Annotated in this window: 47 protein-coding genes and 1 tRNA gene (2 of these 48 running past the window's edge); 23 read left to right on the top strand and 25 right to left on the bottom strand. The window is 74.1% G+C overall.

Annotated features, from left to right (window positions below):
* Positions 1 to 570: the end of an endo-1,4-beta-xylanase gene (locus tag CK505_RS03565; protein WP_095650248.1), read on the top strand. The gene continues 600 nt to the left of window position 1, outside the view; the window shows 570 of its 1,170 coding nt (coding positions 601-1,170); the start codon falls outside the window, past its left edge; the stop codon is at positions 568 to 570.
* Positions 571 to 652: 82 nt separating this feature from the next.
* On the opposite strand, the gene CK505_RS03560 is transcribed toward CK505_RS03565, so the two are convergent.
* Complete coding sequence (locus tag CK505_RS03560; protein WP_095650247.1) at positions 653 to 1,819, bottom strand: ROK family transcriptional regulator; 1,167 nt, start codon at positions 1,817 to 1,819, stop codon at positions 653 to 655.
* Positions 1,820 to 1,967: 148 nt separating this feature from the next.
* Here CK505_RS03560 and xylA point away from each other — a divergent pair, with 148 nt between their 5' ends.
* On the top strand, positions 1,968 to 3,191 hold the full coding sequence (xylA, locus tag CK505_RS03555; protein WP_017833164.1) for a xylose isomerase: 1,224 nt from the start codon (positions 1,968 to 1,970) through the stop codon (positions 3,189 to 3,191).
* A gap of 152 nt (positions 3,192 to 3,343) precedes the next feature.
* Complete coding sequence (xylB, locus tag CK505_RS03550; protein WP_017833163.1) at positions 3,344 to 4,768, top strand: xylulokinase; 1,425 nt, start codon at positions 3,344 to 3,346, stop codon at positions 4,766 to 4,768.
* A 139-nt stretch (positions 4,769 to 4,907) separates the two neighbouring features.
* Here xylB and CK505_RS03545 read toward each other — a convergent pair whose 3' ends face one another.
* On the bottom strand, positions 4,908 to 5,414 hold the full coding sequence (locus CK505_RS03545) for a PTS sugar transporter subunit IIA (RefSeq protein ID WP_017833162.1): 507 nt from the start codon (positions 5,412 to 5,414) through the stop codon (positions 4,908 to 4,910).
* 206 nt (positions 5,415 to 5,620) lie between these two features.
* Here CK505_RS03545 and CK505_RS03540 point away from each other — a divergent pair, with 206 nt between their 5' ends.
* Genes CK505_RS03540 through CK505_RS03530 form a run of 3 tightly spaced genes read left to right on the top strand, consistent with a single transcriptional unit; the run spans position 5,621 to position 9,790 of the window.
* On the top strand, positions 5,621 to 6,385 hold the full coding sequence (locus CK505_RS03540) for a LamB/YcsF family protein (RefSeq protein ID WP_035923428.1): 765 nt from the start codon (positions 5,621 to 5,623) through the stop codon (positions 6,383 to 6,385).
* A complete protein-coding gene (locus CK505_RS03535) occupies positions 6,382 to 8,049 on the top strand; it encodes a 5-oxoprolinase/urea amidolyase family protein (protein ID WP_095650246.1) in 1,668 nt (555 codons plus the stop codon). The genes CK505_RS03540 and CK505_RS03535 overlap by 4 nt, the downstream gene beginning before the upstream one ends.
* A gap of 4 nt (positions 8,050 to 8,053) precedes the next feature.
* The gene (locus CK505_RS03530) at positions 8,054 to 9,790 is read left to right on the top strand and encodes a biotin carboxylase N-terminal domain-containing protein (protein WP_095650245.1); all 1,737 of its coding nucleotides are present in this window, start codon (positions 8,054 to 8,056) and stop codon (positions 9,788 to 9,790) included.
* A gap of 40 nt (positions 9,791 to 9,830) precedes the next feature.
* Here the strand turns inward: CK505_RS03530 and CK505_RS03525 are convergent, their stop codons facing one another.
* A complete protein-coding gene (locus CK505_RS03525) occupies positions 9,831 to 10,793 on the bottom strand; it encodes an ABC transporter substrate-binding protein (protein WP_017833158.1) in 963 nt (320 codons plus the stop codon).
* Between the two features lie 112 nt (positions 10,794 to 10,905).
* Here CK505_RS03525 and CK505_RS03520 point away from each other — a divergent pair, with 112 nt between their 5' ends.
* Entirely contained in the window at positions 10,906 to 11,640 is a 735-nt protein-coding gene (locus CK505_RS03520; protein ID WP_241975658.1) for a GntR family transcriptional regulator, read from the top strand.
* On the opposite strand, the gene CK505_RS03515 is transcribed toward CK505_RS03520, so the two are convergent.
* Positions 11,603 to 12,346 carry a putative hydro-lyase gene (locus tag CK505_RS03515; RefSeq protein WP_229588624.1) on the bottom strand — a complete coding sequence of 248 codons (744 nt, stop codon included), beginning with the start codon at positions 12,344 to 12,346 and terminating at the stop codon, positions 11,603 to 11,605. The two genes, CK505_RS03520 and CK505_RS03515, sit on opposite strands and share 38 nt — an antisense overlap.
* Before the next feature lie 71 nt (positions 12,347 to 12,417).
* Positions 12,418 to 13,605 carry an NRAMP family divalent metal transporter gene (locus CK505_RS03510; RefSeq protein ID WP_031282882.1) on the bottom strand — a complete coding sequence of 396 codons (1,188 nt, stop codon included), beginning with the start codon at positions 13,603 to 13,605 and terminating at the stop codon, positions 12,418 to 12,420.
* Positions 13,606 to 13,871: 266 nt separating this feature from the next.
* Between CK505_RS03510 and CK505_RS03505 the strand changes: the two genes are divergently transcribed.
* Positions 13,872 to 14,861 carry a DNA-3-methyladenine glycosylase gene (locus CK505_RS03505; RefSeq protein ID WP_095650243.1) on the top strand — a complete coding sequence of 330 codons (990 nt, stop codon included), beginning with the start codon at positions 13,872 to 13,874 and terminating at the stop codon, positions 14,859 to 14,861.
* 39 nt (positions 14,862 to 14,900) lie between these two features.
* On the opposite strand, the gene CK505_RS03500 is transcribed toward CK505_RS03505, so the two are convergent.
* The 6 genes from CK505_RS03500 to CK505_RS03475 form a co-directional block, all read right to left on the bottom strand.
* Positions 14,901 to 15,935: an ABC transporter ATP-binding protein gene (locus CK505_RS03500; RefSeq protein WP_095650242.1), complete on the bottom strand. Its 1,035-nt coding sequence runs from the start codon at positions 15,933 to 15,935 to the stop codon at positions 14,901 to 14,903.
* Positions 15,928 to 16,995 carry an ABC transporter ATP-binding protein gene (locus CK505_RS03495; protein WP_031282879.1) on the bottom strand — a complete coding sequence of 356 codons (1,068 nt, stop codon included), beginning with the start codon at positions 16,993 to 16,995 and terminating at the stop codon, positions 15,928 to 15,930. The genes CK505_RS03500 and CK505_RS03495 overlap by 8 nt, the downstream gene beginning before the upstream one ends.
* The gene (locus tag CK505_RS03490) at positions 16,992 to 17,960 is read right to left on the bottom strand and encodes an ABC transporter permease (RefSeq protein ID WP_017833151.1); all 969 of its coding nucleotides are present in this window, start codon (positions 17,958 to 17,960) and stop codon (positions 16,992 to 16,994) included. Before CK505_RS03490 ends, CK505_RS03495 begins: the two co-directional genes overlap by 4 nt.
* Positions 17,953 to 18,876, bottom strand: coding sequence for an ABC transporter permease (locus tag CK505_RS03485; RefSeq protein WP_095650241.1), 924 nt, complete (start codon positions 18,874 to 18,876; stop codon positions 17,953 to 17,955). The genes CK505_RS03490 and CK505_RS03485 overlap by 8 nt, the downstream gene beginning before the upstream one ends.
* Positions 18,877 to 18,959: 83 nt before the next feature.
* Positions 18,960 to 20,591, bottom strand: coding sequence for an ABC transporter substrate-binding protein (locus tag CK505_RS03480; protein ID WP_176475282.1), 1,632 nt, complete (start codon positions 20,589 to 20,591; stop codon positions 18,960 to 18,962).
* Positions 20,592 to 20,870: 279 nt separating this feature from the next.
* Entirely contained in the window at positions 20,871 to 21,326 is a 456-nt protein-coding gene (locus CK505_RS03475) for a hypothetical protein (RefSeq protein WP_141246773.1), read from the bottom strand.
* Positions 21,327 to 21,757: 431 nt separating this feature from the next.
* On the opposite strand from CK505_RS03475, the gene CK505_RS03470 reads away from it, so the two are divergent.
* The 4 genes from CK505_RS03470 (at position 21,758) to nrfD (ending at position 28,559) form a co-directional block, all read left to right on the top strand.
* Positions 21,758 to 22,999, top strand: coding sequence for a heparan-alpha-glucosaminide N-acetyltransferase domain-containing protein (locus tag CK505_RS03470; protein WP_095650238.1), 1,242 nt, complete (start codon positions 21,758 to 21,760; stop codon positions 22,997 to 22,999).
* Between the two features lie 102 nt (positions 23,000 to 23,101).
* Positions 23,102 to 26,467, top strand: a complete 3,366-nt coding sequence (gene fdh, locus CK505_RS03460) for a formate dehydrogenase (RefSeq protein WP_217987522.1) — start codon at positions 23,102 to 23,104, stop codon at positions 26,465 to 26,467.
* Positions 26,467 to 27,471, top strand: a complete 1,005-nt coding sequence (locus tag CK505_RS03455) for a 4Fe-4S dicluster domain-containing protein (protein WP_176475280.1) — start codon at positions 26,467 to 26,469, stop codon at positions 27,469 to 27,471. The genes fdh and CK505_RS03455 overlap by 1 nt, the downstream gene beginning before the upstream one ends.
* Complete coding sequence (gene nrfD, locus CK505_RS03450; protein WP_095650236.1) at positions 27,468 to 28,559, top strand: NrfD/PsrC family molybdoenzyme membrane anchor subunit; 1,092 nt, start codon at positions 27,468 to 27,470, stop codon at positions 28,557 to 28,559. Before CK505_RS03455 ends, nrfD begins: the two co-directional genes overlap by 4 nt.
* 27 nt (positions 28,560 to 28,586) lie before the next feature.
* Here nrfD and selD read toward each other — a convergent pair whose 3' ends face one another.
* Entirely contained in the window at positions 28,587 to 29,606 is a 1,020-nt protein-coding gene (selD, locus tag CK505_RS03445; RefSeq protein ID WP_017833142.1) for a selenide, water dikinase SelD, read from the bottom strand.
* Between the two features lie 41 nt (positions 29,607 to 29,647).
* Here selD and CK505_RS03440 point away from each other — a divergent pair.
* From CK505_RS03440 to selB, 3 genes are all read left to right on the top strand, one after another.
* A tRNA-Sec gene (locus CK505_RS03440) sits at positions 29,648 to 29,742 on the top strand.
* 65 nt (positions 29,743 to 29,807) lie between these two features.
* Positions 29,808 to 31,145: an L-seryl-tRNA(Sec) selenium transferase gene (gene selA / locus CK505_RS03435; RefSeq protein ID WP_095650235.1), complete on the top strand. Its 1,338-nt coding sequence runs from the start codon at positions 29,808 to 29,810 to the stop codon at positions 31,143 to 31,145.
* Positions 31,146 to 31,147: 2 nt separating this feature from the next.
* Positions 31,148 to 32,938 (top strand): selenocysteine-specific translation elongation factor, encoded by a 1,791-nt coding sequence (gene selB, locus CK505_RS03430; RefSeq protein ID WP_217987526.1) that lies wholly within the window; start codon positions 31,148 to 31,150, stop codon positions 32,936 to 32,938.
* Between the two features lie 46 nt (positions 32,939 to 32,984).
* On the opposite strand, the gene CK505_RS03425 is transcribed toward selB, so the two are convergent.
* The 7 genes from CK505_RS03425 to CK505_RS03395 all read right to left on the bottom strand — a co-directional run bounded on the left by CK505_RS03425 (position 32,985) and on the right by CK505_RS03395 (position 41,241).
* Positions 32,985 to 33,971 carry an electron transfer flavoprotein subunit alpha/FixB family protein gene (locus CK505_RS03425; protein WP_176475279.1) on the bottom strand — a complete coding sequence of 329 codons (987 nt, stop codon included), beginning with the start codon at positions 33,969 to 33,971 and terminating at the stop codon, positions 32,985 to 32,987.
* Between the two features lie 67 nt (positions 33,972 to 34,038).
* Complete coding sequence (locus CK505_RS03420; RefSeq protein WP_176475278.1) at positions 34,039 to 34,863, bottom strand: electron transfer flavoprotein subunit beta/FixA family protein; 825 nt, start codon at positions 34,861 to 34,863, stop codon at positions 34,039 to 34,041.
* Between the two features lie 83 nt (positions 34,864 to 34,946).
* Positions 34,947 to 35,768 carry a CoA ester lyase gene (locus tag CK505_RS03415; RefSeq protein ID WP_095650233.1) on the bottom strand — a complete coding sequence of 274 codons (822 nt, stop codon included), beginning with the start codon at positions 35,766 to 35,768 and terminating at the stop codon, positions 34,947 to 34,949.
* Positions 35,769 to 35,827: 59 nt separating this feature from the next.
* Positions 35,828 to 36,316, bottom strand: a complete 489-nt coding sequence (locus CK505_RS03410) for a MaoC family dehydratase (protein ID WP_176475277.1) — start codon at positions 36,314 to 36,316, stop codon at positions 35,828 to 35,830.
* A 10-nt stretch (positions 36,317 to 36,326) separates the two neighbouring features.
* Complete coding sequence (locus CK505_RS03405) at positions 36,327 to 37,487, bottom strand: acyl-CoA dehydrogenase family protein (protein WP_035923460.1); 1,161 nt, start codon at positions 37,485 to 37,487, stop codon at positions 36,327 to 36,329.
* Positions 37,484 to 39,637: a biotin carboxylase N-terminal domain-containing protein gene (locus CK505_RS03400; protein ID WP_095650231.1), complete on the bottom strand. Its 2,154-nt coding sequence runs from the start codon at positions 39,635 to 39,637 to the stop codon at positions 37,484 to 37,486. Before CK505_RS03400 ends, CK505_RS03405 begins: the two co-directional genes overlap by 4 nt.
* Positions 39,634 to 41,241, bottom strand: coding sequence for a carboxyl transferase domain-containing protein (locus tag CK505_RS03395; protein ID WP_095650230.1), 1,608 nt, complete (start codon positions 41,239 to 41,241; stop codon positions 39,634 to 39,636). The genes CK505_RS03400 and CK505_RS03395 overlap by 4 nt, the downstream gene beginning before the upstream one ends.
* A 124-nt stretch (positions 41,242 to 41,365) precedes the next feature.
* Between CK505_RS03395 and CK505_RS03390 the strand changes: the two genes are divergently transcribed.
* Together CK505_RS03390 and CK505_RS03385 are read left to right on the top strand one after the other, a co-directional pair.
* Positions 41,366 to 42,040 carry a TetR/AcrR family transcriptional regulator gene (locus CK505_RS03390; RefSeq protein WP_017833132.1) on the top strand — a complete coding sequence of 225 codons (675 nt, stop codon included), beginning with the start codon at positions 41,366 to 41,368 and terminating at the stop codon, positions 42,038 to 42,040.
* Entirely contained in the window at positions 42,037 to 43,209 is a 1,173-nt protein-coding gene (locus CK505_RS03385) for an acyl-CoA dehydrogenase family protein (RefSeq protein WP_035923467.1), read from the top strand. The genes CK505_RS03390 and CK505_RS03385 overlap by 4 nt, the downstream gene beginning before the upstream one ends.
* A 12-nt stretch (positions 43,210 to 43,221) precedes the next feature.
* Here CK505_RS03385 and CK505_RS03380 read toward each other — a convergent pair whose 3' ends face one another.
* From CK505_RS03380 to CK505_RS03355, 6 genes are all read right to left on the bottom strand, one after another.
* Positions 43,222 to 44,052, bottom strand: a complete 831-nt coding sequence (locus tag CK505_RS03380) for an IclR family transcriptional regulator (RefSeq protein ID WP_081994055.1) — start codon at positions 44,050 to 44,052, stop codon at positions 43,222 to 43,224.
* Between the two features lie 168 nt (positions 44,053 to 44,220).
* A complete protein-coding gene (locus tag CK505_RS03375; protein WP_095650229.1) occupies positions 44,221 to 45,966 on the bottom strand; it encodes a BCCT family transporter in 1,746 nt (581 codons plus the stop codon).
* A 7-nt stretch (positions 45,967 to 45,973) separates the two neighbouring features.
* Positions 45,974 to 46,750 (bottom strand): creatininase, encoded by a 777-nt coding sequence (locus CK505_RS03370; protein ID WP_095650228.1) that lies wholly within the window; start codon positions 46,748 to 46,750, stop codon positions 45,974 to 45,976.
* A 119-nt stretch (positions 46,751 to 46,869) separates the two neighbouring features.
* Positions 46,870 to 48,129, bottom strand: coding sequence for a M24 family metallopeptidase (locus tag CK505_RS03365; RefSeq protein ID WP_095650227.1), 1,260 nt, complete (start codon positions 48,127 to 48,129; stop codon positions 46,870 to 46,872).
* Between the two features lie 83 nt (positions 48,130 to 48,212).
* A complete protein-coding gene (locus tag CK505_RS03360; RefSeq protein WP_095650226.1) occupies positions 48,213 to 49,550 on the bottom strand; it encodes an MFS transporter in 1,338 nt (445 codons plus the stop codon).
* A 199-nt stretch (positions 49,551 to 49,749) separates the two neighbouring features.
* Positions 49,750 to 50,409, bottom strand: coding sequence for a GntR family transcriptional regulator (locus tag CK505_RS03355; protein WP_095650225.1), 660 nt, complete (start codon positions 50,407 to 50,409; stop codon positions 49,750 to 49,752).
* Between the two features lie 151 nt (positions 50,410 to 50,560).
* On the opposite strand from CK505_RS03355, the gene glyA reads away from it, so the two are divergent.
* The 6 genes in view from glyA to CK505_RS03325 are tightly spaced (at most 14 nt apart) and all read left to right on the top strand, a layout consistent with a single transcriptional unit that may run on beyond the window.
* Positions 50,561 to 51,871 carry a serine hydroxymethyltransferase gene (gene glyA / locus CK505_RS03350; protein WP_095650224.1) on the top strand — a complete coding sequence of 437 codons (1,311 nt, stop codon included), beginning with the start codon at positions 50,561 to 50,563 and terminating at the stop codon, positions 51,869 to 51,871.
* Positions 51,871 to 53,088, top strand: coding sequence for a sarcosine oxidase subunit beta family protein (locus tag CK505_RS03345; RefSeq protein ID WP_095650223.1), 1,218 nt, complete (start codon positions 51,871 to 51,873; stop codon positions 53,086 to 53,088). The genes glyA and CK505_RS03345 overlap by 1 nt, the downstream gene beginning before the upstream one ends.
* Positions 53,089 to 53,102: 14 nt before the next feature.
* Entirely contained in the window at positions 53,103 to 53,390 is a 288-nt protein-coding gene (locus tag CK505_RS03340; RefSeq protein WP_017833539.1) for a sarcosine oxidase subunit delta, read from the top strand.
* The gene (locus CK505_RS03335) at positions 53,387 to 56,302 is read left to right on the top strand and encodes a sarcosine oxidase subunit alpha family protein (RefSeq protein WP_017833540.1); all 2,916 of its coding nucleotides are present in this window, start codon (positions 53,387 to 53,389) and stop codon (positions 56,300 to 56,302) included. Before CK505_RS03340 ends, CK505_RS03335 begins: the two co-directional genes overlap by 4 nt.
* A complete protein-coding gene (locus CK505_RS03330; protein WP_095650222.1) occupies positions 56,295 to 56,972 on the top strand; it encodes a sarcosine oxidase subunit gamma in 678 nt (225 codons plus the stop codon). Before CK505_RS03335 ends, CK505_RS03330 begins: the two co-directional genes overlap by 8 nt.
* Positions 56,972 to 57,671, top strand: the 5' end (the start) of a protein-coding gene (locus CK505_RS03325) for an L-serine ammonia-lyase (RefSeq protein ID WP_017833542.1). The gene runs 704 nt beyond the window's last position; the window shows 700 of its 1,404 coding nt (coding positions 1-700); the start codon lies at positions 56,972 to 56,974; its stop codon lies beyond the right edge, outside the window. Before CK505_RS03330 ends, CK505_RS03325 begins: the two co-directional genes overlap by 1 nt.

Raw genomic sequence — 57,671 nt, 5'->3', positions numbered from 1 at the left:
CCGGAGATCATCGCCGACATCTTCCGCTGGGCCCACGAGGCCGACCCGAACGCCCAGCTGTTCTTCAACGACTACAACGTGGAGGGCATCAACGCGAAGTCCGACGCCTACTACGCGCTGATCCAGGACCTGCTCGCGCAGGGCGTGCCGGTCCACGGCTTCGGGATGCAGACCCACCTCGGCCTCCAGTACGGCTTCGACGGGCGCATGCAGCAGAACCTCCAGCGCTTCGACGACCTGGGGCTGGAGACGGCCGTCACCGAGATCGACGTCCGCGGACCGGTCGACGGCGACGACCGGATGACCGACGAGCTGCGCCGGAAGCAGGCCGACTGGTACCGCACGGCCCTCGAGGCGTGCCTGGCCGTGGAGGACTGCAACTCCTTCACCGTGTGGGGCGTGCTCGACGAGCACTCCTGGGTGCCGAACACCTTCCCCGGCTACGGGGACGCCCTGACCATGGAGGGCGACTACGAGCGCAAGCCGGCCTACGACGCCCTCCAGGAGGCCCTGGTCCGCTCGCAGCCCGGCGGCGACGCGAAGTGGGAGCACCACCCCGCGTTCCGCTGAGCCGATCGCCCGGACCCGGCCGGAGCGCGACGGGGCCCGCTCGTGCGAGCGGGCCCCGTCGTCGTCCCCGGACGGGGGCGGGTCAGCGCCGGTCGATCCAGCGGGCCGGCGAGTCGTAAATGGCCTCGAGGGCCGTGGCGGCCGCGCCGGTCAGGGCGGGATGGGCCTCCGCGGCGGAGCGCTGGATCTCGACGGGCCCCACCTCCGCCGTGAGCGCGTGCGCCTCCAGGACCTCGCGCAGCACGGGCTCCAGCTCCGGGGCGATCGGGGCGAAGTACCCGGAGAGCACGACCGTCGACAGGTCCAGGACGTTCATCGAGTTCGCGAGCACCACGCCGAGGGGCCGCCCGATCATCTCCATGACCGCCTCCCGGCTCTGCAGCCGCTCCGCCGTGGCCGCCACGAGGTCCTCGATCCGGACGTCCTCCGGCAGGCCGGTCCGGCCCCGCAGCGCGTGGTAGCTGGCGTAGGCCTCGAGGCAGCCGCGCCGCCCGCACCGGCACAGCTCCCCGCCGGGGGTGATCGTGACGTGGCCCAGTTCCCCCGCCCAGCCGTGCTCACCGCGGAGGATGCGCCCCTCCAGGACCACGGCGCCGCCGATGCCGGTCTGGCCGTGCAGGAAGAGGAAGGACGCGCCCGGCCGGCGCAGGACCTCGGTGCGCGCGGCGAGCATGCTGTCGTTGCCGGCGGTGAGCCCCGGGCCCCGGAACGCCGGGTGCTCCCGGAGCCGCTCGACCAGCGGGACGTCCTGCCAGGCGAGGTTGGGGGCGGAGAGCACGGTGGCGCGGTCCGTGGAGAGCCGGCCGGGGACCGAGACGCAGATCCCGGCCACGGGCACGTCCCGGCGGGGCGCCAGGGCGGTGCCCAGCAGACCGGCCAGCACGGAGGCGACCTCGTCCACGGACGCCCCGGCGAAGGCCCCGAAACGGGACTCCTCGTGCAGGACGCGGCCGCCGAGATCCGTGACGAGGCACGCGAGGTGGTCGGCGGCGATCTCCAGGCCCACGCCCAGCACGGTCCCCCGGGCCACGGTCAGGGGGATCGTCGGCCGCCCGGACACCCGCGCGGCCGTCTGCCGGCCCTCGACGAGCAGACCCGCCTCGAGCAGCTCCTGCACCAGTTTGGACACGGTGGGCTTCGTGAGCCCGGTGAGCTTGGCGAGCGCGGCGCGCGAGACCGGCGCGTCCGCCCCGGCGACGGCGCGCAGCACGGTGGAGAGGTTGTGCTCCCGCAGGTGGCTCGACTGCACGGACGACTCTCCTCTGGTGCCGAGAGGACCGGGTCCGGCGCGGATCCCGGCCGACCGGACGGCAGAAAATCCGCCGGCGGTCTTCCCCCACGGTATCCCAGCTCTTATAGTAAGTAACGGAAACTAACCAACTGGGAAAGGACCTCCGATGCCCACCTCCTCCCCCGCGACCTCCCTCGCCCCGTCACTCACCCCGTCCCCCGCGGACAAGTTCTCCTTCGGCCTGTGGACCGTGGGCTGGGCCGCCCGCGACCAGTTCGGCACCGCCTCCCGGCCCGAGCTCGACCCCCTCGAGTCCGTGCGCAAGCTCAAGGAGCTCGGCGCCTGGGGCTTCACCTTCCACGACAACGACCTGATCCCCTTCGACGCCACCGAGGCCCAGCGCGAGAAGCTGATCGGGCAGCTGAAGCAGACCATGGACGAGACCGGCATGGTCTGCGAGATGGTCACCACGGACACCTTCGCGGAGCCGATCTTCAAGGACGGCGCGTTCACGTCCAACGACCGGCGGGTCCGGCGCTACGGCCTGCGCAAGGTGCTCCGCAACGTGGACCTCGCCGCCGAGCTCGGCGCCACGACCTTCGTGATGTGGGGCGGGCGCGAGGGCACCGAGTACGACTCCTCCAAGGACCTCTACGCCGCCCTGGACCGCTACGCCGAGGGCATCGACACCGTGGCCGGGTACATCAAGTCCCAGGGCTACGACATGCGCATCGGCCTCGAGCCGAAGCCCAACGAGCCCCGCGGCAACATCTTCCTGCCGACCATCGGGCACGCCCTCGCGTTCATCGACCGACTCGAGAACGGGGACGTCGTGGGCGTGAACCCGGAGACCGGGCACGAGCAGATGGCCACGCTGAACTACACGCACGGCCTCGCCGAGGCGCTGTGGTGCGAGAAGCTGTTCCACATCGACCTCAACGGGCAGAACGGCCCGATGTACGACCAGGACCTGGTGTTCGGCCACGGCAACCTGATCAGCGCCTTCTTCACGGTGGACCTGCTGGAGAACGGGTTCCCGTCCCTGCCGGGCGCCTACCAGGGGGCCCGGCACTTCGACTACAAGCCCTCCCGCACCGAGCACCTCGACGGCGTCTGGGACTCGGCCGCGGCGAACATGCGGATGTACCTGCTGCTGAAGGAGCGGGCGGTGGCCTTCCGCCAGGACCCCGACGTCCAGGAGGCCATGGAGCAGTCCGGCATCCTCGAGCTCGGCGAGCCGACCCTCGCCGAGGGCGAGGACCTCGAGGCGTTCCTCGCCGACCGCAGCGCCTACGAGGACCTCGACCTGACGGGCCCGTCGGAGCGCAACTACGGCTTCGTGCGCCTGCACCAGCTCGCCGTCGAGCACCTCATGGGCGCCCGGGGCTGAGACACCCGGGGCCGGCACCCACCCCCCTCCGGGGTGCCGGCCCCGTCCCGGCCCGGTCCGGCGCACATCCCCCCCTGCGCCGGGCCGGGCACTGCGCGTCCCGTCCCGCGGCGCCCTCGCCGCTCCGTCCCGACCCCGCACCGAGGTTCTTCATGGCACGCACCACCGTCCTGGGCATCGACTCCTCCACCCAGTCCACCAAGGCGCTCCTCGTCGACGCCGGCACCGGCGAGGTCCTCGCGCAGCGCCGCGCCCCCCACCCGGACGGGACCGAGGTGGACCCCCGGGCCTGGCTCGCCGCGCTCGACGACGCCGCCGGGCCCTTCCTCGCGGAGGCCGCCGCGGTCTCCGTCGGGGGCCAGCAGCACGGGATGGTCGCCCTCGACGAGCACGACGCCGTGGTGCGCGACGCCCTGCTGTGGAACGACACCCGCTCGGCGCCGCAGGCCCGCCGGCTCGTCGAGGAGATGGGCGGTGCGGCCGCCTGCGCCGAGGAGCTCGGCAGCGTGCTGGTCGCGTCCATGACGTCCACCAAGCTGCGCTGGATGGCGGAGCACGAGCCGGAGCACGCCGCCCGCACCCACCGGGTGCTGCTGCCCCACGACTACCTGTCCCACCACCTCGACGCCGACCGGTCGTCCTTCTTCACCGACCGCGGCGACGCCTCCGGGACCGGCTACTTCTCCACGCGCACCGGCGCCTGGGACCACGCCCTCGTGGAGCAGGCGCTCGGCCACGACCTCGAGCTCCCGCAGGTGGCCGCCGCCCCGAACGCGGTCATGGGCCGCACGGCCGCGGGGGCGGTGCTCGCGGCCGGCACGGGCGACAACATGGCCGCCGCGCTGGGCGTCACGCTCGGCCCCGGCGACGTGTCCCTGTCGATCGGCACCTCCGGGGTCGCGGCCATGGTCTCGGAGACCCGCACCGCGGACCCCAGCGGGCTGGTGACCGGCTTCGCCGACGCCACCGGCCGCTACCTGCCCATGGCCACGACCCTCAACGCCGCCCGGATCCTGGAGTTCGGGGCCCGGGTGCTGGGCGTCGACCACGCGGGCCTCGCCGAGCTCGCCCTCGCGGGCCGTCCCGGGGCGGGCGGCGTCACCCTGCTCCCCTACCTCGACGGGGAGCGCACGCCCGACCGGCCCGAGGCCCGCGCCACCCTGCACGGGATGTCCTCGCGCACCGGCCGGGAGGACATCGCCCGGGCCTGCGTGGAGGGCCTGCTCTGCTCCCTCGCCGACGGCGTGGCCGCGCTCGAGCGGGCCACCGGCACCGCTGCGGAGCGGATCCTCCTGATCGGCGGCGGCGCGCAGTCCGAGGCGGTGCGCCGGCTCGCCCCGGCCGTGCTCGGCCGTCCCGTGCTCGTCCCCGCCCCGGCGGAGTACGTGGCCCTCGGCGCCGCCCGGCAGGCCGCCTGGGCCCTCTCGGGCGAGGACGAGCCCCCGGCCTGGGCGCTCGCCGGCGCCCGGCAGTATGAGGCCGAGCCGACGCCCGGGGTCCTGGAGGCCTACCGCACGCTGCGCGACCGGACCGCCGGCTGGTCCCGGCCCCCGGCCGGCGCCCACCCCCAGCGGTGAGACCGGCCCGCGGTCCGGCGGGGCGCCGCCCGACGGGCGGGAGGCCACCGTCCGCACCCCGGCCGCCCCGGTCGGTCTGAGCCTGCGGGCGCTCGACCTCGGCGCCGCGGTCCGGGCCCGCACCGCCCGGCCGGACCGGTCAGCCCAGCGCCTCCTCCAGCGCGGCCAGCACCTCGGACGCGCTCCCGGCGTCGAGGAGGGCCCGCCGGCAGGACTCCCCGGCCAGGGCCTCGGAGAGCTCGGCCAGCAGCTCCAGGTGCTCCTCCCCGGAGCGCTCCTCCGGGAGGGAGATCAGGAAGACCAGGTGGACCGGTTCGCCGTCCAGCGCGTTCCACTCGACGCCGTCCCGGCTGCGGGCGAACGCGATCATCGGCCGCTCGGCACCGGCGGACTTGGCGTGCGGCAGGGCCACGCCGTTGCCCACCCCGGTGGACCCCTCCTCCTCCCGGGCCAGGGCCGCCGCGACGGTGCTGTCGGCGTCGTACGCCCGCCCCGTGTGCGCGCCGAGCTCGGCGAGCTGCCGGATGACGCCGTCCCGGTCCGCCCCGTGGACGTCCAGGAGCACGGTCGACTCGCTCAGGTGGTCCAGGACGGAGCCGGAGCGCCCCGGGGAGTCGTCCTCGGCGCGGGAGGTCCTGTCGCTCATGTGCTGTCCCATCGGTGGAGGTGGACGGGCGGCGCGGTCCCACCGCGCTGCCCGCGGCACCGCTGCGCCCTCGTGCGGGCCAACCTACGGCGGCCGGGCCCCGGCGTCCACCGGTCCGCGCGGATTCCGATCCCGACGGCAAATATTGTTGAACAATCCTGGGGGACAGGGCATGCTGGAGGGACCGACGTGACAAGGAGCACAGCATGCCCCCCTCCGACATCGACCTCAACGCGGACTGCGGCGAGTCGCTCAGCGCCTGGGCCATGGCCGGCGATGAGGCCGTCCTGCACGTGGTCACCAGCGCCAACGTGGCCTGCGGCTTCCACGCGGGGGACCCGACGGTCGCCCGCCGGACCTGCACCGTGGCCGCCGAGCAGGGCGTGGCCGTGGGCGCGCAGGTCTCCTACGACGACCTCAAGGGCTTCGGCCGCCGCTTCATCGCCGTACCCCGGGCGGAGCTGACCGACCAGCTGGTGTACCAGATCGGCGCCCTCCAGGCCCTGGCCCGCGCCTCGGGCACCGGGGTGAGCTACGTCAAGCCGCACGGCGCCCTGTACAACGCGATCGTCCACCACGAGGAGCACGCAGGAGCGGTGGTGGACGCCGTGCGCGACGTCGACGACGCCCTGCCCCTGCTGGTGCTGCCCGGCTCCGAGATCGAGCGCCAGGCGCGGGCGGCCGGGCTGCGCACGGTCCGCGAGGCCTTCGCCGACCGCGGCTACACGCCGCAGGCCACGCTCGTGCCCCGCACCGAGGCCGGCGCCGTCCTGCACGACGCCGACGAGATCGCCGCCCGCGTGGTGCGGATGGCCGTCGAGGGCGTGGTCGAGGCCGTCGACGGCTCCCTCGTGGCGGTGGACGCCCAGAGCATCTGCGTGCACGGGGACACCCCCGGGGCGCTGGCCATCGCCGAGCGCGTGCGCCGCGCCCTCGAGGAGGCCGGCCTGCGGGTCGGGAGCTTCCTGTGAGCGGGCCGGCCCCCGCGGGGCCCCGCCGGGTCCGGCCGCTCGGCCCGCGGGCGGCGCTGGTCGAGTGCGCCGACCTGCACGACGCCGTGGCGGTGCACGCCCGGCTCGCCGCCGCGGACCTGCCCGGGCTCGTGGACTGCGTGGCCGGCGCGGAGACCGTGGTGGTGCGCGCGAGCACCACCGATGCGCTGCGGGAAGTCGTCCGCGCCGCCCGCGCCGTCCCCCGCGGGAGCGCCGGGGCCGGCGGGGCCGGCGGGGCCCGCACCGTGACCATCGACGTCGTCTACGACGGCGAGGACCTGGCGGCGGTCGGCGAGCTCACGGGCCTCGGCGCGGACGGGGTGGTCCGGTTCCACACCGGGCAGGCGTGGACGGCCGCCTTCGCCGGCTTCGCGCCCGGCTTCTTCTACTGCGTGGGCGAGGACGGTCCCGACGTCCCGCGCCGGGGCACGCCGCGCACCGCCGTCCCCGCCGGCTCGGTGGCCCTGGCCGGCCGGTTCTCCGCCGTCTATCCCCGCAGCTCCCCCGGCGGCTGGCAGCTCATCGGCCGCTCCGCGGCCCGGATGTTCGACCTCGACCGCGAGGACCCCGCCCTGCTGCGCCCCGGGGACCGGGTGCGCTACCGGCCCGTGCGCGAGCTCGTGGAGGTCGCCGCGGCCCCCGCCGGGACCGCCCCGGTGCGGGGGCCCCACCTGACGGTCGGCGCCCCCGGGCTGCAGACCCTCGTCCAGGACGGCGGCCGGGCGGGCTCCGCCGCGCTGGGCGTGTCCCCCTCGGGCGCGCTCGACGCCGCCGCCGCCGGGTCGGCCAACCGGCTCGTGGGCAACGGCCCGGGGGCGGCGGTGCTGGAGCACCTGCTCGGCGGGCTCGAGCTGACCGCCCACGGGGAGCACGTCCTGGCGGTCACCGGTGCGCGAGCGGCGCTGACGGTCACGGGCCCGGCCCCGTGGCGGCCCCCGCCCGGCACCCCCTTCGCCCTGCGCGACGGCGAACGGCTGGCCGTCGGCACCGTGACGGCCGGGGCGCGGGTCTACGTGGGCGTCCGCGGCGGGATCGCGGTCCCGCCGGTGCTGGGCAGCCGCTCCGCGGACACGCTCGCGGGGCTGGGCCCGGCCCCCCTGGCCGCCGGCGACGCCCTGCCGGTCGGGCCGGACCCGGGCACCGCCGTCCGGCCCCCCGAGCCGGCGCCCGCCCCGGCCGCGGTGCCCACGGTCCGCGTGGTCCCGGGCCCCCGCGACGACTGGTTCACCCCCGCCGCCGTGACCTCCTTCTTCGCGCAGGAGTGGGAGCTGACCGCGTCCTCCGACCGCGTGGGCGCCCGGCTCTCCGGCGAGCCGCTGGAGCGGGTGCGCACGGACGAGCTGCCCAGCGAGGGGACCGTGCCCGGCTGCGTCCAGGTCCCGCCCGCGGGCCTGCCGGTCGTCCTGCTGCAGGACGCGCCCACCACCGGCGGCTACCCCGTCATCGGGGTGGTGCACCCGGAGGACCTCGCCGTGCTCGCCCAGCTGCGCCCCGGCGGCCGCCTGCGCTTCACCCGGCTGCCGGCGCCCGATCTCGGCCCGCCGCCCGCGGAGGACCCCGAGCCCGCCACCGCGCGGGCCGAACCCGACAGCACCGCCACCAGCACGTCCACCGACATGTCCACCGACACCTCCCGGGAGTAGCACCGTGCGCAAGATCCTGATCGCCAACCGCGGGGAGATCGCCGTCCGCGTCGTCCACGCCTGCGCCGAGGCCGGCCTCGAGTCCGTGGCCGTCTACGCCGACCCCGACGCCGACGCCCCGCACGTCCTCCTGGCCGACGAGGCGTACGCCCTGGAGGGCACCTCGGCCGCCGAGACCTACCTGGACGGGGACGAGGTGCTCGCGATCGCGCGCCGGTGCGGCGCCGACGCCGTGCACCCGGGCTACGGGTTCCTCTCCGAGAACGCCGGGTTCGCCCGGGCGGTGATCGAGGCCGGCCTCACCTGGATCGGCCCCTCCCCGGAGACGATCGTGCTGCTGGGGGACAAGGTCGCCGCCCGCGAGATCGCCCGGCGCGCGGGCGCCCCGCTCGTGCCGGGCAGCGACGGCCCGGTCGAGTCGCCGGAGGACGCCCGGGCCTTCGCGCAGGAGCACGGCCTGCCGGTGATCGTGAAGGCCGCCCACGGCGGCGGGGGCCGCGGCATGCGCGTGGTCCGGGAGCTCGACGAGGTCGAGGACGCCTTCCGCTCGGCCGCCCGCGAGGCGCAGAGCGCGTTCGGCCGCGGCGAGTGCTTCGTGGAGCGCTTCCTGGACCGCCCGCGGCACGTGGAGGCGCAGGTCGTGGCCGACTCCCACGGCCACGTCGTCGTGCTCGGGACCCGGGACTGCTCCCTGCAGCGCCGCCACCAGAAGCTCGTCGAGGAGGCCCCCGCGCCGTTCCTCTCGGACGACCAGCGCGAGCGGATCGCCGCCGCCGCCGAGGGCATCTTCCGGGAGGCCGGGTACGTGGGGGTGGGCACCGCCGAGTTCCTCGTGGCCCCGGACGGGCTGATCTCCTTCCTGGAGGTCAACACCCGGCTGCAGGTGGAGCACCCGATCACCGAGGAGGTCTACGGCGTGGACCTGGTCCGCGCCCAGCTGACCGTGGCCGCCGGGGACCCGCTGCCCGTGCTCGAGACCCCGGTCCCGCGCGGGCACGCGTTCGAGTTCCGGATCAACGCCGAGGACCCCGGCCGCGGCTTCCTGCCCTCCGGGGGCACGGTCGAGGCCGTCGACACCCCGACCGGCCCGGGTGTGCGCGTGGACTCCGGGGTGCACCGCGGCACCCGGGTGGCCACGACCTTCGACTCACTGCTGCTCAAGCTCGTCGTCAGCGCGCCCACCCGCGAGCAGGCCCTCGTGCGGGCCCGCACCGCCCTGCGCGAGCTGCGGGTGCACGGCGTGGCCACCACGGTCCCGTTCCACCGCGCCGTGCTGGACGCCCCCGCCTTCGCCGGGAGCGAGGGGCTCGGGGTGTGGACCACGTGGATCGAGGACGAGTTCGCCGGCCGGCTCGCCCCGGACGCCGAGTACGCCCGCGCGGACGAGCCGGGCCGCACCCGCTTCACGGTGGACGTGGACGGGCGGCGCGTGAGCATCGGGATCCCCGACGCCCTCGCCGCGGCCCTGGGCTCCGCCCCCGCGGCGTCGGAGGCCGCCCCCGCGGGGGCGCAGCCCGCCGACGACGGCGCCGTCACCGTCACCGCGCCCTTCGCGGGCACGCTCGTCTCGTGGCTGGTGGCCGAGCAGGACGACGTCGAGGCGGGCCAGGACGTCGCCGTGCTGGAGGCCATGAAGACCGAGACCCGGGTGTCCGCGCCGCGGGCCGGCACGGTCCGGGAGCTCGCGGTGGGACCGGGGGACGCGGTGACCGCCGACCAGGTGCTGGCCCGCCTCTCCTGACCGGGCTCCGTCCCCGGGGCGCCCGGACCTCCCCGGGGGCTCACTCGGGGAGCAGCTCCTCGAGGGGCGGGGCCTCCTCGATGAGTCCGTGCTGGACGGCGAGGTCCGCGAGCTCCTGCACGGACTGCCGGTTCACCTCGGTGGGGTAGGCGGGCAGGACGAGCTGGTCGATCAGCTCCTCGTCGAGCTGCGTGTAGCTGGGCAGCACGGCCCGGACCTCGTCGGGGTTGTCCTGCGCGAACTGCAGCGACTTCTCGATGGCGGCCCGGAACGCCTCGACGGTCTCGGGCTCCTGGGCCAGCACGTCCTCGGTGGTGAAGTACACGGCCACCGTCAGGTCCTCGATCGGGAACGCGTAGTTGGAGACCGCCGAGCGCGCCCCGTCCTGCATGGCGATGGTCCGGAACGGCTCGATCGAGCCGATCGCGTCCACCTCGCCCCGCTCCAGGGCCGCCGGCATGTCGGGGAGCGGCACCTCGACGAACTCGACGTCCCCGGGGTCCCCGCCCTGCGCCTCGATGGCCGCGCGGATGGTGGTGTCGCTGATGTTGTTCAGGGTGTTCACCCCGACGGTCCTGCCCTGCAGGTCCGCGGCGTCCTGGATGTCGCTGTCCTCGCGCACCAGGACGTCGGCGAAGTCCTCGCCCTGGACCCCGGTGGAGTTGTTGGCGTTGGCGATGATCTGCAGCGGCAACCCCTGGGACCGGGCGACGATCAGCGACGTCACGTTGCTGAAGCCGAAGTCCATCTCCCCGCTGACCACGGACGGGACGATGGCCGCACCGCCCTGGGCCTGGGTGATGTCGAGCTCCAGGCCCTCCTCCTCGAAGAAGCCCTGCTCGATCCCCAGGTAGAGGGGTGCCACGTCGGTGCTCGCGATGACGCCCACGCCGACCCTGGTCAGCTCGCCGTCCCCGGCCGCTCCGCCGCCGGACTCCCCTCCCCCGCACGCGGTCACCGTCAGGACGGCCGCCGTGGCGAGTGCTGCACCGGTCTTCTGCATCGAAGCCTCCAGGGAGTGGGTCGGACGTCCTGACAGCGTAGAGGACGGCCTGGTCCGCCACCAGGGTGCCGCCGCACGGCCGGGCGCCCCCGGGATGTCAGGATGGGGATCGATGAACACCGTGCAGAACGAGTTCCTGACGACGGCCGTCGCCCAGGCCGGGCCCGCCCCGCAGGGCGAGGCCATCCCGTGGGCGGTGGACGTGCTGCGCCAGGGCGTCGTGGCCGGCCGGCTGCCGCCCGGGACCCGGCTCTCGGAGGCCCGGGTCAGCGAGGCGCTGCGGGTCTCCCGCAACACCCTGCGCGAGGCGTTCACGATCCTGGTCGGGGAGAACCTGCTGGTGCGGGTGCCCAACCGCGGCGTCTCGGTGGCCCGGCCCGGCGCGGACGACGTGCGGGAGATCCACCGGGTGCGGCTCGCGCTGGAGACCTCGGCGCTGCGCTGGTCGGACCCGGTCCCGCAGCCGGGCCTGCACGCCGCCGTCGAGGACGGCCGCGCCGCCCGCGACCGCCGGGACGTCACCGGCATGGCCGACGCGAACCAGCGGTTCCACCGCGGCGTGGTGGAGCTGGCCGGCTCGCCGCGCCAGGACGAGCTGATGTCCCGGACCCTCGCGGAGATGCGACTGGTGTTCCACTCCATGCGCCAGGACCCGTCCTTCCACGCGCCCTGGATCGAGCGCAACGCCCGGATCCTCGAGCTCTTCGAGCAGGGCCGGCGCGAGGAGGCCGCCGTGCAGATGCACGACTACCTGGAGGCCTCCCGGCAGCAGCTGCTGGACGTCCTGGAGGGCCCCGCGCCGGCCGCGCTCAGGGGACCTGGTACTGCCAGTCGGGCAGGTCGGTGACCAGCATGTGGCCCGGGGCGTGGCCGAGGGCGAACGGCACCCCGGACTCGAGCACCGCCGCCTGGGGCGTCACCCCGCAGGCCCAGAACACGGGGACGTGGCCGTCCGGGATCTGCACCGCGTCCCCGTAGTCGGGGGCCCCGAGGTCCCGGATGCCCAGCTCCTGCGGGGCGCCGACGTGCACCGGGGCGCCGTGCACGGCGGGATAACGGGAGGTGATGCGCACCGCGTCGGCCACCCGGGAGGCGGGGATCGCCCGCATGGACACGACCAGCGGGCCGGACAGCCGCCCGGCGGGCGCGCACGGGACGTTCGTGCGGTACATCGGGACGTTGACGCCCTGGTCGATGTGGGCGATCGGGATCCCGGCCTCCTGCAGGGCCGCCTCGAAGGTGAAGCTGCAGCCGAGGGCGAAGGTCACGAGGTCCTCGCGCCACACGTCGAGCAGGTCGGTGCGGGTGCCCGCCGCCTCTCCGTCCCGGTAGACGGTGTAGAGGGGGACGTCGGTGCGGACGTCGCCGCCGCCCAGCAGCGGCCCGGTCACCTCGCCGGCCTCGAGCACGCCGAGCACCGGGCACGGCTTGGGGTTGCGCTGGGCGAAGAGCAGGACGTCGAAGGCCCAGTCCGCGGGGACGACGATCAGGTTGGCCTGCGCGAAGCCGTCGCACCAGCCCGACGTGGGCGTGACCAGGCCGCTGCGGAACATCGCCCGGGCGGCGCCCGGGGCCAGGGCGGCCCGGTCCCGCCGGGCCTGCGTGCTGTCCGGTCCCACGGCGATCACGCCCACAGCGCGGCGATGCCGCTGAGGGACTGGTAGCCCAGGAAGATGGTGAGCAGCCACACCACGGTGCCGATCAGCGCGAGCCACTTGGGGTACTCGTAGCCGCCCAGCAGGTCCCGCCGGCGCCAGGCCACCCACAGCAGCACCGCGAAGCCCAGCGGCAGGATGAGCCCGTTGACGGCGCCCGCCACGATGAGCAGCGTGGACGGCGCCTGGCCGAGCAGGGCGAACACGGTGGCCGAGACCAGGATGAAGGCGATGGTCATCAGGTTCCGGGTGCGCGGCTTCGTCCGGGAGGTGGTGAGGAAGGACACCGAGGTGTAGGCGGCGCCGATGACCGAGGAGATGGACGCGGCCCACAGGATGACCCCGAACAGGCGCAGGCCGACCTCCCCGGCGGCGGAGCGGAACGCCTGGGCGGCGAGGTTCTCGCCCGTGAGCTGGGCGCCGCCGGCGACCACCCCGAGGATCGCCAGGAACAGCAGGAAGCGCATGACCCCGGTGAGCACGATGCTCACCACGGAGCTGCGGGAGATCTGCTTGACGCTCTCCACGCCGGTGATCCCGGCGTCGACGATGCGGTGGGCGCCCGCGTAGGTGATGTACCCGCCCACGGTCCCGCCGATGAGGGTCGTGATGATCAGGAAGTCCACGTTCTCGGGCAGCACCACGTTGCGCAGCGCCTCCCCCACCGGGGGCCGCGAGACGAACGCGACGTAGCTCGTCACGAGGATCATGAGCACGCCGAGGGCCACCACGATCCGGTCCAGGGCCACGCCCGCGCGCTTGCTGACGAACACGCCCACCGCGATCAGCGCCGTGATGATGCCTCCCCAGGTGGGGTCGAGGCCGAGCAGCGCGTCGAGGCCGAGCCCGCCGCCGGCGGTGTTGCCGATGTTGAAGACGAGCCCGCCGGTGGCCACGAGCGCGGCGATGAACCAGCCGAGGCCCGGCAGCACGCGGTTGCCGAGCTCGTGCGCCTTGAGCCCGGAGACGCCGATGATCCGCCACACGTTCAGCTGCACCGCGATGTCGACGACGATGGAGATGACGATGGCGAACGCGAAGGCGGCGCCCAGCTGCACGGTGAAGTTCGCGGTCTGGGTGATGAACCCGGGGCCGATGGCACTGGTGGCCATCAGGAAGAGGGCGCCGAGCAGGGCGGAGCGGTTCACGGCCCGCATCGCCGCGGGGCTGCTGACGGCGCCGCGGCCCTCCGGGTCGGGCGGGACGGGGGCGGAGCTGGACATGCGGCCTCCTCGGGACGGGGGCGACCTGCGCCGGGGCACGGCGCCGGCCACCCTGGACGTGGCCGCGGTCACTCTCGTGCCAGTGTAGTGATTGTTGAACAATCTGAACAGGGCCTCCGCCGCTTCTCCGCCTGGACACGCAGTGGCCCCCGGGACAGGCTGGGTCCGGATCCCCGCCCATCGACGACCGGGAGCAGCGCATGCACGACGACGGGTCCGCGGGTGCCGTGGACGTCCTGCTCCCGGCGCCGGCGTCCCCCGGGTTCCTCCGGGACTTCCTGGCCTCCCAGGCCGTGCCCGGGTGCGACGACCTCGCGGGCGGCGCCCACCGGCGCCCCGTCGTGGCGGACGGAGCGGTCCGCACGGTGACGGTCGACTGGAGGGGCCTCACTCCGGCCGGTCTGCCGGTGCGCGTGGGGCCCGGGGCGGCGGAGACCCTGGAGCCCGTGCTGGAGCGGGTGCGCCGCTGGCTCGGCGAGGGCACGGAGTCCCCCGCGGCGGACCGCGCCCTGGCGGCCGACCCCGTGCTCGCCGCGGACGTGCGCGCCTGGCCCCTGATCCGGCTGCCCGGTGCACCGGACGGCTTCGAGACGGCGGTCCTGACCGTACTGGGGCAGCAGGTCTCCCTCGCCGCGGCCCGCACCTTCGCCGGGCGCCTGGTCCGCCACCACGGCACGCCCGTGACCGGCGGCGCCACCGCCTTCCCGACGGCCCGCCGGATCGCCGGGACGGACCCGGCCCGGCTGCAGCGGGACGTGGGCGTCACCACCCGCCGGGCCGCGACCGTGCACGCGCTCGCCGTGGCGGTCCGCGACGGACTCGTCCTCGACGCCCCGCCGGGACGTGCCGGCGTGCCGGCCGGGGAGGACGCCGCCGTGCTGCGCGAGCGCCTGCTGGCCCTGCCCGGCATCGGCCCGTGGACGGCCGGGTCGATCTCGCTGCGCGTCCTGGGCGACCCCGACGTCTTCCTGCCCCAGGACCTGGTCCTGCGGCGCGCGCTCGGGGCGGCCGGGGCGGCCGCCGCCGCGGCGACCGCGTCCGCCTGGAGCCCCTGGCGCAGCTACGCCGTGATGCGGCTGTGGGCCCGAGCGGCCTTTCCGGACTCGGCCGCCCTGCCCGCCGGCGGGGACCGCGCAGCGCCCGGCGGCCCCGGTCCCGCCGGGGGCCCCGGAGGGTCCGGAGCCCGCTGAACCCGGCCCGCGGCGCGGGTCTGCCGCGCGGGCCGGCTGCTAGGCCGAGCCGGGCACGAGGTCCCGGCTCTCGGCGAAGTGGCAGGCCGCCGGGTGGCCCTGGCCGCGGTCCACGAGCTCCGGCTCCTGCTCGGCGCACACGTCCTGCGCCTTCCAGCACCGCGTCCGGAACCGGCACCCGGAGGGCGGGTTCGCGGGACTGGGCAGGTCGCCGCTGAGCATGATCCGCTCGCGCCCCCCGCGCAGGGCGGGCTCGTGGACCGGCACCGCGGAGAGCAGGGCCTGCGTGTACGGGTGGGCGGCCCGGTGGTAGATCGCGTCCCGGTCGCCCGTCTCCACCACCTTGCCCAGGTACATCACCGCGACCCGGTCGCTGAGGTGGCGCACCACCGAGAGGTCGTGGGCGATGAAGAGGAAGGACAGGCCGAACTCGTTCTGCAGGTCCTGCAGCAGATTGATGACCTGCGCCTGGACGGAGACGTCCAGGGCCGAGACCGGCTCGTCGCAGATGATCACCTCGGGGCGCAGGGCCAGAGCCCGTGCGATCCCGATGCGCTGCCGCTGGCCCCCGGAGAACTGGTGCGGGTACCGGTTGGCGTAGTCGGGCCGCAGCCCCACCCGCTCCAGCAGCTCCCGGACCGTGGCCGCGCGGTCCTGCCGCGCCACGGCGTTGGGGTGCACGTCCCAGGCCTCGGCCACGATGTCCCCCACCGTCATCCGCGGGTTGAGGGACGAGTAGGGGTCCTGGAAGATGATCTGCACGTTGCGGCGGTACTCCCGCAGCTGCCGCGAGGACATCGCGGCCACGTCCCGGCCCTTGTACAGGACCTGGCCCGCGGTGGGCTGCTGCAGCGCCATGATGAGCTTCGCCACGGTGGACTTGCCGGAGCCGGACTCGCCCACGAGCCCCAGGGTCTCCCCCGGGCCGAGGGTCATGCTCACGCCGTCCACCGCCTGGACCTGGCCCACGGTCCGCCGCAGCAGCACCCCCTGGGTGAGGGGGAAGTGCTTGGTGAGCCCGCGCAGCTCCAGGAGGGGCGCGTCCGCCGTCGTCGTCGGCAGGGTGTCACTCATGCTCGAGCTCCTCGCTGTAGTGGCACGCGGCCGTCCGGCCCGGCACGACCTCGCGCAGCACCGGGACGTCCGCGGCGCAGTCCTTGCCCGGTGCCGCCGTCCGCCCGAACCGGGCCATGGGGCAGCGCGGGTGGAACGCGCAGCCGGCGGGGACGGCGGAGAGGTCCGGCGGGGTCCCGGCGATGGGCAGGAGCCGCTCGCCCTGGGACTCGAGGCTGGGCATCGAGGACATCAGCCCCCGGGTGTAGGGGTGCAGGGGCGCCGAGAGCACCTCGTCGACCGTGCCGTTCTCCACGATGCTGCCCGCGTACATCACCGCCACCCGGTCGGCGACCTCGTTGACCACCCCCAGGTCGTGGGTGATGAGGATGACGCCCATCCCGGTCTGCGTGCGGAGCTCGGTGAGCAGGTCCATGATCTGGGCCTGGACGGTGACGTCGAGCGCGGTGGTCGGCTCGTCGGCGATCAGGATGTCCGGGTCCAGGGCGATGGCCATCGCGATCATCACGCGCTGGCGCATGCCGCCGGAGAACTGGTGCGGGAAGTCGCCCACGCGCTCCCGGGCCGCGGGGATCCCCACGCGCTCCATGAGCTCGATCGCCCGGGCCTTCGCCTCCTGCCGGGAGGCGCCCCGGTGGGCGCGGAACAGCTCGCCGATCTGGTGGCCCACGGAGAAGACCGGGTTCAGCGCGGAGAGGGCGTCCTGGAAGACCATGGCGATGCCCGGCCCCCGCACCGCCCGCTGGTCCCGGCGGCTCATGCCCAGCAGGTCCTCGCCGTGGAAGCGGATCTCGCCGTGCGTGATGCGGGCGGGCGGGATGTCGAGGATGCCCATGACGGCCTGGGCGCTGACGCTCTTGCCGGAGCCGGACTCCCCGACGATCGCGAGGGTCTCGCCGGCCCGGACGGTGTAGCTGATCCCGTTGACGGCCCGGACGGTGCGCCGGCGGGAGCGGAACTCCACCGCGAGGTCGTCGACCTCGAGCACGGGGCCCGCCGCGCCGCCCGGCGGCGCGGGCACGGGGGCGGGGGTGGGAGCGGGGACGGAGGAGGGTGTCATCGGCGCAACTTCGGGTCGAGGGCGTCGCGCAGCGCGTCGCCCATGAGGATGAACGAGAGCACGGTCAGGGACAGGAACAGCGACGGGAAGAGGATCAGGTGCGGGGCGTCGCGCAGCCTGTTCTGCGCCGCGTTGATCTGCAGACCCCAGGAGATCTCGGGCAGCTGCAGGCCCACGCCCAGGAAGGTGAGCGTCGCCTCGGAGGCGATGATCGTGCCGACCGCGATGGTGGAGTAGACCAGGACGGGCGCCACGGCGTTGGGCAGGATGTGCTTGGTGAGGATCCGGCCGGTCCGCGCGCCCAGCGCCCGGGCCGCCTGGACGTAGTCGGCCTCCTTGACCCCGATCACGTTGGAGCGGACCAGGCGCATGGCCGTCATCCAGCCGAACGCGATCAGCGCGAGGGAGACCTCGAGCACCCCGCGCTCGGGCAGCACGGAGAGCAGGATGATGGCGCCCAGGATGAGCGGCAGGCCGTAGAAGATGTCGGTGATCCGGGCGAGCAGCGAGTCGAGCCAGCCGCCGTAGTAGCCGGCGAGCGCGCCCACCACCACGCCGATGGCCAGGGTGCCCAGGACGGCGAGGAAGCCGATGGCCAGGGAGATGCGCGCGCCGTGCACCACGTTCGAGTAGTAGTCGCAGCCCTGGACGTCGTAGCCGAACGGCGCCCCGGGCTGCGGGCCCTCCCCCGAGCGGCCGAGGCTGCAGGCCCGCGGGTCCACCGAGGTGAACACCTGCGGGGCGAGGGCCATCACCGCGAACACGACGAAGAGCAGGGCCCCCACCAGGAAGAAGGGGTTGCGGAGCAGGCCCTTCCAGGCGTCCCGCCACAGGCTGACCTGCTCGATGTCCCCCGCGACCGCCGCCGAGGCGATCTCGTCGGCGCGGTCGTCCACGCGGTCGGAGAAGGTCTCGTGGTGGGCGTCCCGCTCCTCGCGGACGCTCTCCGGACGCGGCTCATTCATAGCGGATCCTCGGGTCGAGGGCGGCGTAGAGGACATCGACCACCAGGTTGAAGAAGATGTAGAAGAAGACGAACAGGGTGACGATCCCGACGACGACGGCGCCCTCCTGCCGCAGCACCGCGTCGTAGACCGCCCGGCCGAGACCGGGGATGTTGAACACCGACTCGGTGACGATGGCCCCGCCCATGAGGGCGCCGAGGTCGGCGCCGATGAAGGTGACCACCGGGATGAGGCTGTTGCGCAGGGTGTGCTTGCCGACCACCGACACCTCGCTGAGGCCCTTGGCGCGCGCCGTGCGCACGTAGTCGCTCTGCAGGTTCTCCGCGAGGCTCGTGCGGGTCAGCCGGGCCACGTAGGCGAGCGAGAGCGCCGCGAGCACGAAGCCGGGCAGGACGTAGCTGTACCAGCCGTCCGAGATGCCGGCGATGGGGAACCAGCCGAGCCGTACGCCGAAGACGTACTGGGCGAGGAAGCCGAGGACGAAGACGGGGATGGACACGACCACCGTGGTGGAGACCAGCACGAGGTTGTCGAAGAAGGATCCGCGCCGCAGGCCAGCCAGCACGCCGGCGAGGATGCCGATGAGGATCTCGAAGGCCACGGCCACGAGGGCCAGCCGGGCCGTCACCGGCAGCCGGTCCACGATCGTGTCGAGGACGGGACGGCCCGAGAAGTCGGTGCCGAAGTCGCCCTGCACCAGGCCGCCCAGGTACTTGGCGTACTGGATCAGCAGCGGGTCGTCGAGGTTGTACTCGGCGCGCAGCTGCGCCTGCACGGCCTCGGACAGCGGCCGGTCGCCGGCCAGCGCCCGGATGGGATCGCCGGGCAGCGCGTAGACCATCGAGAAGATGAGCAGGGACGCGCCCAGCAGCACCGGGACGGTCAGCAGCAGACGGCGGAGGACGTACCGCCCCATGGGTCTCCTTGTGTGTGCGGAGGTGTTGCGCGGACAGGTGGGCCCGGGGCGCCCCGTGCGGGGCGCCCCGGGTCAGGGTCGGATCACTCCGAGGTGACGACGACGTCCTCGACCTCGACGCGGCCGAAGCTGTTGACGTAGACCTCCTCCACGTTCTCCGAGTGGGCGTACTGCACGAGCCCGAAGAACAGCGGCGTGGCCGGCATGTCGGCCACGAGCAGGTCCTCGGCCTCCTGGTATGCCTGGATCGCCGTGTCGATCGAGTCGGCGGCGTTGCCCTCCTGCAGCTTGGCGTCGAACTCCTCGTTCGAGTAGAACGTCACGTTCGAGCCGGCCGGCGGCAGGGCCGCCGTGGAGTACGTCGGGCCGAGCATGTTCTCCATGACCGGGTAGTCCATGATCCAGCCGGAGCGGAACGGGCCGGTCATGCCCTTCTCGTCCTGCTTGGGCAGGTACTCCGCGAACTGGAGGTCGCCGCGCAGCTGGTACTCGACGCCCAGGTTCTCGCGGAGCTGGTTGCCGACGGCCTGCATCCACTCCTCGTGGCCGGCGCCGGCGTTGAACCACAGGTCCACGGGCTCGGACTTGTCGAAGCCCGCCTCGTCGAGCATCCGGTTGGCCTCCTCGACGTTCAGCTCGCACACGTCGCAGGCGTCCTCGCGGTGGCCGTCGATCACGGGCGAGACGAAGGACGCGGCCGGGGTGCGGGAGCCCTGGAAGATCGCGTCGGTGATCGCCTGCCGGTCGATGGCCATGGAGAAGGCGCGGCGGACCTCCGGGTCGGCGAAGCGCTCGTCGTAGGTCGGGAAGCCGAGCGCGGTGATGTCGCCGCGCGGGGTGGTCTTGAACCGCTCGCCGAACTGGTCCTCGGCGGAGGCGATGGCGTCCGGCGGGATCTGGTCGACCACGTCGAGCGAGCCGGCCTGGAGGTCGTTGTAGGCGGTGTTGATCTCGGTGTAGACGCGGAACTCCACGGCGGCGGCCTTGGCCGGCTCGTCGCCGCCGAACTCGTCGTAGCGGGTGAGCGTGATGCCCTGGCCCTCCTGGAAGGCCTCGTCCGCCTTGAACGGGCCGTTGCCGATCGGCTGCTCGCCGAAGCCCTCGGGGTCCTCGAAGAACGCCTCCGGCATCGGGAAGAACGCGGTGTAGCCGACGGTGGTCGGCCACTGCGCGTAGGGCTCGCTGAGGGTGACCTCGAAGGTCTGCTCGTCGACGACGCGCAGGCCGGACATCTCGGTGGCGGTGGGGCTCGCGCCCTCCTCGCCCTGGAGGGCGTCGTAGCCCTCGACGTTGGAGAAGAAGTAGGAGTTGCCCTGCGCGTTCTCGCTGTTGGCCACGTAGTTCCACGAGTCCACGTAGCTCTGTGCGGTCACCGGGGACCCGTCGTGGAACGTCCAGCCGTCCTTGAGGCTGACCGTCCACGTCGTCTGGTCCTCGGACTCGATCGACTCCGCGACGCCGGTGTAGACGGCCTCGTTGGACTCCCGGTCGTACTCGACCAGGCCGGTCCAGAGCGCGTCGACGACCTGGCCGCCCTCCGTCTCGCCGGTGTTGCCGGGCAGCAGCGGGTTCTCGGGCTCCCCGATGTACACGCTGAAGGTGCCGTCGCCGCCGCCCTCGGCGGCGGTGCCCCCGCCGTCTCCCCCGCCGCACGCGGTGAGCAGCAGGGCTCCGGAGAGCGCCACTGACGTGCCCGCGATCCGCTTCGTTCTCATCGTTTCCTCCATGGGTCGATACGGGCCCGCCAGGAGTGCTGGGTTCGCAGTCCGAGGGGGACGGGGCCACGCCGGGGCGAGCACGGGGCTCGCGTCGTGGAGCACGGGGCTCCGGGTCCGACGTGACGGAGATCACCGTCCGCCGCACCCAGAAGAAATCTATGTGGTCCGTTCGGGGGACGACAGCAGACACGCCAGGAGAAACAGGAACCGCCGGTATCAGTTACCCATTCGTAACAACAAGGCCGGGCTCCGAGCCCCCGCGGGGCGGAGGTCGGCTCAGCCGGCGACGGCCAGTCCCCCTGTCCCCGCCCCGAGAGCGGCGGAGCGCAGCACGGAGCGCACCTCGTCCAGCTCCGTCGCGGAGGCCTCGGCGAGGAGGCAGAGCGGGACGCCGTGCCGCGCCGCCCAGCGGATCTCGGCGCGCAGGGCGCCCACCGCCCTGTCCAGTGCCCAGCGCGCCGACTCGAGGGCGCCGTCGAGGGGGGCGACGTCGAGACCGATGCCCACCTCCTCGCCGGAGGCCACGGCGTCGAGGACGTGGTCGAGCGCCCACTCCGCGGCCTCCACCTCTCCCGCCGCGGTGAAGACCCGCTGGAGGAGCCCGGCGGGGTGCAGACCGAGGCCGTCGTCCTGGCGGTCGGGGGCAGCGTCGTCGGGGTGCTCCGGGAGCAGCGGGGCGTGGACGGGGTCGACCGACCGGAACGCCGGCCGGGGGGACAGTGCACTGCTCATCATCGAACCTTCCTCAGGACCTGCGACCGCGCCCCCACCCGGCGCCCGGCGCAGGCCGGAGAGGCCTGCTCCCATGGAACCAGCGACCCCGGCGGACTTCCAGAGGGGCGTCGGTGAACACGTCACAAACACCTTGTGACCTGGGACAATGCAAACGCGCCAAGTGGACAGGAGAGGATCCGGCTCCTAGGGTCGGAGGCGGCCCGAGGGGGATTCGGGACCGCCGCCGCACCGGGCCCCCGCCCGGGCGCACCGACGTCCGCACCGGCCCCTCCCCCGGGGGCCGGCCGGACGTCCCACCGGCCGGCCGCCCGGATCCCCGCGAGCCGCCCCGTCCGCGCGCACCCCTGCGCACCCCCGCGCACGGGCCGCACCGGTCCCCGCCGGCAGCGGTCACGATCCCCTGCGCGCCCCCGCCCCCCGGAGATCCCATGAGCCGAACGTCCGAAGCCCCCACGACCGGCACCATCAGCACGACCGTTGCGGCCCCCGCCCGCAGACCCCGCCTCATCGCCGTGGACGCTGCCCGCGGCCTGGCGCTGATCGGCATGATCGCGGTCCACATCCTGCCCGCCCACGACCCCGATACCTTCGAGCCCACCCTCCAGTGGACCCTGTTCGGCGGGCGCGCCGCGGCGCTGTTCGCCCTGCTGGCCGGGCTGAGCCTGGCGTTCTCCTCGGGCGGGCGCGCCCCGCACCGGGGCCGCGCGCTGACGGCCACCCGCGCCGGCCTGGTGGTGCGGGCCCTGCTCATCGCCGCCGCCGGGCTGGCGATCAACCAGGTCATGCCGTCCCCGGCGCCCGCGCTGGGCATCCTCGTCTACTACGGCGCGTTCTTCCTGCTCGCCGTCCCGCTGTTGGGCCTGCGGCGCCGCACGCTGGCCGCCGTCGCGGCGCTCGCCGCGCTCCTGGGCCCCGTGCTCGTGCACGTCCTCGGCCCCGCCCTGCCCCAGGCCGAGGCCGTCAACCCCACCCTCGGCAGCGCGCTCGCGGACCCGGGCGCCACCCTGGCCCAGGTGCTGCTGACCGGGACCTACCCGGCCGCGCCCTACCTGACGTACCTCTGCGCCGGTCTGCTCCTCGGCCGGACCGACCTGCACGAGATCGTGGTGCGGGTCCGGATCGCCGTGGCCGGCGTGGTCCTGGCGCTCGGGGCCTGGTTCGTCTACTGGGTACTGGTCCTGCAGGCCGGCGGCTACGACCAGCTGCTGCGGCACACCCCGTGGCTGAGCGAGGACCAGGTCGACGAGATCCTCGTCTGGGGCCCGAGCCCGGACCTGCCCACCTCCACGTGGTGGTGGCTGCTCACCCCCGGACCGCACAGCAACACCCCGGTGACGCTGCTCATGGACCTGGGCACCGGCCTGGCCGTGCTGGGGCTCTTCCTGCTCGTCGCGCGCCCGAACCGGCTGTGGACGACCCTGGGCGCCATGGGGGCCCGCACCCTGACCCTGTACTCGGCCCACCTGCTCGCCCTGGCCACGACGCTCCACTACGAGGACCGCGTGCTCTGGTTCGCCGTGCACGTGGCCGTGGCCGCCGGCTTCGCCGTGCTCTGGCAGGCGACGTTCGGTCAGGGACCGCTCGAGCGGGTGATCGCGGCCGCCGTCCGGGGCACCCGCCGCCTGGTCCTGGGCACCCCTTCCCGGACGGCGGAGTCCCCGCGGGCCTAGCGGAGTCCCCACGGGACCAGCGGGTTCCGCGCGCCGGCGGCGCCTGCGTCCGCGCCGCCCGCCGGTGTGGCTCCTGACACACCGGCGGGCTATGCTCCTGACATGTCACGATTCAGTCCCCTGGAGTGGCCGGTCCTCCGGCAGATCCGTTCGGGCGACCTGCTCGGTCGCGGACCGGCGGTGACCTCGGAGCGCACCCGGACGACGAGCCCGCGCACGACCACCGCGGACCGGGTCGTGCAGAGCGTCTGCCCGTACTGCGCGGTCGGCTGCGGCCAGCGGGTGTACGTCAAGGACGAGAAGGTCGTCCAGATCGAGGGCGACCCGGACTCGCCGATCTCCCGCGGACGCCTGTGCCCCAAGGGCGCGGCCAGCGAGCAGCTGGTCAACGCCCCCGGCCGGCAGACCGAGGTGCTCTACCGTGCGCCCCGGGCCACCGAGTGGCAGCGGCTGGACCTCGGCACCGCCCTCGAGATGGTGGCCGACCGCGTCCTCGAGGCCCGCCGCAACGGCTGGCAGGACGCCGACGAGCAGGGCCGTCCGCTGCGCCGCACGATGGGCTTCGCCGCCCTGGGCGGCGCCACGCTGGACAACGAGGAGAACTACCTCATCAAGAAGCTCTTCACCGCCGCGGGAGCGATCCAGATCGAGAACCAGGCCCGTATTTGACACTCCGCCACGGTTCCCGGTCTGGGAGCCTCGTTCGGACGTGGCGGTGCCACGCAGTCCCTGCAGGACATGGCCAACGCCGACTGCATCGTCATCCAGGGCTCCAACATGGCCGAGTGCCACCCCGTGGGCTACCAGTGGGTGACGGAGGCCAAGGCGCGCGGCGCCCGGGTCATCCACGTCGACCCGCGCTTCACCCGCACCTCGGCGGTCGCTGACAAGCACGTTCCGATCCGGGCCGGCTCGGACATCGTCCTGCTCGGCGCCCTGGTCAACCACGTGCTCACCCACGACCTGTGGTTCGAGGAGTACGTGCGCGCCTACACCAACGCCGCCACGCTGGTGAACGAGGACTACCGCGACGCCGAGGACCTCGACGGGCTGTTCTCCGGGTTCGACCCTGAGACCGGCCAGTACGACATGTCCACCTGGGCCTACGCCGAGAACGAGGGCGGCGCCGGGGAGCACGACGGCCGGGTGGACGCACCCGCGGGCGACCCCGACCACGGCGCCGAGGAGGGGGCGGAGGCCGTGGACGAGGCCGCCGGCCAGCAGCTCGGCAGCGGCGGCGCCCCGATGGAGCACGCCCGCATGCAGCGCGACGAGACCCTGCAGGACCCCCGGACGGTGTTCCAGATCCTCAAGCGGCACTACGCGCGCTACACCCCCGAGATGGTGCAGGAGGTGTGCGGCGTCTCCCCCGAGGACTTCGCGTACCTGGCCCGCTCCATCACGGAGAACTCCGGGCGGGAGCGGACCACGTGCTTCGCCTACGCCGTGGGCTGGACCCAGCACAGCCTGGGCGCGCAGTACATCCGCACCGCGTCCATCCTGCAGCTGCTGCTGGGCAACATGGGCCGCCCCGGCGGCGGGATCATGGCCCTGCGCGGGCACGCCAGCATCCAGGGCTCGACCGACATCCCCACGCTGTTCAACCTGCTGCCCGGCTACTTGCCCATGCCGGTGGCCGGCACCCACGACACGTTCGACGACTACCTGGCCGCGATCGCGTCGAAGAAGCAGAAGGGCTACTGGGCCGAGGCCGACGCCTACACGACGAGCCTGCTCAAGGCCTGGTGGGGGGACGCCGCCACCGCGGACAACGACTGGGCCTACGACTACCTCCCGCGCCTCACCGGCGCGCACGGCACCTTCCAGACGCTGACGAAGATGCTCGACGACGAGGTGGAGGGCTACTTCCTGCTCGGCCAGAACCCCGCGGTGGGCTCCTCCAACGGCCGGATGCAGCGGATGGCCATGTCCCACCTCAAGTGGCTGGTGGTGCGGGACCTCAACCTCATCGAGTCGGCGACCTGGTGGAAGGACGGCCCGGAGATCGCCTCGGGCGAGCTGCGCACCGAGGACATCGAGACCGAGGTGTTCTTCCTGCCCGCGGCCACGCACGTGGAGAAGTCGGGCACCTTCACCCAGACCCAGCGGCTGCTGCAGTGGCGCCACCAGGCCGTGGCCCCGCCGGGCGAGTGCCAGAGCGAGCTGCAGTTCTTCTTCGAGCTGGGCCGGCGGATCCGGGAGCGGCTGGCCGGGTCCGGGGACGAGCGCGACCGCCCGCTGCTCGACCTCACCTGGGACTACCCCGTCGACGAGCACGGCGAGCCGGACCCCGAGGCGGTGCTCGTCGAGATCAACGGCCGGCACCTCACCGGCCCGGACGCCGGGAAGCCGCTGTCCTCGTACACCGAGATGCGGGCGGACGGCTCGACCTCCGGCGGCTGCTGGATCTACACCGGGGTCTACGCCGACGGCGTCAACCGTGCCGCCGCCCGCAGACCCGGCGGGGAACAGGGTCCCGCCGCGCTCGAGTGGGGCTGGGCGTGGCCGGCCAACCGTCGGCTGCTCTACAACCGCGCCTCGGCGGACCCGGAGGGCCGGCCCTGGAGCGAGCGCAAGAAGCTCGTGTGGTGGGACGAGGAGCAGGACCAGTGGGTCGGGGACGACGTGCCCGACTTCCCGCTCCACCTCGCCCCGGGCACCCGCCCCGACCCCGACTCCGGGGGCGCGGCCGCGCTCGCCGGCGACGACCCGTTCATCATGCAGGCCGACGGCAAGGGCTGGCTGTACGCGCCCAAGGGCGTGCTGGACGGGCCGCTGCCCACGCACTACGAGCCGCAGGAGTCACCGGTCGCCAACGCCCTGTACACCCAGCAGCGCAATCCCTCCCGGGTGCTGTTCGCCCGCCAGGACAACCTCACCGCCCCGAGCGCCGGGGAGCCGGGGGCGGACGTGTACCCCTACGTGTTCACCACGTACCGGCTCACCGAGCACCACACCGCCGGCGGCATGAGCCGGTGGCTGCCGTACCTCTCGGAGCTGCAGCCGGAGATGTTCTGCGAGGTCTCCCCCGAGCTCGCCGCCGAGTGCGGGCTGGAGCCGTACGGCTGGGCCACGATCGTCTCGCCCCGGGCGGCGATCGAGGTGCGGGTGCTCGTCACCGAGCGGATGACCCCGCTCGTGGTGCGCGGGCACACCGTGCACCAGATCGGCCTCCCGTACCACTGGGGCGTGGGCGACGACGCCGTGGTCAGCGGCGACTCCGCCAACGACCTGCTGGGCCTGACCCTCGAGCCCAACGTGCAGATCCAGGACTCCAAGGTGGGCTCGTGCCACATCCGCCCGGGCCGCCGGCCGCGGGGTCCCGAGCTGCTCGACCTGGTCCTGGAGTACCAGCAGCGCGCGGGCGCCACCGTGGAGACCGGCAACACCCGGATCGACGTCCCCGGCACCGACCGGAGCACCGATCCGGGCACCGACCCGACCACCGACCCGATGAGGGAGCACTGATGGGCCAGCTGGCCGGACCGACCGATCCCACGGCCGACGCGCACTGGGAGCACGCGCACGCGCGGAAGGGCTTCTTCACGGACACCTCGATCTGCATCGGGTGCAAGGCCTGCGAGGTGGCCTGCAAGGAGTGGAACCAGAACCCCCAGGACGGGGGCCTCGAGCTGCTCGAGTCCTCCTACGACAACACCGGCGCCCTGGGTGCCAGCACCTGGCGGCACGTGGCGTTCGTCGAACAGGACAGCGAGCGGATCGAGGAGGCCCGCGAGTCCGGGCGCAAGCTCGTGAGCCTGGGCATGCCGCGCGTCGGCCCGCCCGAGGCGCGCCCGCAGCCGGCCGCCGGGGACACCACCCCGCCGAACACCGAGGAGTTCCGCTGGCTGATGTCCTCGGACGTCTGCAAGCACTGCACGCACGCCGGGTGCCTCGACGTGTGCCCCACCGGGGCGCTGTTCCGCACCGAGCACGGCACCGTGGTGGTCCAGGACGACGTGTGCAACGGGTGCGGCACCTGCGTGGCCGGCTGCCCGTTCGGCGTGATCGAGCGGCGCACCGACGGCACGGCCGCCCCGCGCACGGAGCGGGACGGGCAGCCGGGCAAGCCGGACAAGCCTGCGGTGAAGAACGTGGGCGTCGCCCAGAAGTGCACCCTGTGCTACGACCGCATGGTGGACGACCAGACGCCCGCGTGCGCGCAGACGTGCCCCACCACGTCCATCAAGTACGGCGAGCACGACGACATGGTCGAGACGGCCCGGCACCGGGTCGCCGAGCTGCACGCCCAGGGGCGCACCGAGGCGCGGCTCTACGGCGCGAACGAGCTGGACGGCGTGGGCGGCACCGGTTCGGTGTTCCTGCTGCTCGACGAGCCGGAGGTCTACGGGCTTCCGCCCGACCCGCGGGTGCCGACCGCGGACCTGCCCCGGATGTACCAGCGGGCCGGACTGGCCGCGGCGGGCATGCTCGCCGCCGCCGCCCTGGCCTTCGCGGGGGGCCGCTCGTGAGCCTGTCCGAGTTCGACGGCTACCGTCCGCCCGAGCCGCCGCGCCGCCGGCGGCGGGACGGCCCGCGCCGCCGGGGCGCCGGGCAGGGCGGCGGCGACGGCTCCCGGGAGATGCCGATGGTCCCGGAGCCGGAGTTCGGCTCCTACTACGGCCGCCCGGTGGTCAAGCCGGCGCCCTGGGGCCACGAGGTCGCCGCGTACCTGTTCCTCGGCGGCGTGGCCGGCGGCTCCGCGCTGCTGGCGCTCGGCGGTCAGCTCACGGGCCGGGCCGAGCTGCGCCGCAACGCCCGGCTGGGCTCGGTGACCGCGCTCGGTCTCGGCGGCGCGGCGCTGGTCGCGGACCTCGGCCGCCCGGAGCGCTTCCTGCACATGCTGCGCACGTTCAAGCCGACCTCGCCGATGAGCATGGGCACGTGGATCCTCAGCGCGTTCGGGGCCGGCATGGGGACCGCGGTCGCGTCCGAGGTGGACCGGATGACCGGCTCCCGCCTTCCGCTGGGCCCGCTGCGCCCGGTGCTGCGCGCCGTAGAGGGCCCGGCCGGCGTCGAGGCCGCGGTCTTCGCGGGCCCGCTCGCCGCGTACACCGCGGCGCTGCTCTCCGACACGGCGACGCCCACCTGGAACGCCGCCCGCGAGGACCTGGCGTTCGTCTTCGTGAGCTCGGCGAGCCTCGCCTCGGGCGGCCTGGCCATGGTCACGACCTCGGTCGGCGAGGCCGGCCCCGCCAGGCGGCTGGCCGTGCTGGGCGTGGCCGGTGAGCTGATCGCCACGAAGCTGATGGAGCGCCGGATGGACCCGGTGGCGGCCGAGCCGCTGCACCACGGCCAGGCCGGGACCATGCTGGCGTGGAGCGAGCGGCTGGCGGTCGCCGGCGGTCTCGGCACGCTGCTGGGCGGGCGGCACCGGGCCGTCGCCGCGATCTCGGGGCTGGCGCTGCTGGCGTCCTCGGCGCTCACCCGGTTCGGCGTGATGGAGGCCGGTCTGCACTCGGCCGTGGACCCCCGCTACACGATCGAGCCGCAGAAGGCCCGGCTGGCCGCCCGGCGCGCCGCCGGGATCACCGACGACTCGATCACGACCGTCGGCTGAGCGCCCGGCGCCGTGCCCCGGCGGGGTTCAGCGCACGTGGAGTCCGGACCCGGCCACGGTGTGGCCCACCACGGGGTAGCCCGGCACCTCGCCGACCACGAGCAGGCCGCCCGAGGTCTGCGCGTCGGCCAGCAGGAGCAGGTCGTCCTCGGTGACACCGGTCCCCGCCCGCAGGTGCGGGCGCACCCAGTCCAGGTTGCGGCGGGTCCCGCCGGAGACGTAGCCGTCCCGCAGCGCCTCGGCCGCGCCCTCCACGAGGGGCACGGCGCTCCGGTCGAGCACCGCGCCCACCCCGGAGGCACGGCACATCTTGTGCAGGTGCCCGAGCAGGCCGAAGCCGGTGACGTCCGTGGCCGCCCGGGCCCCGGCCGCCAGCGCCGCCTCGGCCGCGTCCCGGTTGAGCCGGGTCATCGTGGCGAGCGCCTCGGCGAAGACCTCGCCGGTCGCCTTGTGCCGGTTGTTGAGCAGTCCCACGCCGATGGGCTTGGTGAGGGTCAGGGGCAGCCCCGGTGCGGCGGCGTCGTTGCGCAGCAGCCGGTCCGGGTGGGCCACACCGGTCACGGCCATGCCGTACTTCGGCTCCGGGTCGTCGATGGAGTGCCCCCCGATCACCGGGCACCCCGCCTCGGAGGCGACCGCCAGGCCGCCGCGGAGCACCTCGGTCATCAGCTCCATGGGCAGCACGTCGCGGGGCCAGCCCACGAGGTTGATGGCCATGACCGGGCGCCCGCCCATGGCATAGACGTCCGAGAGCGCGTTCGCGGCGGCGATCCGGCCCCAGTCGTAGGCGTCGTCGACCACCGGGGTGAAGAAGTCGGCGGTGGACAGCACCGCGAGGTCCTCGCGCACCAGGACGGCCGCGGCGTCGTCGCCGTCGTCGAGACCGACCAGCACGCCGTCCCCCGCCTGGCCGGTGAGGCCCCGGACCGCGTCCTCGAGCTCGCCGGGCGGGATCTTGCACGCGCATCCGCCGCCGTGGGCGAAGCCGGTCAGGCGGACCGTCCCGGGCGCTGGCAGGGGCGGGGTCGGCGTCCGGGTCTGTTCCATGTCGTCAGCCTACTGGTGACGGCGGTGCTAGGTTGGGTGACGGAGGCGTCCGGGTCCTGGTGGGCCCCCCGGTCTTCAAAACCGGTGAGGCCGAGCACCTCGGCCTGGCGGGTTCGATTCCCGTCCGCCTCCGCCAACCCCCTGCGCCGCCCACCCGCGCACCGACCACCCGCACCGCGTGCCGCCCGACGAGGAGGGACTGTGGCCCTGGACGACCCGCGCCGCCTGATCCCGCGCACCGACCAGCTCATGGCCCTGCCGCCCGTCCGCCGGGCGCTCGAGCGGCTGAGCGAGGACGTCGTCCGCGCGCTGGTGCGCGAGACCCAGGACCGGGCGCGGCGCGGCGAGATCGCCCCCGGCGAGGTCGAGCCGGCGGTCCTCGCCGCGCTCGGGGCCCGCTCCGCCTCGAGCCTGACGCCGGTGCTCAACGCCACCGGCGTGGTGGTGCACACCAACCTCGGCCGCGCCCCGCTGTCCGCGGCGGCGCTCGACGCGCTGGTCACGGCCGGCGGGTACGTCGACGTGGAGCTCGACCTGGTGAGCGGCACCCGCTCCCGCCGCGGCGCCGCCGCCCGGGCGGCCCTGCTCGCCGCCTGCCCACCCGCCGAGGACGCCCTGGTCGTCAACAACGGCGCGGCCGCCCTCGTGCTGGCCACCACGGCCCTGGCCGCCGGCCGCGAGGTGGTGATCAGCCGCGGCGAGCTCGTCGAGATCGGGGCCGGCTTCCGGCTGCCGGAGCTGATCGAGTCGACCGGCGCCCGGCTGCGCGAGGTGGGCACGACCAACCGGACCCACCTGCGCGACTACGCCGAGGCGATCGGCCCGGAGACCGGCTGCCTGCTCAAGGTGCACCCGAGCAACTTCCGGCTGGAGGGGTTCACCTCGGCCGTCGAGGTCGACGAGCTGCGGCCGCTGGCCCGGGCCCACGGCCTGCCCCTCGTGGCGGACCTCGGCAGCGGGCTCCTCGTCCCGGACCCGCAGCTGCCGTCCGAGCCCGACGCCGCCTCGGCCCTCGAGGGCGGCGCCGACCTCGTCATCGCGAGCGGCGACAAGCTGCTCGGCGGCCCGCAGGCCGGGCTGCTGCTCGGCGGCTCGGACGCCGTCGCCCGGCTGGCCGCCCACCCCCTCGCCCGGGCGGTCCGCGCCGACAAGCTCGCGCTCGCGGCCCTGGAGGCCACGCTCACCGGGGGGCCCGCCCCGGTCACGACCGCGCTGCACGCGGACCCGGACCGGCTCCGCGACCGGGCCGAACGGCTCGGCGCGGCCGTCGGCGCACCCGTGGTCGCCCACGACGGCCGTGTCGGCGGCGGCGGCGCGCCCGGCATGCCCCTGCCGGGGTGGGCGGTGCGGCTGCCCGAGGCGGCGGCCCCGCTGCTGCGCACCGGCCGCCCGGCCGTGCTCCCCCGGGTCCACGACCGCGCGTGCCTGGTCGATCTGCGCTGCGTGCCCGAGTCCGAGGACGAGCGCCTGCGCGCGGCGGTGCAGGCGGCCCTGACCGCCCTGGCCGGGGCGGACGGCGGCCCGGGAGGGACCCGGTGAGCGTGCACGTCGTCGCCACGGCCGGGCACGTCGACCACGGCAAGAGCACCCTGGTGCGGGCCCTCACCGGGATGGAGCCCGACCGCTGGGAGGAGGAGCGCCGCCGCGGGCTGACCATCGACCTGGGCTACGCCTGGACCGCGCTGCCGTCCGGGCGCGACGTGGCCTTCGTGGACGTCCCGGGCCACGAGCGCTTCCTCGGCAACATGCTCGCCGGTCTCGGCCCGGCTCCCGTGGTCTGCTTCGTGGTCGCCGTCGACGAGGGCTGGCAGGCCCAGTCCGGCGACCACCGCGACGCCGTCGCGGCCCTCGGCATCGAGCACGGCGTGGTGGTGCTCACCCGCGCCGACCGGGCCCCCGGGCGCACCGGCGAGGTCCTCGCCCAGGTCCGCGCGGAGCTGGCCGGGACCGGTCTGCACGACGCGCCCGCGGTCACCGTCTCGGCCCTCGAGGGCACGGGCCTCGACGAGCTGCGCGCCGTCCTCGACGACGTCCTGGCGCGGGCGCCCGCCCCCGCCCAGGGGCGGCTGCGGCTGTGGGTGGACCGGTCCTTCACGATCACCGGCTCCGGGACGGTGGTGACCGGCACGCTGGCCGCGGGATCGCTCCGGCAGGGCGACCGGCTGCACCTGCTCGGCCACGGCGGAGCCGTGCCGGTCGTGGTCCGGGGCATGCACAGCCGGAACGTGGCCCACACCGCGCTGGAGCCGTGCACCCGCGTGGCGCTCAACCTGCGGGGGGTCTCCGCCTCCGACGTGCACCGCGGCGACGCCCTGGTCACCCCCGGCACGTGGCCGCTCACCGACGTCCTCGACGTCCGCCGGGCCACCGGCCCCGCCCTCACGGACACGGCCGAGCACCTCGTGGTCCACGCCGGCACCGCGGCCGTGCCCGCCCGGCTGAGCCCGTTCGACGACGACCACGCCCGGCTGGTCCTGGACCGGCCCCTGCCCCTGGTCCTCGGGGACCGCCTGGTGCTCCGCGACCCCGGCAGCCGCTCGGTGCTCGGCGGCGCCCAGGTCCTCGACGCCGACCCGCCCGCGCTGCGGCGGCGCGGCGACCGGGCGCGCCGCGCCGTCCGGCTCGCCGGCACGGACCTGCGCGGGGACGTCGGCGCGGAGGTGGCCCGCCGCGGCGCGGTCCAGGCGCAGCACCTGCACCGCCTCGGGCTGGTGACCACCGCGGACGCCGCCCCGCCCGGCGACGTGCGCGCGCTCGGCGGCTGGTGGGTGCACGCCCCCGTGCTCGAGTCCTGGACGCAGCGGCTGCGCACCGCCGTGGAGGAGCTGCACGCCCGGGATCCCCTGGCCGCGGGTCTCTCGCGGGGCGCGGCCCGCGACCTGCTCGCGCTGCCCGACGCCGCGCTGGTCGACCCCGTGGTCCGCGGCGCCGGCCTGGAGCAGGACGGCGGGCACATCCGGTCCCCGCACCACCGCGGCGGCCTCGGCGCCCACGAGACCGCGGTGCTCGAGCTGGAGCGGCGGCTCGGGGCCGAGCCCTTCCGGAGCCCGGAGGCCGACGAGCTGACGGCGCTGCGGCTCGGCGCCCGCGAGCTCGCCGCGGCCGAGCGCACCGGCCGGCTGCTCCGGCTGGGGGACGGCGTCGTGCTGCTCCCCACCGCCCCCGCCCTGGCGATGCGCGAGCTCGCCCGGCTGCCGCAGCCCTTCACCACGAGCCAGGCCCGCCAGGCGCTCGGCACCTCCCGGCGCGTCGCGATCCCGCTGCTCGAGCACCTCGACGCCCGCGGCTGGACCCGGCGGCTGGACGCCGGCCACCGGACCGTGGCGCGCTGAGCCCACGGCCCGGGACGGCCCTGCCGGCCGCTCCGCCGCCCGGCTCCTATCCGCGCAGCGCCCTGAGGTGCTCGACCGCCTGGGGCAGCACCTTCTGCAGGTCGCCCACGATGCCGAGGTCGGCGATCTCGAAGACCGGCGCGTGCTCGTCCTTGTTCACGGCCACGATCGTGCCCGCCGTCTGCATCCCGGCGCGCTGCTGGACGGCCCCGGAGATCCCGCACGAGACGTAGAGCTGCGGGGAGACGGTGCGCCCGGTCTGGCCCACCTGCGCCTCGGGGCCGATCCACCCGGCGTCCACCGCCGCGCGGGAGGCCCCGATCGCGCCGCCGAGGACGTCGGCGAGCGCCTCGAGCGGCCCGAAGTCCCCGCCCGTGCCGCGGCCGCCGGCCACGACCACGCGCGCCTCGCCCAGCGCCGGGCGCCCGGAGGCCGGCAGCGCGGACCGGCCCACCACCCGGGCCGCGGGCACGGTGTCCTCGAGCGCGTGCGTGCGCACCCGCGGGCGCTGCACCCCGGCCGGCGCCGCAGCAGCGACGTCGGCGGGGAGCTCGACCGAGTTGGGGCGGACGGTCGCGATCAGCACCGGGCTCGTGGCCCGGCACCGGGTGGTCCACCCGCCGGCGAGGACGGACTTGGTGGCGACGAGGTCGGCGTCGAGGGCGACCACGTCGGTGACCACCCCGGCCCCGAGCCGCACGCCCAGGCGCGCGGCGACGTCCTTGGCCTCGGGGGTGGCGGCAAGCAGCAGCGCCGTGGCGCCGGTCTCCCGGGCGGCGGCCTCCGCGAGCGCGACCGCCGGCGTGGTGAGCCGGTCGCCGGGCCCGCCCTCCGGGGCGTGCACGGCGCCCACCCCGTGGGCGGCGAGCTCGCCGAGCAGGGCGTCGCCGGGCGCGTCCGGCACGACGACGTGCGTCTCGCCCAGCGTGCCGGCGAGCACGAGCAGCTCCCGGTCGGCGCGGCGCAGCCGGTCCGTGGTGGCCAGCACCACCAGGGCTGCGGTCGTGCTCTTGCCTGTCGTGTCCGTGGTCATGGTCGTCCTCCTCCTGCCCGGCGGGCGGGCGCGTGCGATGGGGGTCCGGCGGGGTGCGGCCGGGTGCTCAGACGAGCCTCCGGGCCACGAGGAACTCGGCGAGGCGGATGCCGCCCTCGCCGTCGTCGGCCACGACCTCCCCGGCGGTCCGGGGCGGGCGCGGCACGGCGTCGAGCACCTCGGTGAGCGAGCCGGCGAGGCCCACGTCCCCGGTGTCCAGGCCGAGGTCGGCGACGGACCACGTCTGCACGGGCTTCTTCTTGGCCGCCATGATCGCCTTGAAGGTGGGGTAGCGCGGGGTGTTGACCTGGTCCGTCACGGCCACGAGCGCCGGCAGGTCCGCGGCGACCCGGAGGGCCTCGGTCTCGGTGTGCCGGACGGCGGTGAGCGAGGCGCCGTCCTCGGCCAGCGCCAGGGAGCTCGCGAAGCCGACGTGGGCGAGGCCGAGCCGCTCGGCGAGCTGACCGGGGACCAGGGACGTCTCGCCGTCGGTGGAGGCCATGCCGGTGAGCACGAGGTCCACGGCCCGGTCCTCCGCCGCGGCGATCCGCTGCACCGCCGCGGCGAGCACCCGGGCGGTGACCCAGGCGTCGGAGCCGGCGAGGGCGTCGTCGAGCACGTGGAACCCGGCGTCGGCGCCCAGCTGGAGGGCGCGCTTGAGCGCGCCCGTCGCACCCGCGGGTCCCAGGGTGAGGGCGAGCACGCGGTGCCCGGCCGCCGCGCCCCCGTGCGTCTCGACGATCTGCGCGGCGGCCTCGAGGGCGTACTCGTCGAGCTCGGAGAGGATCCCGGACGCGCGCTCGAGCAGGGGTGGGCTCCCGGCGAGGACGCGGTCCCCCGCGGCGTCGGGGACGTGCTTGACGGGGACGACGATCGTCAGGGGCTGGCTCATGGTCTCCTCCGGGCGGGACGGGGATGGACGGGACGGGGCGGTGACGGGGTGGTGACGGGCGGTCCGTGCGGACGGACGGGGTCTCAGGCGTCCGCGCGGCGCACGAGGCGCTCGGCGTGGCGGATCAGGGGCGCGTCGACCATCCGCCCGCGGAACGCGAAGACGCCGGGGGTGCGGCGGGCGGCGGCGAGCAGCTCCCGGGCGGCAGCGACCTCCTCGGCACCGGGCCGGTAGGCGGCGCGGACGGTCCCGACCTGCCCGGGGTGGAGGCAGGCGGTGGCCGCGAAGCCGGAGGCCACCGCGTCGAGGGCCTCCTCGCGCAGCCCGTCGTGGTCGGCGAGGTCGACGTGCACCGCGTCGATCGCGGGCCGGCCGGCGGCGCCGGCCGCGAGCAGGACGGCGGACCGGGCGTGGCGGGCCACGTCCCGGTAGGCGCCGTCCCGGCGCCGGGACGAGCTGCCGCCGAGCGAGGCCACGAGGTCCTCGGCGCCCCACATCAGCGCGACCACGTTGGGGGACCGGGCGATCTCGGCCGCGTTGACCACGCCCTCCGCGGTCTCGCACAGCGCGACGACGCGGTGCAGGCCCAGCTCGGCGACGACGGCGAGCCGCTCCGCGGAGGCGGTCTTGGGCAGCATCACGGTGGTGTACCCGGTGTGCCGCAGGGCGACGAGGTCGTGGGCGAAGTCCTCGGTGTCCTCGGCGTTGATCCGCACGACCGTGCGGGCGGGGTCCAGGGGCGTGGCCACGAGGGCGTCCCGGGCGGCGGGCTTGGCGGAGGGCGCCACGGCGTCCTCGAGGTCCAGGATCACGGCGTCGGCGCGCTCGGCCGCCTTGGCGTAGCGCTCGGGGCGGTCGGCCGGGCAGAACAGCAGGGCGGGTCCGAGGGTGAACGGGTCGGTCATCGGGGCTCCTTGGCCGGGGGTCGCGGCGGGGTGTCGCGGTGGGGCTTCACGGTGTGCTGTCACTGCGGGGCGGCGTCGCGGGACCACACGAGCACCGAGCGGGTGCACTCGGCCACCACGACCCCCTCCTGGTTGCGGCCCACGTGCTTCATGCGGACGATGCCCTGCCCGGGCCGGGAGGCCGAGGGGCGGGCGCCGAGGACCTCGGAGGACGAGTACAGGGTGTCCCCGTGGAAGAGCGGGTGCGGGAAGGCGACCTCCTCGAAGCCCAGGTTCGCCACGATGGTGCCCTGGGTCAGCTGGGCCACGGACGCCCCCACGATGGTCGAGAGGGTGAACATGGAGTTCACGAGCCGCCGGCCGAAGGGCTGGCGCCCGGACCACGCGGCGTCCAGGTGCAGGGACTGGGTGTTCATGGTGAGGGTCGTGAACAGCACGTTGTCCGCCTCGGTCACGGTCCGGCCCGGGGCGTGCTCGTAGACGGTGCCGACCTCGAACTCCTCGAACCACAGCCCGCGCTGGCGGACCACCCGGCGCTCCTCGGTCACGGCGGCCCCCTCAGAGTCCGAGCTCGCGGGCGATGAGCATGAGCTGCACCTCGGTGGTGCCCTCGCCGACCTCGAGGATCTTGGCGTCCCGGTAGTGGCGGGCCACCCGGAACTCGTTGATGAACCCGTAGCCGCCGAAGACCTGGGTGGCGTCCCGGGCGTTGTCCATCGCGGCCTCCCCGGCCACGAGCTTGGCGATCGCGGCCTGCGTCTTGAACGGCCGCCCGGCGAGCATCCGGGACGCGGCGTCGTAGTAGGCCAGCCGGGCGGTGTGGGCGCGGGCCTGCATCCGGGCGATCTTGAAGGAGACGGCCTGGTTGTCCCCGATGGGGCGGCCGAAGGACTGCCGCTCGCGCGCGTAGCGCACGGACTCCTCGACGCAGCCCTGGGCCGCGCCCGTGGCCAGGGCCGCGATGGCGATGCGGCCCTCGTCGAGGATGGACAGGAAGTTGGCGTAGCCGCGGCCCTCCTCCCCCAGCAGGTTCTCCTCGGGGACGCGGACGTCCTGGAGGGACAGCGGGTGGGTGTCCGAGGCGTTCCAGCCGACCTTGTCGTAGGCCTGCTCGGCGCGGAAGCCGGGGGTGTCCGTGGGGACGATGATCGTGGAGATCTCCTTGCGCACCCGCCCGTCCGGCAGCTCCGTGGTGCCGGTGACCGCGGTGACGTTCACCAGGCGGGTGATCGCCGTGCCGGAGTTGGTGATGAACTCCTTGGCGCCGTCGATCACCCACTGCCCGTCCTCCCGCTTCGCAGTGGTGCGGGTCCCGCCGGCGTCCGAGCCGGCCTCCGGCTCGGTGAGCCCGAACCCGGCGAGCGCCCGGCCCGCGGCGAGATCGGGGAGCCACCGCTGCTTCTGCTCCTCGGTGCCGAAGCGGTGGATGGGCATGGCGCCCAGCGACACCCCGGCCTCGAGGGTGATGGCCACGGACTGGTCGACGCGGGCGATCTGCTCCAGCGCCAGACACAGGGCGAAGTAGTCCCCGCCCATCCCCCCGTACTCCTCGGGGAAGGGCAGGCCGAACAGGCCCATCTCCCCCATCTGCGCCACGATGTCGTAGGGGAACTCGTGCGCGGCGTCGTACCGCGCGGAGACCGGGGCGATCACCTCGTCGGCGAAGTCGCGGACGGTGTCGGAGAGGTCCTGGTACTCCTCGTCGAGCTCGAAGTTCATGGGGTGCGCTCCTGGTCGGTCGGACGGGGGTCGGTCTGCGGGCGGGTGCCGGGGTCCTCCGGGGCGCCGCCGGGAGTCCCGGCGGGAGCGCCGTCCGGCACGTCGTCGCGGGCGTCCCCGGGGACCGGTGCGGGCACGCCCTCGGGGACGTCGTCGGGGACCACGCGGGCGAGCAGCTGGTGCAGCGCCACGCGGTCACCGGCCCGCACGGAGAGCTCGGCGGTGCCGGCGGTGGGGGCGGTCAGGCGGTGCTCCATCTTCATGGCCTCGACCACCACCACGGTCTGCCCCTCGGCGACCCGGTCCCCGGTGGCGGCCGGGACGGCGACCACGGTGCCGGGCATGGGCGAGTGCAGCTCCGGGGCGGCGGGCCCGGCCGTGCGCTCGAGGGCGGCCAGCGACCGCTCGAGCCGGGCCTCGCGGGTCAGCACCCGGAGCTCGTAGGCGCAGCCGCCCTCCCCCACCCAGACGCTGTCCGCGCCCGCGGCCACGTGGACCACCCGGGCCGTCCCGCCGCTCTCGAGCAGGTGCGCGGCCGGGCGACCCGGCAGCGGGGTCAGGCGCACGGCGGGGTCCACGGCGGTCCGCCGGGGCTCCTCGAGCCCGTGGGCCAGCACCACCGCGGGCCGGGCGCGGCCGGCGGCCCGCCAGCCGTCCGGGCGGGACCAGGGGCCCGTGTCCCCGGCGGGGCGCGGGTCGGCGGGCCGGTGCCGGGCGAGGTGGGCGGCCGCGGCGGCGAAGTGGCTCTCGTCGGGTGCCGTGAACTCCAGCTCCGGCAGGCGCCGCTCGATGAGGGTCGTGTCCATGACCCCGGCGCGCACCCCGGGATCGGCCAGCAGGGCGCGCAGGTACTCGGTGTTGGTGCCCACCCCGAGCACCACGGTGTCCGCCAGGGCCAGGTCGAGCCGGTCGAGGGCCTGGACCCGGTCGGCGCCCCAGGCGACGACCTTGGCGAGCAGCGGGTCGTAGTCCGAGCCCACGGTCAGCCCCGGTGCCAGCGCGGAGTCCACGCGGATCCCCGGGCCGGAGGCCTCCTCCAGGGCGAGCACGGTGCCGGCGGTGGGCAGGAAGCCGCGGGCGGGGTCCTCGGCGTAGAGCCGGGCCTCGACCGCGTGGCCGGTGAGCACCACGTCCTCCTGCGCCAGGTCCAGCGGCTCCCCCGCGGCGACGCGGATCTGCTGCGCCACGAGGTCCGTGCCGGTGACCAGCTCGGTGACGGGGTGCTCCACCTGCAGGCGGGTGTTCATCTCCATGAAGTAGAAGGTCCCGGGCTGCGCGGCGGGCACCAGGAACTCCACGGTGCCCGCACCGGTGTAGCCCACGGAGCGGGCCACCCGGCAGGCGGCCTGCCCGATCCGCTCCCGGGTGGCGGGGTCCAGCAGCGGCGAGGGCGCCTCCTCGATGACCTTCTGGTGCCGCCGCTGCAGGGAGCACTCCCGCTCCCCCAGGTGGACCACGGCCCCGTGGGCGTCGGCGAGGACCTGCACCTCGATGTGCCGGGGGGACTCGACGAGCTGCTCGAGGAGCAGGGTGTCGTCGCCGAAGGCGGCCGCGGCCACCCGGCGGGCCGTGGCCAGGGCCTCCGGCAGCTCGTCCGGGGCCGCCACCACGTGCATGCCCTTGCCGCCGCCCCCGGCCGAGGGCTTGATCAGGATCGGGTACGTCATCCCGGCGGCCGCGGCCGCCAGGGCGTCGTCGTCGAGACCGGGCTCGGAGACCCCGGGGACCGTGGGCACCCCGGCGGCGGACACGTGCCGCTTGGCGCGGATCTTGTCGCCCATCGTCTCGAGGGCCTCCACGCCGGGGCCGATGAACACGATCCCCGCGTCCGCGCACGCCCGGGCGAAGGCGGCGTTCTCGGACAGGAACCCGTAGCCGGGGTGGATCGCCTGCGCGCCGGTGGCCCGCGCCGCCCCGAGCACGGCGTCGATGCGCAGATAGCTCTCGGCCGGGGCCGCCGGGCCCACGCACACGGCCGTGTCGGCCTCCCGCACGTGCACCGCGTCCCGGTCGGCCTCGCTGTAGACCGCGACCGAGCGGATCCCCAGCGCCCGGAGCGTGCGCAGGACCCGGCGGGCGATCTCCCCGCGGTTGGCCACGAGGACGACGTCGAAGCGGCGCGGCGGCGTGCCGGCGGTCACGGGGATCACATCCTGAAGAGGCCGAAGGCCGGCTCGGGCAGCGGGGTCCGGGAGCAGACCTCGAGGGCCAGCCCGAGCACCTCCCGGGTGTCGGTGGGGGCGATCACGCCGTCGTCCCAGAGCCGGGCGGTGGAGTACCAGGGGCTGCCCTGGGCCTCGTACCGGGCCCGGATGGGCGCCATGAACGCCTCGCGCTCGGCCGGGTCCCACTCCTGCCCGCGGGCGGCCAGCTGGTCGGCCTTCACGGTGGCCAGCACCGAGGCGGCCTGGGCCCCGCCCATCACCGAGATCCGCGCCTGGGGCCAGAGGAACAGGAAGCGCGGGGAGTAGGCCCGCCCGCACATCGAGTAGTTGCCGGCCCCGAAGGAGCCGCCGATCACCACGGTGAGCTTGGGCACCCGGGTGGTGGCCACGGCCGTGACCATCTTGGCGCCGTGCTTGGCGATGCCGCCGGCCTCGTAGTCGCGGCCCACCATGAAGCCGGTGATGTTCTGCAGGAACAGCAGGGGGATCCCGCGCTGGTCGCACAGCTCGACGAAGTGGGCGCCCTTCAGCGCCGACTCCGCGAAGAGCACCCCGTTGTTGGCCACGATGCCCACGGGGTGGCCGTGGACGTGGGCGAAGCCGGTGACCAGCGTGGTGCCGTACTCGGCCTTGAACTCGGCGAAGCGGCTGCCGTCCACGAGCCGGGCGATGACCTCGTGCACGTCGTAGCCGGAGTTGGGGTCGACCGGCACCGCCCCGGGGAGCTCGTCCTCGGCCACGGCCGGGGGCGCGGGCTCCCTCACCGGCCAGGCCCGCGGGCCCGGCGGCGGCAGGGTCGCCACGATGTCCCGGACGATCTGCAGGGCGTGGGCGTCGTTCTCGGCGAGGTGGTCGACCACCCCGGACGTCCGGGCGTGCAGCTCTCCGCCGCCGAGCTCCTCGGCGGTGACCTCCTCGCCGGTGGCGGCCTTCACCAGCGGCGGGCCGCCCAGGAAGATCGTGCCCTGCCCGCGCACGATGACGGTCTCGTCGCTCATCGCCGGGACGTAGGCCCCGCCAGCGGTGCAGGAGCCGAGCACGGCCGCGATCTGCGCGATGCCCGCCGCCGAGAGGTGGGCCTGGTTGAAGAAGATCCGCCCGAAGTGCTCCCGGTCCGGGAAGACCTCGTCCTGCAGCGGCAGGTACGCCCCGCCCGAGTCGACGAGGTAGACGCAGGGCAGCCGGTTCTCCAGGGCGATCTCCTGGGCGCGCAGGTGCTTCTTGACCGTCACGGGGTAGTAGGTGCCGCCCTTGACCGTGGCGTCGTTGCACACGACCATCACCTGCCGGCCGTGGACCAGGCCGATCCCGGCGATCAGGCCGGCCCCCGGGCACTCGTCGTCGTACATCCCCTCCGCGGCCAGGGCGCCGAGCTCCAGGAACGGGCTGCCCTCGTCCAGCAGGTGATCCACCCGCTCGCGCGGCAGCAGCTTGCCGCGCGCCACGTGCCGCCGCCGGGAGGCCTCGGGCCCGCCCTGCGCCGCCCGCTCCAGGCGCCGGGTCAGCTCCTCGGCGAGCCCCTGCTGGGCGGCCGCGTTGGCGGCGAACTCCGCGCCGCCCGGATCGACCTGGGTGCTCAGCACGCGCATGGGTTCCCTCCGCTCCGGGCCGGCCGTCCGGGGATGCCATTTCGGTTAATCACGACTAACTTGGGGTTCAGGTTAGTGGTGGCTCACTAGAATGTCCAGGAATCCGACCCCGAGAGCAGGACCCGTGACCCAGACCCAGCGCGGCCCCGGCCCGCCCACCACCGTGCGCGGGCAGGCCAAGGCCCGGCGGCGCCAGGACCTCCTGGCCGCCTCCGCCACGCTCTTCGCCGAGCGCGGCTTCGCCGGCGTCTCGATCGACGACATCGGCGCCGCCGCGGGGGTCAGCGGGCCCGCGGTCTACCGGCACTTCCCGCGCAAGCAGGCGGTCCTGGGCGCGATCCTGCTCGAGGTCAGCCACGACCTGCTCGACCGGGGCCGCGAGGTGGTGGCCCGCTCCCCCGATCCGGCCCGGCGGCTGCGGGCGCTGATCTCCTTCCAGGTGGAGTTCGCGCTGCACCGTCCCGCCGTGATCGTGGTGCAGGACCGGGAGCTGCCGAACCTGACCGAGGAGGACCGCCGCGCGGTCCGCGTCCTGCAGCGCGGCTACGTGACGCTGTGGGTGGACGCCCTGCAGGAGCTGGCCCCGGCGCGCGACGTCGCGGAGCTCACCCTGCGCGCCCAGGCCGCCTTCGGGCTCATCAACTCGACCCCCCACTCCCTGCGGACGGCCCACCGGCTGCGCGCCCCGCAGGACGCGGGGCGGCTCGACGCGGCCCGGGCCGCCCTCGAGGAGATGACCTGGGCCGCGCTGCGCACCGCGTTCGCCCCGACCCCCACCAGCACAGGAGGCACCCCGTGACCGAGACCCCGGCGTTCTACGAGGAGGAGCACGAGGAGTTCCGCGAGGTGGCCCGCGAGTTCACGACCCGCGAGGTGGCCCCGCACTACGCCGCGTGGGACGCCCAGCACATGATGCCCCGCAGCCTGTGGACGGCCGCCGGCGGGGCCGGCCTGCTCGGCCTCGCCGTGCCCGAGGAGTTCGGCGGCATGGGCCTGACGGACTACCGGTTCCGCGCCGTGCTCGACGAGGAGCTGGTCCGCCAGGGCGCCCTCGGCGTGGCCCTGGCCCTGCACCTGCACGACGACTGGGTGCTGCCCCACCTGCTCGCCCACGGCACCGACGAGCAGAAGCGGCGGTGGCTGCCGCGCATGCTCACGGGGGAGCTCGTCACCTCCGTGGCCTGGACCGAGCCGGGCGCGGGCTCCGACCTGCGCGGGGTGCGCACCCGGGCCGTGCGCGACGGCGAGGAGTGGGTGCTCACCGGTCAGAAGACGTTCATCGGCAACGGGATCAGCGGGGACGCCGCCCTCGTCCTGGCGCGCACGGACGGGGAGACCGGGCGCGCCGGGGAGGACGCCCTCAGCCTGTTCCTGGTGCACAAGGCGGACTCCCCCGGCTACGGGACGGGCAAGCAGCTCGACAAGATGGGGGTCAGGGCCTCGGACACCGCCGAGCTGTTCTTCGAGGACGTCCGGGTCCCGGCGGTGAACCTCGTCGGCGCCGAGGGCGGCGGGCTGCGGCAGATCCAGCAGGTGCTGCCGCAGGGGCGGCTGGCGGTGGCCGTGGCCGCGAGCGCCGTCGCCCGCTCGACCCTGGCGGACACCCTCCGGTACACCGGCGAGCGCACGGCCTTCGGCTCCCGGGTGCTGGACTTCCAGCACACCCGGTTCGAGCTCGCGGAGCTGACGGTCGAGGTGGAGGTCGTCGAGGCCTACGTGCAGCGGGCGGTGCACGCGTTCAACGCGGGGACCCTCGACGTGGTGGGGGCGTCCAAGGCCAAGTACTGGGCCGGCGAGCGGGCGCGCTCCGTCACCGACCGGTGCCTCCAGCTGCACGGCGGCTACGGGTACATCCTCGACTACCCGGTGGCGCAGGCCTATCTCGCGTCCCGGCTGCTGACGATCTTCGGGGGCACCAGCGAGATCCTGCGGGAGACCATCGGGCGGGCCGTGGCCGACGAGGCGTGAGGAGCGCCCCGGTCAGCGCACCTCCAGGGACGCCCGCCCGGCCCGGCGGGCCGCCGGTGCCGCGCCGAGCCGCTGGGACACCTCCCGGGCCGCCGCCACGGTGGCGGCCGCGAGCAGCTCGGCCTGTTCCGGCGTGACCCGGTAGCGGGGCGCGGCGACCATGACGGCCGCCACCAGCTGGTCCCGGTGGTCGCGGACGGCGGCGGCGACCCCGACCTCCTCCACGGAGGTCTTGCCGTAGTTGAGGGCCACCCCGTCCTCGGCGACCTGCCGCAGGGACTCCAGGTAGAGCTCGATGCCCGCCTCGGTGGGATCGGGCAGCTCGACGATCCCGGACAGCAGCAGCGCCCGGACCCGCTCCGGCGGCTGCTCGGCGAGGAAGATCTGCACCGAGGCGCTCAGGGCCGTGTCGTACCGGGTGCCCAGCGGGGTGGTGTGCTTGATCTGCCGCGGGCTGGGGATCTGCTCCACGCACACGGCCTGGTCGCCGTTCCAGACCAGCAGCGCGCTGGTCTCCTGGGTCTGCTCGGTCAGCTCGAGCAGCACGGGGTACGCCACCCGCCGCTCGTCCAGTTCCGCGAGCAGCGGGCCGGCCACGGAGATCAGGCCGAGCCCCAGGCGGTAGCGCCGCGTCTGCGGGTCCCGCTCCACCACGTCCTCCCGCTCCAGGGTGGTCAGGAGCCGGGAGACGGTGCTCTTGTGCAGGCCCACGCGCGCCGCGATCTCGGTCACCCCGAGCGTGGGCTCGGCCGCGGAGAAGCACCGCAGCACCCGCAGGGCGTGGGAGACGACGGACGCCGCGCGGGCTTCGCTCGAGGAGGCGCTGGCCGGTGATTCAGTCATAGGACTCTCCATTCTCCTGCACGGGGGCGGGTCCGCCGTGCACGGCCGTCCCGGCGGCGGGGCCGTGTGTCGCGGCCCCGCCGCCCGGAGGCCGTGCGCCGGCGCTCGCACCGCGGGACGGTGGGCACGCCGCGACCGCGGTCAGGGCCACCGTCCCGCGGGCGGGGATCACGGCCGCGCGAGCGCGTCCGGGACCGGCTCCCGTCCGGCGGGCACCGCGGCCGGCCGGGCCGGGGGCTGCGGGACCGCCCGCTCCACCACCGTGGCGTCCCCGCCGCCGGGCGCGTCCGGCGAGGGGTCGTTGACCTCGCGCTCCAGGCGCTCGGTCTCCGGGGTGCGGGTGAGCAGCCGCCGGACCAGGTTCGCGATCATCAACAGGATGACGAAGGAGAACGGGAAGGCCCCGATGATGGTGCCGGTCTGCACCGTGTCCACCACCGCGGTGCCGCCGAGCGTGAGCAGCGTGACCGCCACGGCGGCGATGCTGGCCACGAGCACCACGCGGAAGAGGGGCCCGGCCCTCCGCGGCGCGGAGACGAACTCGGCCAGGGCGTGGGCGCCGGAGTCCAGGGAGGTGACGTAGTAGGTGGCGACGAGCACGGTGGCGACCACGAGCAGCAGCGAGCCGACGACGGGCACGGACTCCAGCATGACGAACAGTCCGCTGGACGTGTCCGCCGCGACCGCCGCGGAGATGCCGCGGTCGCTGCGGTCGTCGTAGTGCAGCGCCGCCGAGCCGATCACGCCGATCCACGCCATCACGATCAGGGAGGGGACCACCGTGACACCGATGACGAACTCACGGATGGTGCGCCCCCGGGAGATGCGGGCGATGAAGCCGGCGACGAACGGGCTGAAGGCGATGACCCAGCACCAGATGAACACGGTCCACCAGCCGTTCCAGCTGTCCTGCCAGGTGCCGATGTCCTGACCCGCGGTCCCCGCGTCGGTCCAGAAGCTCATCGGCAGGAAGTTGGTGAAGAAGGAGCCGAAGGTCTGCGTGATGTTGGAGATGAGGAAGATCGTGGGGCCGAAGACGAACACGGCCACGAGCAGCACGATGCTCAGCACCGAGTTGAGCTCGCTGATCCGCTTCATGCCCTTGTTGATGCCGAAGAACGCGGAGACGGCGGTGAGCCCGCCCAGGCCCAGGATCACCAGCAGCCAGACGCCCGAGCTCGGCGAGAGCCCCGTGAAGGACGCGAGTCCCGAGCTGAACTGCATGGCGGCGAAGCCGAAGGACGTGGCCAGGCCCAGGACGGTGGCGATGATGGCCAGCAGCTCCACGACCACGCCGGCCCCGCGCTGCGACCACTTCGGCAGGATGTCGACCGTGGCCTCGCGGAAGGTGAGGGTCTTGCCGAGGTTGTGGTGGGAGTAGGCGAGGCAGACGGCCACCACGCAGTACATGGCCCAGGCCGTCAGGCCCCAGTGGAAGTAGGACCACACCATGGCGCCCTCGGCCGCGCCGTCCTGTCCCGCGGGCACGACGGGGTTGTCGTCCCGGAGCAGGATGGGCTCGGCGACCGACCAGAAGATGAGGCCGATGCCCTGTCCGCAGGCGAAGAGCATCGAGTACCAGGCGAACTTGCCGTGCTCCGGGCGGGCGTCCGGGCCGCCGAGGCGGATCGAGCCGACGCGGCTGACGACCAGCCACACGCACACGGCGACCGCCACGAGCGAGTACAGGATGAACAGCCACGTGAAGTTCCCGGTCACGAAGGTGCGCGCCGTGGAGATGGCCTCGGCGGCGCCGCCCGGGTCCATGGTCACCACCACCAGCACGGCGATGATGAGCAGGGGCGGGAGGACCGTGATGACGAGCCGGTCCAGGGCCGGCAGGTGCCGCCCCCGGAACCGCGGCACGGTCACGGCCTCGGTGGCGGCCGCCGCGGAGGCGTGTGACTTCTTCATGTGTTTCTCACTTCCCGAACTCGCTGGTGACCGCCCGGACGATGCCGGTGCGGACGGTGGAGAGCAGCAGTTCGCCGCGCTGGGCGGTCGCGCCTGCTGGAGAGGAGAGGCACCCGGAGCTCGGGGTGCGAGCGGGGTCCTCGGGGAAAACGTCGTAGGGGGCCAGGTCAGCGGGGGGATGGTCGGGGGCCCGGGACATGTCGACCTTCTCGGGGTGCAGGTGGAGCATCAGCGAGGTCTCGAGGACGCCTCCGTGCTCGATGTCCCAGCCGAGGAAGCCGTCGGGGAAGACGGCCGCCAGGGTCTGCTCGTCGACGAAGTCCCAGTACGAGAGCAGCAGGGCCCGGCTGTCGTCGAGGCCGCCGGCCCGGGCCTCGCGCACCGCGAGGTCGAGTCCTTCGTAGAGGAACTGGTAGTTCTCGAAGTGGCCGTTGACCACCGCGATCCGGCGGACGCCGTGGCGGAAGAACTCCAGCACCACGTCCTTCGTCTGCGTGATGAGGGCCTGGGCCGAGAGACTGGTGGTGCCGGCGCGGTGGTTGCCGCCCCCGGAGCGGGGCTGGGACTTGTAGCCGTAGCAGAAGGCCGGCGCCACCAGGGCGTCGAGGTCCTCCGCCGCGGCGGCGCAGATGGCGCGGGAGAGCATGGCGTCCACGCCCAGCGGCATGTGCGGACCGTGCTGCTCCGTGGCCCCGGTGGGGATGAGCACCAGCCCCTGACCGGTGGCCACGTACTCCTGGTAGCTGTGGGCGTCGAGGTCTTCGAGCGAACGGGTGGTGACCACCGTGGTCCTTCCGTGCAGTGGATGTGGCGGTGCCGCGGGGTGCGGCTGCGGCAGAGGAGCTGCCGGGGAGGACGGCGGCGGCGCACCGGGGCGCCGCCGCCGTCGTCGTCGTTCCGCGCCTAGGCGGACACGATGTTGTGCTCGGGGCCGTACGGGAACTTGGTGATGTTCTCCGCGCCGTCCTCGCCGACGACGAGGATGTCGTGCTCGCGGTAGCCCCCGGCGCCCGGCTCGCCTTCCGGGACCGTGATCATCGGCTCCATGGACACGACCATGCCCGGCTCCAGCACGGTGTCGATGTCCTCGCGCAGCTCCAGGCCGGCCTCGCGGCCGTAGTAGTGGCTGAGCACGCCGAAGGAGTGGCCGTAGCCGAAGGTGCGGTTGGCGAGCAGGCCGTGGGAGATGAAGATCTCGTTGAGCTCCGCGGCGATGTCCTTGCACACCGCGCCCGGCTTGATCAGCTCGAGGCCGCGCTCGTGGACCTCGACGTTGATCTCCCACAGCTCGCGCGAGCGGGCGTCCGGCTCGCCGAGGAACAGGGTGCGCTCCAGGGCGGTGTAGTAGCCCGACGTCATCGGGAAGCAGTTCAGGGACAGGATGTCTCCGCGCTGCAGCTTGCGGGTGGTGGCCCAGTTGTGGGCGCCGTCGGTGTTGATCCCGGACTGGAACCACACCCAGGTGTCGCGGACCTCGCGGTGCGGGAAGGTGCGGGCGATCTCGTGGACCATCGCCTCGGTGCCGATGAGCGCGACCTCGTACTCGGTGATGCCCTCGCGGATCGCCGCGCGGATGGCCTCGCCGCCGAGGTCGCCGATGCGCGCGCCGTGCTTGATGACCTCGATCTCCTCGGCGGACTTGATCATGCGCTGGCGCATGGCGTCCTGGGAGACGTCGGTGAGCTCCGCGCCCTCGAACGCGGCCTGGATGCGCCGGCGGGTCAGAAGCGGCAGGGCGTCGTCCTCGACGCCGATCCGCCGGGCCTGCACACCGCGCCGGCGCAGGGCCTCCTGGAGGCCGTAGTAGAAGTTGTCGCGCCGCCAGTCGGTGTAGACGATGTTGTCGCCGTAGCTGGTGCGCCACGGCATGCCGGCGTCGATGTTGGCGGTGACCGTGACGGAGTCGTCGGCGGTGACGACGAGGGCGTAGTTGCGCCCGAACGTGGTGTAGAGGAAGTCCGAGTAGTACTTGATGCCGTGGTAGCTGGTGAGGATGACGGCGTCGAGCTGCTGCTCCGCCATGATCCGCCGCAGGCCGTCCAGCCGGCGCTCGAACTCGGCGTCGGAGAAGGTCAGCTGCTCCTTCTGCCCGTTGTGCAGGGTCTTCAGGCGCTCGAGCTCGGCGACGGAGGCGGCGGGGGCGGTGATGGGCGAGGTGGTCATGGTCGTCCTTTCGTGGGTGGTGCTGGTGCGGGATGATCTGCGCCGGGGTGGCGCCGACCGGGAAGGGTGGTCGTGGAGGAGCGTCAGCGCTCCAGGGGCTTGCCGCAGGTCTCGCGGGAGAGGGCGACGGCGACGAAGGACACCGCCGCGGCGGCCATCAGGTACCAGGCCGGTGCGAGGTTCGTGGCGAAAGCGGAGATCAGCAGCGTGGCCATGAAGGGGGCCGTGCCGCCGAAGACGGCATTGGCGAGGTTGAAGCTCACGGCGAAGCCGGTGTAGCGGATGCGGGTGGGGAACAGCTCGGCCAGGAAGCTGGGCAGCGTCCCGTCGTTGAGGGTCAGCATCGCCCCCAGCAGCACCTGGACCGCCAGCACGGCCACGAACGACCCGGACTCCAGCACCATGAACGCCGGCACCGTCAGGACGATGAAGCTCACGGACGCGGCCATGAGCATCCGTTTGCGGCCGAACCGGTCGGAGGCCAGACCGGTGAGGAAGATGAAGCCGACGTAGGAGAGCAGCGCCAGCGAGGTGGCCAGGAAGGACTCGGTCCTCCCGAGACCGATCTCCTCGGAGAGGTAGGTCGGCATGTAGCTGAGCAGGATGTAGAAGCCCACGGCGTTGAGCAGCACCGCGCCGACCGCGCGCAGCAGGGCGCCCCAGTGGTTGCGGAACATGTCCCGGACCGGGGCTGTGATGACCTCGTCCTCCGCGGCGAGCTCCTGGAACGCCGGGGTGTCCTCGAGCTTCGTGCGGATGTAGCGGCCGATCAGGCCCATGGGCGCTGCGAGCAGGAAGGGGATGCGCCAGCCCCAGCTGGTCAGCTGGTCGTCGGAGAGCACCGCGGTCAGGCCGGCGACGAACAGTGAGCCGAAGAGCAGGCCGGTGGCCGTGCTCGCGGGCACCACGGCGGCGTAGACCCCGCGCCGGCGGTCCGGGGCGTACTCGACGAGGAACGCCGAGGCCCCGGCGTACTCCCCGGCCGCGGAGAACCCCTGCACGATGCGCACCACGAGCAGCAGCACCGGTGCGAAGATCCCGATGGAGTCGTAGCCCGGGATCAGGGCGATGCAGAACGTGGAGACCGACATGATCAGGATGGACAGGGAGAGCGCCGTGCGCCGGCCGAGCTTGTCGCCGAGGTGCCCCCAGACGAAGCCGCCGAACGGGCGGACGAAGAACGAGATGGCGAACAGGGCAAAGGTCGCCAGCAGGGCCGTCTGCGGATCGGACTCGGGGAAGAACACCACCGCGATGGTGGCGGCCAGGTACCCGTAGATCGCGTAGTCGAACCACTCGACGAAGTTGCCGATGAAGCTGGCCGCCACCACGCGGCGCCGGACCGCGGGATCGGGGGCCCCGGTGACCGGGGAGGTCGTCGGCGCCGTCGTGGTCGCGCTGCCGTCGGAGGGGTGGGACATGAGCATCTCCCGAGGATGATGTGTTGCATTGATTGCAACAGCGTTGCCTCAATGTAGGGAGTGATCCAGCTCACCGTCAATGGCCGTGGCGTTAATTCGTGTTACTGCGAGGTTAAACCCGGTCACACAGGGAGACATTCAGCCGCCCGTGGTGCGGCGGCGACGCATCGAAGTTGTGATCAGCGCAACAATTGGCCGCTCAGAGGACCCGCCGCACCTGCTCCTCGAAGTCGCGGATGTGCTCGAGCATGATCGTGGCGGCCTCGTCACCCCTGCCCTCCAGCACCGCGGTGAGCAGGGCCGCATGCACGGAGATGTGCTCCTGCAGCTGCGGGATCCGGTCGGCGGCCACGCACCAGATGCGGGTGGCCAGGTTGCCGTAGCGCGTCAGGGTCGTCTCCAGGTGCGCGTTGCCGGCGGCGGCGTACACGGCCCGGTGGATGGCCACGTCCCAGCGCAGGGTGTCCTCGCGTTCCTCGGCGGCCGGCTCCTCGAGCTGCTCCCGCAGCCGCTCCAGCCGTTCGCGGGCGGCACCCCCGCGCCGCCCGGCGGCCAGACGGGCCGCCAGCGGCTCCAGCACCTCGCGCACCTGGGAGATCTCGGACAGGGCTGTGATGTCCACCGTGGTCGCGAACGTCCCCCGGCGCGGATAGGTCACCACGAGATGCTCGGACTCCAGCCGTTTGAGCGCCTCGCGCAGCGGAGTGCGACCCACGCCCAGGTCCTCGCTCAGGCGGGCCTCATTGAGCGGGCTGCCGGGCGGGATGTCGAGCAGGATCAACCGGTCCTGCAGCCGGAGGAAGGCCTGGTCGGCCAGGGACCGGCCGCCCGCCGCGGTCTCGTCGGTGTGCTGCAGCATGCGGGCCCCTCCTGCGGCGTGTGTGACGGGGCCCGAGCGCCGGATGACGACGGGACGGGACGTCATGCTTGACCCGCCGTGCCCCTCGTCACATACTAGGCCTGAACAACTGATATATCAGTTGCACACAGAAGACTTCCCAGGAGGGCACATGACCGTGCACGAGGACCACCCCCTGTACCAGCCGCTGGCCGAGAGCGACCCCGAGGTCGCCGCGGCCGTCGACGCCGAGCTGCGGCGCCAGCAGTCCACGCTGGAGATGATCGCCTCCGAGAACTTCGCGCCCTCGGCGGTCATGGAGGCCCAGGGCTCGGTGCTCACGAACAAGTACGCCGAGGGCTACCCCGGCCGGCGCTACTACGGCGGCTGCGAGCACGTGGACGTGATCGAGCAGCTGGCGATCGACCGCCTCAAGGCCCTGTTCGGCGCCGAGCACGCCAACGTCCAGCCGCACTCCGGGGCGCAGGCCAACGCCGCGGCCATGTCCGCGCTGCTCCAGCCCGGCGACACCATCCTGGGTCTGGACCTCGCCCACGGCGGGCACCTGACGCACGGGATGAAGCTCAACTTCTCCGGCAAGCTCTACCAGGTCGCCGCCTACGGGGTCTCCGAGGACGACCACCGGGTCGACATGGACGAGGTCGCCCGGCTCGCCCGCGAGCACCGCCCGCAGCTCATCATCGCCGGCTGGTCCGCCTACACGAGGCAGCTGGACTTCGCCGCGTTCCGCGCGATCGCCGACGAGGTCGGGGCGTACCTGATGGTCGACATGGCGCACTTCGCCGGGCTCGTCGCCGCCGGGCTGCACCCCAACCCGGTGCCCCACGCCGACGTGGTGACCTCCACGACGCACAAGACGCTCGGCGGCCCGCGCGGCGGGGTGATCCTGTGCAAGCAGGAGCACGCGAAGAAGATCAACTCCGCGGTCTTCCCCGGTCAGCAGGGCGGCCCCCTGGAGCACGTGATCGCCGCCAAGGCCGTGGCCTTCAAGCATGCCGCGGCCGAGGAGTTCACCGACCGCCAGGTGCGCACCCTGGAGGGCGCGAAGATCCTGGCCACCCGGCTGCTGTCCCCGGACGTCATGGCCACCGGGATCAACCTGGTCAGCGGCGGCACCGACGTGCACCTGGTGCTGGTGGACCTGCGGAACTCCGAGCTCGACGGACAGCAGGGCGAGGACCGGCTGCACCGCATCGGGATCACGGTCAACCGCAACGCCGTGCCCTTCGACCCCCGCCCGCCGATGGTCTCCTCCGGTCTGCGGATCGGCACCCCGGCCCTGGCCACCCGCGGCTTCGGGGCCGAGGAGTTCACGGAGGTGGCCGACATCATCGCCCAGGCGCTGATCCAGGAGCTGACCGACGAGCTCGTCGAGCAGCTGCGCGATCGCGTGACCGCCCTGGCCGAGCGGTTCCCGCTCTACCCGAACCTGTCCGCCCCCGCCCTGAACGGAGCCTTCTGATGGCCGACCTGCTGCCGGAGCACCCGGACTTCCTGTGGCGCAACCCGGACCCGAAGTCCTCCTACGACGCCGTGATCGTCGGCGGCGGCGGACACGGGCTGGCGACCGCCTACTACCTGGCCAAGAACCACGGCATGACCAACATCGCCGTGCTGGAGCGGGGCTGGCTGGCCGGCGGGAACATGGCCCGCAACACCACGATCATCCGCTCCAACTACCTGTGGGACGAGTCCGCGGCGATGTACGAGCACTCCCTGAAGCTCTGGGAGATCCTGCCCGAGGAGCTGGAGTACGACTTCCTGTTCTCCCAGCGCGGCGTGATGAACCTGGCGCACACCCTGGGGGACGTCCGCGAGTCGATGCGCCGGGTCAACGCGAACAAGCTCAACGGCATCGACGCGGAGTGGATCAGCCCGGAGCAGGTCAAGGAGCTGTGCCCGATCATCAACATCGGGGACGACATCCGCTACCCGGTGATGGGGGCGACCTACCAGCCGCGCGCGGGCATCGCCAAGCACGACCACGTGGCCTGGGCCTTCGCCCGCAAGTGCGACGAGATGGGCGTGGACATCATCCAGAACTGCGAGGTCACCGGCTTCGTCAAGGACGGCGACCGGGTGGTGGCCGTGGAGACGTCCCGCGGGCGGATCAACGCCGGCAAGGTCGGACTCTGCGGGGCCGGGCACTCCTCGGTCCTGGCGGAGCTCGCCGGGTTCCGGCTGCCGATCCAGTCCCACCCGCTGCAGGCCCTGGTCTCGGAGCTGCACGAGCCCGTGCACCCGACCGTGGTGATGTCCAACCACGTGCACGTCTACGTCTCCCAGGCCCACAAGGGCGAGCTGGTCATGGGCGCCGGCGTGGACGCCTACAACGGCTACGGCCAGCGCGGCGCCTTCCACGTCATCGAGGAGCAGATGGCGGCAGCGGTGGAGCTCTTCCCGATCTTCGCCCGCGCCCACGTCCTGCGCACGTGGGGCGGCATCGTCGACGTCACCCTGGACGCCTCCCCGATCGTCTCCAAGTCGCCCGTGGACCAGATGTACGTCAACTGCGGCTGGGGGACCGGCGGGTTCAAGGGAACCCCCGGCGCCGGCTACTCCTTCGCCCACACCATCGCCCACGACGAGCCCCACCCCCTCAACGAGCCCTTCGCCCTGGAGCGGTTCGAGACCGGGGTCCTCATCGACGAGCACGGCGCCGCCGCCGTGGCCCACTAGGAGGCCGGAACACCATGCTGCTGATCGAGTGCCCCAACTGCGGGCCGCGCGACGAGACCGAGTACCAGTACGGCGGGGAGGCGCACGTGCCCTACCCCGAGGACCCCAGCCGGCTCTCCGACAAGGAGTGGGCGGAGTACCTCTTCTACCGCAACAACCCCAAGGGTCTGATCGCGGAACGGTGGGCCCACGCCGTCGGCTGCCGCCGCTGGTTCAACGTCGTCCGCGACACCGTGACCTACGACATCAAGGCCGTCTACAGGATCGACGAGCCCAAGCCCGAGATCGGAGGCGTCAAGTGAGCGCGCAGACCCACCGCCTGCCGGCGCAGCAGAGTGCGCCCGGCAGCATCGACCGCACCACGCCGGTGCGCTTCACCGTCGACGGGCAGGAGCACACCGGGTACGCCGGCGACACCCTGGCCTCGGCCCTGCTCGCCGCCGGGCGCATCCACTGCGGCGACTCGATGTACCTGGGCCGTCCGCGCGGGATCGTGTCCGCCGGGGTGGAGGAGCCCAACGCGCTGGTCAAGGTCGCCGCGCGCACGGAGGCCGACGTCGACGAGTCCATGCTCCCGGCCACCACGGTCGAGCTGACCGACGGTCTGCAGGCGTCCTACCTGCGCGGTCTCGGACAGCTCGACCCCCGCAAGGACGAGGCCGTCTACGACCACAAGCACGTGCACACCGACGTCCTCGTCGTCGGCGCCGGCCCCGCCGGGCTGGCCGCGGCCCGGGAGGCCGCGAAGTCAGGGGCCCGGGTCATCCTCATGGACGAGCAGCCGGAGGCCGGAGGCTCCCTGCTGTCGGGCCGCGACGACGTCGTCGACGGCCTGCCCGCCCGCGACTGGGTCGCCCGCACCCTCACCGCCCTGGAGGCCGAGCCCGAGGTCACTGTCCTGCACCGCACCACGGCGTTCGGCAACTACGACGCCAACTACGTCGTCGCCGTCCAGCGGCGCACCGGCCACCTCGCCGAGGCCCCGGGTCCCGGCGTGTCGCGGGAGCGGATCTGGCACGTGCGGGCGCAGCAGATCGTGCTCGCCACCGGCGCGCACGAGCGGCCGGTCGTCTTCGCCAACAACGACCGCCCCGGCATCATGCTCGCCGGATCGGTGCGCACCTACCTCAACCGCTACGCCGTCGCCGCCGGCACGTCGGTGGTCGTGGCCACCACGAACGACTCCGCCTACGACCTCGTGGCCGACCTCGCCGCCGCCGGGGTCCGTGTCGCGGCCGTGGTCGACTCCCGCCCGGAGCTCCACGGCCGGGCCGCCGACATCGCCGCCGCCACCGGGGTTCGCCTGATCACCGGCAGCGCCGTGGTGGACACCGCCGGCGACGGCGAGCACGGGCGGATCAGCGCCGTGACGATCGGCGGGATCGACGGCTCCGGCGCGCTGACCGGCCCCACCACCACCGTGGACACGGATCTGCTCGCCGTCTCGGGCGGGTGGACCCCGGTGGTCCACCTGCACAGCCAGCGGCAGGGCAAGCTGACCTGGGACGAGCGCCTCGCGGCGTTCGTGCCGGGCGCCCCCGTGCGGGACCAGCACACCGCGGGCTCGGTCAACGGCACCACCGACCTGGCGTGGTGCCTCACCGAGGGGGCCCTCGCCGGGGCCGAGGCCGCCGGCCGGGCCGGCTTCGAGACCCAGCCCGAGACCCCGCACGCGGAGAGCGTCGAGTCCTCGCCCGTCCGCCCGCTGTGGCTGGTGCCCGGGCCCGAGGGCGCGTCCGCCGGCTGGAGCCGCCACTTCGTCGACTTCCAGCGCGACCAGACGGTCGCGGACGTGCTGCGCTCCACCGGCGCCGGCATGCGGTCCGTGGAGCACGTCAAGCGCTACACCTCCATCTCGACCGCCAACGACCAGGGCAAGACCTCCGGGGTCAACGCCATCGGCGTCATCGCCGCGGCGCTGAACAGCACCGACGTCGGCGGGATCGGCACCACCACCTACCGCGCCCCCTACACCCCGGTGGCCTTCACGGCCCTGGCCGGACGACGGCTCGGCCACCTGTTCGACCCGGCGCGGCTGACCTCGGTCCACCCCTGGCACGTGGCCCACGGGGCCCTGTTCGAGGACGTCGGGCAGTGGAAGCGGCCCTGGTACTACCCGCAGGCCGGGGAGGACATGGACACGGCGGTGCTGCGCGAGTGCGCGGCCGTGCGCGGGTCCGTGGGGTTCATGGACGCCACCACCCTGGGCAAGATCGAGATCCGGGGCAAGGACGCCGGGGAGTTCCTCAACCGCGTCTACACCAACGCCTTCAAGAAGCTCAAGCCCGGCATGGGCCGGTACGGGGTCATGTGCACCCCCGACGGGATGGTCTTCGACGACGGCGTGACCCTGCGCCTGGACGAGGACCGGTACTTCATGACCACCACCACCGGTGGCGCGGCCAAGGTCCTGGACTGGCTCGAGGAGTGGTCCCAGACCGAGTGGCCGGAGCTCGACGTCACCTTCACCTCGGTCACGGAGCAGTACACCACCGTCGCCGTCGTGGGCCCGAAGTCCCGGGCCGTCGTCGAGAAGCTCGCCCCCGAGCTGGACCTGTCCAACGAGGCGTTCCCGTTCATGGCCTTCCGCGAGACCGTCCTGGCCTCCGGGGTGCCCGCACGGATCTGCCGGATCTCCTTCTCCGGGGAGCTGGCCTTCGAGATCAACGTCTCCTCCTGGTACGGCCTGTCGGTCTGGGAGTCCGTCGCGGAGGCCGGCGCCGAGTACGGCATCACCCCCTACGGCACCGAGACCATGCACGTGCTGCGCGCGGAGAAGGCCTTCCCCATCGTGGGCCAGGACACCGACGGCACGGTCACCCCGCAGGACCTGGGGATGGAGTGGGTGGTGTCCAAGACCAAGGACTTCATCGGCAGGCGCTCCTACGACCGCCCGTCCGCCACCAGCCCGGACCGCAAGCAGCTGGTCGCGGTCCTGCCGGTGGACCGGACGTTCCGGCTGCCGGAGGGCGCCCAGCTGGTGGACCACGGCACGCCCATCACCCCGGAGGTCGCCCCCGTGCCCATGGTCGGCCACGTCACCTCCAGCTACCGCAGCGCCGCCCTGGACCGGACCTTCGGGCTCGCCCTGGTGGAGAACGGCCGCAACCGCATCGGTGAGACGCTCCAGGCCCCGCTCGACGGGCGGCTCGTGGACGTCGTCATCGCAGAACCCGTGCTCTACGACCCCGAAGGGAACCGCCGTGATGGCTGAGCAGCTCCTGACCGACACCACCGCCCTGCGCCGCAGTCCCCTCGCCCACCTCGCGCAGCAGATGCACGAGCAGACCGTGACGGGCGAGCGGGGCGTGGCCCTGCGCGAGATCCCGTTCCTGACCATGGTCGGGATCCGGGTGGCGCCCGGCACTCCGGCCGCCGAGGCGGTCGCCGCCGCGGCCGGGATGCCCCTGCCGACCGGCCACGGCCGGGTCACCGGCACCGCCGGGGCCACGGCGATCCTGTGGATCGGGCCCGACGAGTTCCTGCTCGTCGGCCCCGACGGCGTGGGGCCCGCGGAGATCGGCCCTGCGGGGAGCGACCTCCGAGCGGCGGGCACCGACGACGCCGGCACCGCCGCCGGGCTGGCCGGGGCCCTCGGCACCGAGCCCGGGCAGGCCGTGGACCTGTCTGCCAACCGCACCACCCTCGAGCTGTCCGGGCCCTCGGCCCGCGCGGTGCTCGAGAAGAGCTGCCACCTGGACCTGCACCCGCGGGCCTTCGCGGTCGGCACCGCCGTGGCCACGACCCTGGGCCCGGTGCAGGTGCTGCTGTGGCGCACGGAGGAGCTGACGTGGCGGATCATGCCGCGGGCCTCCTTCGCCGAGTACACCGCCCGGTGGCTGCTGGACGGCATGACGGAGTTCGCCTCTCCCGAGGTGCCCTGATGGCGCTGTCCGCCCTGGACCTGTTCTCCGTCGGCATCGGCCCTTCCTCGTCCCACACGGTGGGCCCCATGCGGGCCGCCCGGCTGTTCGCGGACGGGCTGGCCGGGGCCGGTCTCCTCGAGGGAGTCGCCAGGGTCCGGGCCGAGCTGTTCGGCTCGCTCGGCGCCACCGGTCACGGGCACGGCTCGGACAAGGCCGTGATTCTGGGGCTGCAGGGCGAGGATCCGGAGACCGTGGACACCGACACGGCGGACGACCAGGTGCGGATGAGCACGGAGCGCGGGCAGCTGTGCCTGGCGGGGGTCCGGCCGATCCCCTTCGACCGCGCCGAGGACGTCGTCATGCACCGGCGCAGGTCGCTGCCCGCGCACCCCAACGGCATGACGTTCGCAGCCTTCGGGGCGGACGGCGAGCCGGTGCGGGAGCGGACCTACTACTCGGTGGGCGGCGGGTTCGTGGTGGACGGGGACGTGTCCGGGGCGGACCGCATCGTCCAGGACACCACGGAGGTGCCGTACCCGTTCACCACCGGCCGGCAGCTCCTGGAGCACTGCCGGCGGGAGGGGACCTCGATCGCCGGGATCATGCTCGCCAACGAGCTGTCCTGGCGCAGCGAGGAGCAGCTCCGCTCGAGCCTGCTGCGCCTCTGGGCCGTCATGCAGGAGTGCGTGGAGAACGGGTGCACGCGCACGGAGGCCC

The organism is Kocuria sp. WN036 (genome assembly GCF_002287015.1).
GTDB classification, from domain to species: Bacteria; Actinomycetota; Actinomycetes; order Actinomycetales; family Micrococcaceae; genus Kocuria; species Kocuria rosea.
The sequence above is the reverse complement of the archived record's forward strand: the minus strand, read 5'-3'. Positions and strand labels throughout refer to the sequence as shown.

Coding starts and splice junctions, on each gene's coding strand:
- xylA (WP_017833164.1), top strand. CDS start 1,968: ATGCCCACCTCCTCCCCCGCGACCTCCCTCGCCCCGTCACTCACCCCG.
- xylB (WP_017833163.1), top strand. CDS start 3,344: ATGGCACGCACCACCGTCCTGGGCATCGACTCCTCCACCCAGTCCACC.
- CK505_RS03545 (WP_017833162.1), bottom strand. CDS start 5,414: ATGAGCGACAGGACCTCCCGCGCCGAGGACGACTCCCCGGGGCGCTCC.
- CK505_RS03540 (WP_035923428.1), top strand. CDS start 5,621: ATGCCCCCCTCCGACATCGACCTCAACGCGGACTGCGGCGAGTCGCTC.
- CK505_RS03525 (WP_017833158.1), bottom strand. CDS start 10,793: ATGCAGAAGACCGGTGCAGCACTCGCCACGGCGGCCGTCCTGACGGTG.
- CK505_RS03520 (WP_241975658.1), top strand. CDS start 10,906: ATGAACACCGTGCAGAACGAGTTCCTGACGACGGCCGTCGCCCAGGCC.
- CK505_RS03515 (WP_229588624.1), bottom strand. CDS start 12,346: ATGTTCCGCAGCGGCCTGGTCACGCCCACGTCGGGCTGGTGCGACGGC.
- CK505_RS03510 (WP_031282882.1), bottom strand. CDS start 13,605: ATGCGGGCCGTGAACCGCTCCGCCCTGCTCGGCGCCCTCTTCCTGATG.
- CK505_RS03505 (WP_095650243.1), top strand. CDS start 13,872: ATGCACGACGACGGGTCCGCGGGTGCCGTGGACGTCCTGCTCCCGGCG.
- CK505_RS03500 (WP_095650242.1), bottom strand. CDS start 15,935: ATGAGTGACACCCTGCCGACGACGACGGCGGACGCGCCCCTCCTGGAG.
- CK505_RS03495 (WP_031282879.1), bottom strand. CDS start 16,995: ATGACACCCTCCTCCGTCCCCGCTCCCACCCCCGCCCCCGTGCCCGCG.
- CK505_RS03490 (WP_017833151.1), bottom strand. CDS start 17,960: ATGAATGAGCCGCGTCCGGAGAGCGTCCGCGAGGAGCGGGACGCCCAC.
- CK505_RS03485 (WP_095650241.1), bottom strand. CDS start 18,876: ATGGGGCGGTACGTCCTCCGCCGTCTGCTGCTGACCGTCCCGGTGCTG.
- CK505_RS03480 (WP_176475282.1), bottom strand. CDS start 20,591: ATGAGAACGAAGCGGATCGCGGGCACGTCAGTGGCGCTCTCCGGAGCC.
- CK505_RS03475 (WP_141246773.1), bottom strand. CDS start 21,326: ATGAGCAGTGCACTGTCCCCCCGGCCGGCGTTCCGGTCGGTCGACCCC.
- CK505_RS03470 (WP_095650238.1), top strand. CDS start 21,758: ATGAGCCGAACGTCCGAAGCCCCCACGACCGGCACCATCAGCACGACC.
- CK505_RS03455 (WP_176475280.1), top strand. CDS start 26,467: ATGGGCCAGCTGGCCGGACCGACCGATCCCACGGCCGACGCGCACTGG.
- selD (WP_017833142.1), bottom strand. CDS start 29,606: ATGGAACAGACCCGGACGCCGACCCCGCCCCTGCCAGCGCCCGGGACG.
- CK505_RS03425 (WP_176475279.1), bottom strand. CDS start 33,971: ATGACCACGGACACGACAGGCAAGAGCACGACCGCAGCCCTGGTGGTG.
- CK505_RS03420 (WP_176475278.1), bottom strand. CDS start 34,863: ATGAGCCAGCCCCTGACGATCGTCGTCCCCGTCAAGCACGTCCCCGAC.
- CK505_RS03415 (WP_095650233.1), bottom strand. CDS start 35,768: ATGACCGACCCGTTCACCCTCGGACCCGCCCTGCTGTTCTGCCCGGCC.
- CK505_RS03405 (WP_035923460.1), bottom strand. CDS start 37,487: ATGAACTTCGAGCTCGACGAGGAGTACCAGGACCTCTCCGACACCGTC.
- CK505_RS03395 (WP_095650230.1), bottom strand. CDS start 41,241: ATGCGCGTGCTGAGCACCCAGGTCGATCCGGGCGGCGCGGAGTTCGCC.
- CK505_RS03380 (WP_081994055.1), bottom strand. CDS start 44,052: ATGACTGAATCACCGGCCAGCGCCTCCTCGAGCGAAGCCCGCGCGGCG.
- CK505_RS03375 (WP_095650229.1), bottom strand. CDS start 45,966: ATGAAGAAGTCACACGCCTCCGCGGCGGCCGCCACCGAGGCCGTGACC.
- CK505_RS03365 (WP_095650227.1), bottom strand. CDS start 48,129: ATGACCACCTCGCCCATCACCGCCCCCGCCGCCTCCGTCGCCGAGCTC.
- CK505_RS03360 (WP_095650226.1), bottom strand. CDS start 49,550: ATGTCCCACCCCTCCGACGGCAGCGCGACCACGACGGCGCCGACGACC.
- CK505_RS03355 (WP_095650225.1), bottom strand. CDS start 50,409: ATGCTGCAGCACACCGACGAGACCGCGGCGGGCGGCCGGTCCCTGGCC.
- glyA (WP_095650224.1), top strand. CDS start 50,561: ATGACCGTGCACGAGGACCACCCCCTGTACCAGCCGCTGGCCGAGAGC.
- CK505_RS03345 (WP_095650223.1), top strand. CDS start 51,871: ATGGCCGACCTGCTGCCGGAGCACCCGGACTTCCTGTGGCGCAACCCG.
- CK505_RS03340 (WP_017833539.1), top strand. CDS start 53,103: ATGCTGCTGATCGAGTGCCCCAACTGCGGGCCGCGCGACGAGACCGAG.
- CK505_RS03330 (WP_095650222.1), top strand. CDS start 56,295: ATGGCTGAGCAGCTCCTGACCGACACCACCGCCCTGCGCCGCAGTCCC.